Origin of the sequence: Nostoc sp. (assembly GCF_036919815.1) — a bacterium.
Classification (GTDB): Bacteria; Cyanobacteriota; Cyanobacteriia; order Cyanobacteriales; family Nostocaceae; genus Nostoc.
The window spans coordinates 1-57,671 of record NZ_JBALCE010000059.1; the positions used below are offsets into that span (position 1 = coordinate 1).

Below are 57,671 nucleotides of genomic sequence, written 5' to 3' on the forward strand. Positions count from 1 at the left end.
GCATTGGGCATTGGGCATTGGGCATTGGGCATTGGGCATTGGGCATTGGGCATTGGGCATTGGGCATTGGGCATTGGGCATTGGGCATTGGGCATTGGGCATGGGTTATTCCCCTTGTCTCCCTTGTCTCCCTTATCTCCCTCATCCCCCACTCCCTACTCCCCACTCCCCACTCCCTCCTCTCCAGCATGATAAGAACTCCGAACCAGAGGCCCCGAACGGACATGGTTGAATCCCATTTCCCATGCTAAACTGCCGAGTTGCTCAAATTCCTCTGGAGTCCAATATTTTTGGACTGGCAGATGTTCTAAAGATGGGCGCATATACTGCCCAATAGTCAAGCGATCGCACTCCACAGCCCTTAGATCAGCCATTGCTTCAACGATTTCATCAAGTGTTTCTCCGTGTCCCAGCATCAAACCTGATTTGGTGGGAATTGTCGGATCAATTTCTTTGACCATAGCCAGCACCAAGAGCGAGCGATCGTACTTCGCTCCCCGGCGCACTGGCCCAGTTAATCGTTGCACTGTCTCGATATTGTGATTGAAACAAGCTGGTTTGGCTTTGACAATCATGGCTATCCGTTGGCGTTGACCTGACTCTCCAACACCAGCACCACCCCAAAAATCTGGGGTCAGCACTTCAATTTGAGTCTCTCGGTTCAACTGGCGGATAGATGCGATCGTCTTCACAAAGTGCCCTGCACCCTGATCCGGCAAGTCATCACGGGCTACAGAAGTTAGCACTACATAACGCAATCCCAAAAGCTGTACCGCCTGTGCTACCTTTTCGGGTTCCTCTAAATCAAGAGCCATTGGTGCATGACCTTTATCTACTTGACAGAAAGCACAAGAGCGTGTGCAAGTAGGCCCCATTAATAAGAAAGTTGCAGTTTTTTGGGCGTAGCACTCTCCCCGGTTGGGACAGCGCCCTTCTTCGCAAATTGTGTGAATTTGGCGCTGCTTAATAATCCGTTGTACGGTAGAGATTTCACTGGCTTTGCCAATCGGGCGACGTAACCAGCTAGGCATTGCCATAATTTCAGACTTTAGTTCGGCTTGTTGTGACGAAATCATAGACATCCAAGCAAGATACGGATATAGAGTAGTGGTCTGTCAATTAACAAATGATAGATAAGAATAGATGCAGGGAGCGGCAACGCTTTTAATCAAGTCACCATCTCCCTTATGCCCTAGTTCAAGGCTAAAGCCTTAAATATCACCATGACACAAATTGAAAAGAGCGCCAGCAAAAGTTTTGTAAAATACCTCTAGCAATGTCATTTATACCGAAATATACTATCCCCCAATTTAGATAAATTTTGTATATAGTGGGAGAATTCTCAAAGACAATCCGCAAAGTCGCTATTTACACTTAAAGTTTCTGTTAGAGAAAAGAGTCGTGGCAAGCAACAAAATTTTAGTTATCGATGACACTACAGTTGTCAGGGTAAAAGTACGAGAAATGTTGCCTCCGGGCAATTTTGAGGTACTGGAAGCAAAAGACGGTCTGGAAGGACTAAATTTCATCCTTCAGGAAAAACTCAGCCTAATTATGCTGGATTTCCTGTTGCCCAAAATGAGTGGCTGGGAGGTTTTCCAGCAACTTCAAGCCAACCCAGAGTTAAGGAAAATTCCTTTGGTGCTGATGTCTGGTCGCAAGGAAGAAGTGACCGAGAAAATCACAGAACCATTTGAATATTTTGAATTTCTGGGTAAGCCTTTTGATCAGAAGCAACTAATTAGCGCAATTAAGTTAGCTATGACCAAGGCGAAACTGCCACGCCCAGAACTAGTCTCAGTAGGATCAGTGGCTGCTGTCAAAAATAGCACAATTACAATCTCTGGTACTACAAATGCGGCGATGCCTACGGCGGCAAGCAACCCAACTCCTAGTGCGGCAAATGCGGCGATGCCTACGGCGGCAAGCAACGCAACTCCTAGTGCCGGAGGAGCCTCCAACGCCGAAATTAATGCGTTGAACGAGAAAATGGTCAAAATGCAAGCAGAAATTGATGGCTTGAAGAAACAACTAACTCAGGTTGTGACTTTTATTAAACAAAAAATTAAGTAGTATTTGTACTCATTATTATTATCGCAGCCGAAAATACCCCGTCTTTAATAACGGGTGTCCGATTAAAAGCGGGTAAAAATAGTTAGTTCAAAAACACTTATGTTGACAAATCATCGTTAACATCAAAAACAGGAAAAAATAACTAGCACAGCACTGCGTAAATCCAGCTACCATCTCAATTAACCAAATAAGTTGCTCTAAGCCTCTTGTTAAAGGTAGGCAAACTTCTGCCACACTTTACTAGCGATAATCTGCACCTCTATAATTTTTGAATTTTGAATTTCAAATTCCCCATACTTCTACGGTGAAGCAAGCTACGCATAGCGTATTTATAAAAGAAGGGGTTGAACTCAGTTGTTAGTCTAGCAAAGCAGCCCTAGAACCACTAAACGTGCCGTTTTTCTTTGCTCTTAAGCAAAGGAAAACGGCAGGCTTTTTTGTTATTTAGTCTGCTACATACAAAATCTACATCAAAGCTTGATAACTAGTCCACAAATCGAAAGCAGCTCTGTGGTAGCCTGCGGCAAGCCGCTTCTCTACGTTCGCGCAGCGTGTCGCAGACAGACGCACTCGCGTTTGCGTCTACGTTATTCCCTAGACTTGTGTGTAAGTCCTAAGCAAAAATATTTACTAAAAAATTATATTTTAAAATCCAAATTAAACAAAAAAAATCCTATTTTATGATATTAATAGTCTTCACACGGGAATACTAAGCCATAGAAACAAGAATTATGAGCATAGTCCGCAATGTTAGTAGTATTAGATACATTATATACCTTTCCTGGCTATCGCATTACCGAGCAAATCTACTTAGGCAGTAAAACCCTAGTTTATCGGGGCATTCGAGAACAAGACCAAAAATCAGTCGTTCTCAAATTCATGCGGAATGAGTATCCTACGTTCGCGGAAATCGCCCAGTTCCGAAATCAATATATTATCATCAAGAATCTTGATCTTCCTGGCATAGTCAAAACCTATAGCTTAGAAAACTACCGTAACAGCTACATCTTAGTGATGGAAGATTTTGGCGGCATTTCCCTCCAAGACTGGCGACTAGAGGACAACGGGAAGGAGGAAAACTGGCTTTCCCTGAATGAGTTTTTCCCCATTGCTATTAAAATTGCTTCTACCCTTGAAGGACTGCATCGTGAGCGCATCATTCACAAAGACATCAAGCCTGCCAACATCCTAATAAACCCTACCACAGATGAAATAAAACTCATCGACTTTAGTATTGCCACCCTCCTACCAAGAGAAATTCCATTTCTCACAAATCCCAACATCTTAGAAGGCACCCTGGCTTACATTTCCCCAGAACAAACCGGAAGGATGAACCGAGGCATCGACTACCGCACTGATTTTTATTCCCTCGGTGCTACCTTCTTTCAACTCCTCACCGGACAGTTACCCTTCACCACTAAAGATCCGATGGAGTTAGTTTACTCTCACATTGCCAAACAACCGCTAAAAGCCAGCCGGATAAATTCCAATATTCCGCCAATTTTGTCTGACATTATCAGCAAGCTGATGGCAAAAAATGCCGAAGACCGCTATCAGAGTGCTTTGGGGTTAAAGCATGACTTGGAGGTGTGCCAAAGCCAGTGGCAAGAAACAGGAAATATTGCACCCTTTGAACTAGCCGTAAGGGACATCTCAGACCGTTTCGTAATCCCTGAAAAACTCTATGGTCGCCAAAGTGAAGTTGAAACCCTACTCGCTGCTTTTAACCGTGTGACAGAGGGGGCAACAGAAATGATATTAGTCGCGGGTTTCTCTGGCATTGGGAAAACTGCTGTCGTGAATGAAGTCCATAAACCTATTGTGCGGCAGCGTAGTTACTTCATCAAAGGAAAATTTGACCAGTTTCAACGCGACATTCCTTTGTCAGGATTGGTGCAAGCTTTTCGAGATTTAATTGGGCAACTACTCTCAGAAACTGATACCCAAATTCAACAATGGAAAGCCAAAATTCTCTGGGAATTGGGTACACAAACTCAGGTGATTATTGATGTAATTCCTGAACTCGAACAAATTATTGGCAAACAACCTCCGGTTACAGAACTCTCTGGCGCTGCTGCCCAAAATCGGTTTAATTTATTGTTTCAAAAATTCATCCAAATCTTCACGACCAAAGAACATCCCCTAGTTATCTTTGTCGATGACTTGCAATGGGCAGATACGGCATCTTTGAAATTGATTCAATTATTAATGTGTGAAAGCACCTTGTCTTCTCTTTCAGGAGAGACAGAACAGATGCGTGAAAGTAAGGGTGGTTTATTGTTAGTTGGTTCGTATCGAGATAATGAGGTTTCCAAGGCACATCCGCTTTATTTGACACTACAAGAGATTAAAAAAGCAAAAGCAGTCATTAATACGATCACCCTTGCACCCTTAAATCAGGGTGATTTAAATCATCTAATTGCTGATACCCTTCATTGCCCTGAAGTACTTGCTGTTCCTCTCACTCAGATGGTGTTTGCCAAAACTAAAGGCAACCCCTTCTTTTCCGTCCAATTTCTTAAGTCTTTACACGCTGATGGGCTAATTTTATTAAACTTTGATATTGGTCATTGGCAGTATGATATTTCAAAAGTTAAAGAATTAGCTCTCACAAATGATGTGGTAGAATTTATCGGACTGCAAATAGATAAATTGCCAATATCTACCCAAAAAGTTCTGAAACTGGCTGCCTGTATTGGGAATCAATTTGACTTAACAACTCTGGCGATCGTCAATGAAAAATCTATAGTAGATACAGCATCAGACTTATGGCAAGCATTACTTGATGGGCTAGTTTTACCACAGACTGAAAATTACAACATCTTTTCAAAAGATAATACTAATCAAGAGTTAATCATTCATGGAATAGAATCTACACAATTTTCAAGTTCTAATTTTCAGCAACCTAAATATAAATTCGTACATGATCGAGTACAACAAGCTGCTTATTCTTTAATTCCTGAAGAACAGAAAAAGCTAATTCACTTAAAAATTGGGCTACTGTTATTAAACAATATTCCAGTTGCAGAACAGGAAGAAAAGATTTTTGAGCTTGTCAATCAGTTTAATGTTGCAGTGGAATTCATCTCCTCTCAAGCTAAACGAGATGAACTAGCCCAGATGAATCTAATTGCTGGACGTAAAGCTTTAGCATCAACAGGTTATCCATCTGCGGTTAAGTATTCAAGTATTGGCATCCAACTGCTGGCAGATGATAGCTGGGAGACGAAACATCATCTCACTCTGGCTTTATATGAGACTGCGATAGAGGCAGCATATCTAACTGGCAACTTTGAACAGATGGAACAATTAGTAGAGGTGGCGTTGGGACATGAAACACTACTGGAAAAAGTAAAAGTTTATGAAGTCAAAATTCAGGCTTATGGGGCGCAGAATCAAGCACTGGCGGCTGTAAATACCGCCCTAACCTTTTTGAAACTTTTGGGAGTGGAGTTTCCTGAACATCCAAGCCAGTCTGATATTCAGTTAGCAATGACAGAATTAACATCAAATCTCAACGGGAAGCCCATTGAGGACTTAATTAATCTGCCGGAGATGATAGAAGGCCAACCTCTGGCAATAATGCGTATACTATCAACTGCAATCTCTATTACCTATGCAGTTGCTCCTAAACTTTTTCCGCTAATTGTTCTGAAACAAATCGAATTATCGCTCAAATACGGCAATGCTCCCTTATCTGCCTTTGGCTATAGTAATTACGGGTTAATACTTAGCAGTTTAGTAGAAGATATTGAGTCTGGTTATCAATTTGGCAAACTTGCTGCTAATCTAGTGGATAAGCTGAATGCTAAAGATGTTCAAGCTAAAATTACGCTGGGATTCAACACAACTATTCGGCATTGGAAGGAACATAGTAGGGAAGTATTAAAACCTTTACTGGAAGGTTACTATGCTGGACTAGAAATAGGAGATTTAGAATATGCAGCTTATTATCTCCACTCTTATTCCTACTCTTCATATTTTATTGGTAAAGAACTTACAGGGCTAGAACGTGAGATAGCAACTTACAGCAATGTCATCAGACAAATTAACCAAGAAACAGTATTGAACTGGATTACTATCCATCAACAGAGTGTCTTGAACTTGCTAGGAAATGTAGCAAATCCCTGTTATTTAATTGGTGAAGCTTACGACGAAGAAAAAATGCTGCCGCTTTACCTTGATGCCAATGATGTCATGGGAATTTTCTATTTATATGTAAGTAAATTACATCTTTGTTACCTATTTGAGGAATATCCTTCAGCCTTGGAAAATGCTAATTTAGCAGAAAAGTATTTACAAGGTGGAATAGGACAGCAAGTGACTCCTCGTTTCTATTTGTATGATTCACTAGCACGACTGGCTGTATACTCTGATGCATCTGATTCTGAGCAAAAGTGCATTCTGAATAAGGTTCAAGCGAATCAGCAAAAAATGGAGCATTGGGCACATCATGCTCCGATGAATTATTTACACAAATATTATCTTATAGAGGCTGAACAGTATCGGATTTGTGGTCAATATCTTGAAGCAATCGAATCGTATGATCGCGCTATCTCCCTCGCCAAAGAACATGAGTATATTAATGAAGAAGCCCTCGCTCAAGAACTTACCGCCAAATTCTATCTAAAATGGGGTAAACATAAGATTGCTCAAATCTACCTAACAGATGCTTACTATAGCTATATTCGCTGGGGAGCGTTAGCCAAAGTTGATGATTTGGCAAAACGCTATCCTCAATTGCTCGCTCCTATATTCCAGCAAGAAAAACTGAGTATCCATTCCAGCCAGGAAAGCACTACTTTCAATAACACATCTATATCATCTTTATCTACCTTGAGTAATCAACAAACTGTTATTGGCTCGAAGACAAGTATTTCTGATTCTCTGGATTTAGCCGCATTCATTAAAGCATCTCAAGCACTATCTGGCGAAATCGAGCTTGAACGACTACTTTCTACTTTAATGAAAGTTGTGATGGAGAATGCAGGAGCTTCTAAATGCGCTTTGATTTTAAGCGAAGGTGATAACTTAGCATTAACTGTCACTGCTATTTGTTCAAATTCAAATTTTGAGCATACCCACACTGAGTTTCCATCAACTTCCCTAGAGTCAAGCTCCGATGTTCCCATTACTTTGATTAACTACGTTAAACGCTCCAGAGAAATTTTGGTTATTGATGATGCAATGGCTGTTTCTTTTCTAGCAGGTGATAGCTATATTATCAGTGAAGAACCCAAAAGTTTGTTGTCTACACCTATTATTAATCAAGGTAAATTGATTGGGATTCTCTACCTAGAAAATTATCTGACGACGGGAGCATTTACACGCGATCGCGTAGAAGTCCTCAAACTCCTCACCACTCAAGCAGCAATATCCCTAGAGAATGCTATCCTCTACAAAAATTTAGCACAAGCTAAAGAAAGCTTGGAGGAATACAACCATACCCTAGAGGAAAAAGTCCAGAAAAGAACGCAGGAACTTAACGACAAAAATCACTGTTTACAACAAGCTCTAGAGGAATTGCAACGTACCCAAATGCAATTGATCCAAAGTGAAAAAATGTCTTCCTTGGGAGAAATGGTGGCGGGAATTGCACATGAAATAAATAACCCGATTAACTTTATTCATGGCAATATTAATCATGCTACTGAGTATGTCCAAGACTTGCTAGATTTGGTAGTCGTTTATCAGCAGGAATATCCGCGTCCTTCGCATTTAATTGACAAGAAAGCTGAGGAGATTGACCTAGATTTTCTAATAGAAGACTTGCCAAAGATTCTAGATTCAATGAAAGTGGGGAGTTTGCGTATCCGAAATATTGTTTTGGGGTTACGCAACTTTTCTCGCCTAGATGAATCCGAGATGAAGCCTGTAGATGTTCATGAGGGAATAGACAATACTTTAATGATTTTACAACACCGAATTAAAGAAAAGAGCAGTTTTCTGCAAATTGAAGTCATCAAAGAATACGGGAAATTACCGGAAGTTATTTGTTACCCTGGTCAACTAAATCAGGTGTTTATGAATATCCTGAGTAATGCGATCGATGCTTTAGAAGAGTCCTTTGTCATTGGTGATCCATCATTGGTAAATGACAAAGAACAAATAATAAAGGACATAGACGTGTCAGAGGCTTCTCATCGGGTAGGACAAATTCACATCTTTACTGAACTAACAGATTCTAATACGGCGATAATTCGGATTGCCGATAACGGTTCTGGTATGACAAAAGCGGTGCAGCAGAAAATCTTTGACCCATTTTTTACCACCAAGTCGGTAGGAACTGGCACGGGGTTGGGGTTGTCGATTAGCTATCAGATTATTGTGGACAAACACAAGGGTAGTTTAACCTGTGATTCCACATTAGGAAAGGGGACTGAGTTGGTGATTGAGATCCCGATGCAACAGTCAGATATTTAGACTAATAATAATATCATTTCACACAAACTCTGATACATATAGATTTCTCGTAGGGGCACAGTAATGCTCATTGGTGTCAACTTAAGCGGTTAGAAACCGCGTCTACACGAGGCTTTACCCACACTTCGACCCTTCTCTACGAGACGCTCGCTGCGCGTAGCTTGCTTCCACGTTCGCGGAGCGTCTCGTAGAGAAGTGGTACGACAAAGCTCAGGGCAACGCAAGCTCAGTGACCACCTCCGTGGGTTAAGAATCCTTGATTTTGTATTAGTCCACGGAGGTGGACTTTGTTTGTGTAGCCGCGAATTCCATTCGCCAAGGGTTGAGTTGACACGCATAAGTAATGCTGTGCCCCTAACAACGTATTTGTATCATTATTATGAAACGGTATAATACTTCTTTGTAAAATACGAAGTTGGGTTAAGTAGAGCGAAACCTGACATTTGGAAGTTTGTCGAGTTTTGCTCCGTTCTACCCAACCTACAATTCTAAAAACCCAGTTTGTCACAAAAACTGGGTGATTTCTAAGACTGATCAAAATAACTCTGACAAGCTACTAGGATACGGATGTAGTTGTCATATTAACTAAAGACTTTTGACGCGCACGCCGTCCTGTAATTACCATCTTGATTCCAGTGGAAGGCGAAAGGTTAAAACCTCGACGCTGAGGTTTCTCTGGCTGCTGATCAACTAGTGCCAAGTCATAGCGTGATAAAACGGTTGCGAATACTAGCTTTATTTCAAATTGAGCCAAAGCTTGGCCAATACAACGACGGACACCACCGCCAAAGGGCAGGAATTCATAGGGAGAAAATTGACGTTCAATAAAGCGTTCTGGTTTAAATTCCTTAGGCTGGGGATATAAATCCTCTCGGTGATGAGTGAGATAAATACTGGGAAGCAGTACCGTTCCTGGCTCTAAAGGATGTCCCAATAATTCAACGGATTCTTGCACTACCCTGGGAAATGAAAACATTGTAACGGGGTAAATTCGCAAGGTCTCATTACAGACAGCTGTGAGATATGGCAGTTGGTAAATGCTCATCGGATCTGGGGAATCACCCAGAGTGTCTAGTTCTTGGAGCAGTTTTTCCCGCACTAGAGGCTTTTGGTGAATCCAGTAAAATCCCCAAGACATTGCTGATGCCGTAGTATCATAACCGGCAAGTATTAGGGTTATTAACTGATCGTGCAACTCCTGATCCGTCATCGGTTGGCCCGCTTCATCCCGAGATGATATCAGCAAAGAAAGAATATCGATGCGTTCTGGATCAGGTTTTTGCTGACACTCGGCAATTTCAGTGTAGAGGAATTGATCAATTTGCTCTCGATCGCGCAGGAACTTCCCCCAAGGACTCCAAGCTCCTAAATCCTGTTGCAAGAATGGGAAAAAGAATAAACTAGAAGTCAAAGGTGACTCAAAAAGGTTTAACAGTAACGGTAATAGTTGTCTAAGTTTTTGAATTTTTTCTTCCTCATACAAGCCAAAGATAGCCTGTGAAATGACTTGCAGAGATACCTCCTCTGTTAGATTACGAGCGAAAAAGGGCTTGTTTAATGGTAACTGACTAAAGAGTTTTTCAGACGCATTACAGATTAGCTGACCATAGGCTTGCATCCGCTCTCCATGAAAAGAGGGTATCACCAGTTGTCGTTGGCGTTTGTGGGCATTGCCCTCCAGGAGCAGGACTGAATAATTACCCAAAAGCGGCTGCAAAATTTCGTTGAGTTTGCCGACGGCTGTAAACTTTTTTCTATCATTAGTTAAAATTTCCTCGATTGCTTGGGGATGGTTTACAAACACTACTGTGTCACCAAAACCGATGATATTACCAGTAAAAATATCAGGATATTGCTGGGCTGCATTTTCCATATAGCCTATAGGGTCACTAACCCACTGAAGCTTTTGTAGTAAAGAGGGGGTTTTGAGAAGATTAGGTAGTTGCATCTAATTTTTTACTTTTAAATTGTGGTGGGCTAATCTGATAATCATTAATTCTTGCTATCTAAATTACTTAATGTCATAGATTCAAAATTCATTGCGTACAACTTGAATACATCTTAGGTTAGTATTCCACGTTCACTGCTGAAGTAACTTTGGCTTATAGATAAACCGCATCTACCTTGAAAAACCTAGTTTTTTGGAATTAGCGTAAAGCTCAGAACTCAAGCCCCGACCAAATAACATACTTTCCTGAAAATTCGGCATTGCATAATGGACGGGGTTTAAATCTAGAGTATGATTTGATTATTTGAATTATTTTAGCTCCAGCCTTTCTGAATTCTGATAGCGAGAAGAGTGGGAATACCAATCGAGATTACCACGAATCCAACTATGCATACTTGATATATATTTTGCGACATCAACATCTAATTCTTCTCCAAAAGATGGGAGAAATGATTCTAAGGTCAATAAGGAACGTACTTCTTGATCGTGGAGATCTGTGACTTGTTTTGTTGCTTCTTCTAGAGAAATTTGCTTGTGATAATGTAAGACAAATATTAAATTGTGAACATCACCACTAGCTATTTCTCTGGATGCGGAGAAGATATCATTAGACCACGCAATAATGTCAGTTGTAATTAATTCCAGTTTTTTCACAAGATAGTGATTTCTTAAAACATCGGGAATCATGAACTGATTACAAAATTCAGCTAATGCGAGAACAGCATAGACACCTACACTTGACCTACGTATCATAATATAAGTGTCTACATCAGGTACAATTCCCTTGGCGCGGTTGGTTGCTTCCTGAACGCACCCACAGAAGTAGTCTTCCAAGTAGCTGATGAAGTACTTAAACCATTTTATGCTAGCTCTTTGAAGAGTTCGTTGTCGTAAGTCAGCTAATGCATGACTGAACAGTGTATCCTGGCTTGTAAGTACTGCACCGTTCAATATTTCTAAAAATCTTTGGTGACAAACCTTTATTATTTCAGGTTGCTTTTTTAACTCTGATAGATCACATTGATCATCCCAAATAAACACCCAACTTAGCCAGTCATGTGCAATCTTCAGTTCCTCAAGATTGCTGTAAGGATAGGCAGATGCAGCTAATAAAAAAAATTTTGACTTGCAAAAATCCTTATAAGTTGATTCATTTGCCAGTAAGTTAAAACGAGTTACCCATTCCAAAGCATATTCTTCTAGAACATTAATATGCTTATTTATCTGGGATGGAAATGGACAGTATAAATTAGGGGAAAGTAATTGTTGCATAAAAAATGTATTAGTTTCAAGTACCACAAAAAATTAATTACAGTAGAACAAAGACAATAGATTTTTTAAGAGTCTTTGACAAAAGTTTTTGAAAAATTCACAATAATACCATATTTTCTGAATTGTGTGTAAATAGGATTTACACCACTATCAGTAGTATGTAAACGTATATGAGTATTTTCAAATCTATCTAACTATTGTTCAATATTTTTTAATAAAAGAATAACCGTAATTATGTTGAATTATGTGTTTTTAATAAAAATAGCTACCTCTGTGTATGTTCATCATAAATGCTGTTGACGAACTGAAAAATTTAAATTACGGTATCAACAAGATTGTTCTAGTTAGCGCTAATTTTATAAAAAGACAAGGGTAATAATGACTAATTTCAGAGCGATCGCCTTCAGAAAGAGGATGTTAAACTTTAGTGAAAGTGAAGATTGGTGGTTAATTTCCATCCTGTAGCCATCGCACTCGTGGTTATAGAGGGCAATTTATTGTGAGAATGTTGCTGTTGTCAGAGTTTTTGGGAACTATAGGATTGTCAGACTAGAAATAAAGTCAGTCAGTCTACCAATAAAATAGAGGTGACTTAACTGCGATCGCAAGGCAATAGTCAACAACTAACAAGGAGTAAAATTAATTTAAATACATGAATTACAAGCCAGATATAAAAATGCTTTATATACCCGAAGATAGTTTAATTTTAGTAGTGGATGATACTAATACAAATTTAGAGTTTGTCTTTGAGGTATTAACTAATGTCGGCTTTGAAGTTATTACCGAAAATGATGGACAAAGGGCAGTTAAGCAGGCTGAATCTAGACTACCTGATTTGATTTTGCTAGATGTAATGATGCCGGGAATAGATGGATTTGAAACCTGTAAAAGGCTAAAAGAAAATTCAGCTACTTGTGATATTCCCGTAATTTTTATGACAGCAAATTCTGATCCGGTTAGTAAAGTAAAAGGCCTAAGTATAGGTGCGGTTGATTATATCACTAAACCCGTTCATGAAGAAGAATTATTAGCTAGAATTAAAACCCATCTTCAATTACGAAATCTCACAAAAACTCTAGAAAAACGAGTTGCAGAAAGGACAGCAGCCTTGTCGAGGGCATTAAAAGACCTACAAGAGTCTCAACTTCAGCTTGTACAGACAGAAAAAATGTCTGCCCTTGGTCAATTAGTAGCAGGAGTTGCTCATGAAATTAATAATCCTGTTGGTTTCATTCATGGCAATCTCGGACACGCTTCAGTATATTTCCAAGACATGATTAAGCTGATTGATCTCTATCAGCAGCACTATCCTAATCCGGTTCCAGAAATTCAAGAGCAAATTGCAGCGATAGATTTGAAGTATATGCTTTCCGATCTACCTAACTTAATTTCCTCAATGCAAGAGGGCGTTCAGCGCATTCGCAACATTAGTACCAGTCTGAGAACCTTTTCTCGATCAGATAGCGATCGCAAAGTTTATTGCAACATTCATGATGGCATTGATAGCACAATCATGATCCTCAAACACCGCTTAAAAGCATCCGAGCATCGACCCGATATTCAAGTAATTAGAGATTACGATAATTTGCCAGAATTAGAATGCTTTATTGGACAACTAAATCAGGTATTTATGAATTTGTTAGCTAATGCGATTGATGCTTTAGAGGAGTCTAATGCCGGACGCACCTATACTGAAATTGAAGCAAATCCCAATCAAGTTTTGATTCAAACTACTCTTACTAAAGATAAAAATCATATCTTGATTCGGATTAAAGATAATGGCGTGGGAATGTCTCTTGATATCCAGCAAAAAATCTTTGACTATTTATTCACCACCAAGGCTGTGGGTCAAGGCACAGGATTAGGATTATCAATTACCCATCAAATTGTTGTCGAAAAACATGGAGGAACTCTGGAGGTAAATTCAGCACTAGGACAAGGTTCAGAGTTTATTATCAAGCTTCCCATTTAAGAATCATAGCAAGTCGTGTTCATCAACATAACAAAAAGTTCTCTTTAACCTTCATGAAGGTATTAACAATACTCTGCTCATTCTCAAGCACCGCTTGAAAGCTAATAAGATTCGTCCTGTTATTGAAGTAGTTAAAGATTACGGCTAATTTCGTCTAGTAGAATGCTTTCCAGGACAACTTAATCAGGTATTTATGAATCTATTGGCAAATGCCATTGATGCTTTAGACGAGTCTAACTCTGGACTAAGTTTTGATGAAATTAAGGCAAATGCTAATCAAATTACAATTCATACTGCCCTAATTGAAGATACAAATCACGCATTGATTCAGATTCAAGATAATGGTGTGGGAATATCGGCTGATGTTCAGCAAAAAATGTTTGGGCATTTATTCACAACCAAACCTGTGGGAAAAGGAACAGGATTAGGATTATCAATTGCCTATCAAATAATTGTCCAAAAACATCGAGGAACCCTAAAAGTAAATTCTGTGTTAAGAGAAGGTTCTAACTTTATAATTACCATTCCAATTTCTTGAGGTGGCAAATATCCAAATTATTCAAATTAATATTATGAAAAATAAGTAAGTGGGCGTGAATAATTAAAGGTTTGTAGTTAGGGCTAATTTAATTAATTTTACGGGAACGTAAGCTAAAAGAGACTTTGCCAAATTGGGGACTGTCGCAACGACAAAATTCAGAATTTGTGATGACTGATACCATTCATGAGAAACAAAAGCAAGCATCAAATTCTGTGAAGAAAGAGAGTAAGCAGTTACTTTAGAGTGATTTTGGGTTTAAATTTGATTTTAAGTTAAAAGATATTACAAACGCCTGTCTGCTTATTAGCAAACAGGCGTGTCTTCGAGTATAAAGTTTGGTTGAGACTCGGATTATTAAATCTTCGCAGTAGAATCAACTGAGGGTTGAGACTGACTAACCGAATCTAACTTTGGCAAAAGCAGTAGATTTTGTGCTTTTACATCACTGTTGAGTGTGGCTTGCAAAATGGGGGTATTGGAGATGGAATTGTTCGCCAATGTAAACAGTGGATTTGACAAAACCCCTGCTATGGTAGTGGCAATTAATGTTACCACCAACCCGACCTGTAAAGGTCTCAGCCCAGGCAAATCCCAACGCACTTGAGGATAATTCTTTACCGCGTCGGACATTTCATGGGGTTCTTTGACTACCATCATCTTAACTACGCGAATGTAGTAGTAGATGGAGACGACGCTGGTAACTAAGCCCAGCAAGACTAACCAATAAAGTCCTGCTTGCCAACCAGCCCAGAATAAGTAAATCTTGCCGAAAAACCCAGCAAATGGTGGAATTCCACCCAAGGAAAGCAGGGAAATACTCAATCCTAGTGTTAGGAGTGGGTCTTTTTGATATAAGCCAGAGTATTCCGAAATCTGGTCGGTTCCCGTCCGCAGTGAGAACAGAATGATGCAGGTAAAACCGCACAGATTCATGAACAGGTAAACCATTAGATAAAATATCATACTGGCATACCCTGCCTGTGTACTAGCAATCAAGCCAATCATCACAAAGCCAGCTTGGGCAATGGATGAATAAGCTAGCATCCGTTTCATGCTGGTTTGGGCTAGGGCGACTACGTTACCCAAGATCATGCTGAGAACGGCCAGAGCAGTGAAGACAAATCTCCACTCGTCAGCAACAAGGGGGAAGGCTGTTGTCAGTAAGCGGATGGCTAGGGCAAACCCAGCTGCTTTGGAACCGACAGATAAAAAGGCGATTACTGGGGTGGGAGCGCCTTCGTAAACGTCTGGTGTCCACTGATGGAAGGGTGCAGCAGAGATTTTGAACCCAATACCGGCGATCGCAAAAACCAGGGCAATCACTAAACCTAAAGATTGTCCGACTTTAGCTGTGGCAATGCCATTAGCGATCGCACTTAATTCAGTTTGTCCTCCAGATAATCCATACAGCAGTGATACACCGTACAAAAATATTGCCGTGCTGGAAGCTCCAATTAACAAGTATTTCAGCGATGCTTCGTTGGAGCGTGGGTCACGCTTGGTATAACCTGTCAACAGGTAAGAGGATATACTCAGGGTTTCTAGGGAGATGAAAATCATCACCAACTCACTAGCCCCGGATAAAAACATTCCTCCTAAAGTAGCACTCAGCAAAATAGCGATGAATTCGGCTAAAGGGGTGCCACTCTGCTCAACGTAGCGAATTGACATCAGTATAGTGGCGATCGCAGATAAGGCAATAATCCCGCGAAAGACGATACTCAGGTCGTCACCGTTAAAGCTACCGGTAAAAGCGATGGGATTAGGAGAGTCCCATTGAAAATATAGGGCGACAATCGAAGCAAATAAACCTGCGATCGCTAGATATCCAATCCAGCGTGCGGATGTACGCCCCAAAATCAAATCAACAATCAAAACCCCCAAGAGGGTGAGAATAACAATCCCCTCTGGCAAAATCGTTCCAGCGTTTAACTGGGATGCAATATTAGCAAAATCCATGAGATGTATAGGTTTTGGCGATTAGACATTAAGGCTAACTCTGTTCACTCTAGCAAGTTTTCTAATTCCGGGACTAGCTTTTTGAACAAGAGCTTAACAGCTTGGGTATAGATGGCGATCGCCAAAAAGCCAGGGCAAAGGTCATTCGCGGCTACGCAAACTTTCGTCCGCCTCCGCGGACTAAGAAAAAATTAAGCTTTTTTTACCCAGGTCGGTGGGTAAAGCCTCGTGTAGACGAGGTTTCTAACCGCCCTTTTAGGAACATGGATTAAATAAAATGCAAAACTTCATCCTATCTCTAGCTTCCCTCTCCTTATAAAGGAGAGGGATTGAGGGTGAGGTAAGCCAGAGACATAAATTGTAAGTAATCGGACAGAAATATTTACACATTAGTTCTTACCCTGGATAAGGGTTTCAGGTCAAAATTTGTGTAATTAATTTTGTCTTACTACTTATGTTATTTAATTCTTATCCCTTAACTTTTATGTAACAGTCTTTAATTACGAATTACGGATTACGAATTATTTTAACTTTGCCCAAATCCTTGACCCCGTAAAACCTTTGACCATACAACTAATTCGCCCTGATCGCCGCCTGCGGCCAGTAACTTGCCTTGGGGATGCCAAGCTAGGCTAGAAAATCCTCCTGAGACACCTGTGATAATTTGGGATACTTCCTTGGCTTTGTTCCACAAACATAACCAGCCATCAGCAGCAGCAGAAGCCAGAAGGAAGCTTTTGGGTGCAAAGGCGATCGCATTGATCACACCCACATGATTAGTTAAAACTCGCGCTTCCCAACCTAAAGAATCATCCTCTAGCTTTTCCCACACCACAATACCTTCAACGCTAGAAGATGCCAGTATTGGCGCACCTACTTTGGTAATAGCTTCTGACCATGCCAATTGGCGAATTTTACCAGGGAAACCACGCATCACCCAAGGATCGGGGTTGTTCCATTCTAAAACGGTGACACTGCGATCCATGTTGCCAGACGCCAGGAATTTGCCATCGGGCGACCAAGCCATGGCTAAACTGACAGTAGTCATATCTAAGATGTATGGGTCTTCATCCCAATTTTGACTATACCAAATCTTGACTCCCTTATAACCACTAATAGCTAAATACTGTCCATCAATGCGCCAATCTATGCCCAATACTGAAGAGTTGTCGAAATTCAGTGTCACGACAATTTCATGAGAATCTGCATCCCAGACTTGGACGTAACGCCCCAAGCTAAAAGCCAGTTGGTTACTAGTGTAATTCCAAGCTAGCTTATCAACCCATGCGGGAGCATTTGACAAAATGGCGATTAATTGAGTGTCGCGCCAAATTTTAACTTGTCCATCTTGTCCGCCAACGGCTAAAAATTTCCCATCTGGCGAAAAGGCAACACAGTCTACTGATTTACCGTTACCAGTTTGCAAAGTTGTGAGTTCGCCATTATTCCACAGAACTACTTCACCGGCGGCGGAAGTTGCTGCTAAAGTTTTACCTTGTGGCGACCAAGCGATCGCAGTTACATAATCTGAAAGTGTCCCCGAATAGTGTTGTTCAAATTCCTTAGATTTGCTGGTTGTGGAGTTCATATTTGTAAAGAGGGCATTGGGCATTGAGCATTGGGGATTGGGAAGAAAGTTATTTTCCCTCTGCCCCTCTGCTCAGGAACAGCTTGTTTTATGCTAAACAGGCGAGAAAATCTTGCTTGAGTTGGGCTGCATCAAGGTTGCGACCGATGAATACCAGTTCGTTTTTGGGGGTTTCGCTTGGTTTCCAGGGGCGATCGGGTTTGCCATCAAATATCATGTGTACTCCTTGGAATACAAATCGATTTTCTTCTCCAGCAATATTTAAAATGCCTTTCATCCGAAAGATATCTGGCCCTTGGGTACGTAGTAACTCGGAAATCCAAGTGTTTAATTTTTCTCCATCGATTGCACCTGCTTCTACTAAAGCCACAGAAAAGACAGTTTCATCATGTACGTGGGCATCTTCGCCTAAGAAATTTGGATCAATTTCTAATGCGCGGTCTAAATCAAAGGCTTTTACACCTAATAAAGCATCTATTCCTAGTTCAGAATTCTGGGTACGGTAGATTTTTGCGATCGCATTCATCGCCCGAATCCGTTTTTCTAATTCATCCAACTCTTCTGGCGCTACTAAATCTGTTTTATTAAGTAAAATTACATCGGCAAAGGCAATCTGTTCTTGGGCTTCATCTGCATCCCAATGCTGCCAAATATGCTTGGCATCTACAACTGTTACCACAGCATCTAGAGACAGTTGACTTTGCAAATCTTCATCAACAAAAAATGTCTGAATCACTGGTGCAGGATCGGCTAATCCAGTTGTTTCAATTACTATATGGTCAAATTTATCGCGCCGCTTCATCAAATTCCCAATGATCCGAATTAAATCGCCGCGCACTGTACAACAGATACAGCCATTGTTCATCTCAAATATTTCTTCATCTGCATCGATAATTAATTGATTATCAATACCCACTTCCCCAAATTCATTGACAATCACAGCAACTTTTTTGCCGTGTTCATAGGTGAGGATGTGATTGAGTAGAGTCGTTTTACCTGCTCCCAAATAGCCTGTAAGAACAGTAACGGGAACTAAATTGTTAATTACATCAGCCACCATACTCTAAATGCCTCTTGTCTCACCTTTTGGATAATCATTATCGCCTATGATAAATCTTTTTATATTTTTGTGCGCACTTGCTACTATTTTGGGTTTCAGCAAAATAATTACATAATTTAATAACTAAACATTTTATTTTTATGCATCTGTAATAAGTAATAGATATTTGCAGGTTGGCATAGCTGGTAGGAATATTGCATATAAGATAAGCTGACTTACCCTGCGACTTCCCACAGGTTAGTACCTTGACAATACCACTGAGGCAATAATAATCATTATTGTATAGAAAAATACAGTTAATTCAACAAAAGTCTTATTTTGAGTCTGTTTTCCAGAGCGATCGCAAAAATTTTTGTTCTACTGAAAGTCACAACAACAAAGGGAACAAGCCGCGCGATCGCGTATGTAATGAAATATATCGAGGAAAAGTAAACAATGTTTAAACGTAGTCTCTGTAGCATTGGTTTAGCAGCAACCATAGTCATGGGAGGTAGTTATACTTCATATGGTCAAACCCGCCAGTTTCGTGAGATGGAGAAAAGAACACAACAAGGCGTAGAAAATAACCCGGCTATACAGCAAGGAATAAGGAACGGATCGGAACAGTTTAAAAATTGGAGTCAAGGTGTTGGTTCGTTGTTGGGGGGGGCTGGAATTTTAGGGCTGGAATTTTATGTTTGGGAACTAACTGTACAGGTTCGCCAGCTAATGCGAATAACACTCGTCAAGATAATGGGTCACTAGAAACGCAACCTACACAAAATCTAGGTTCCTCTATAACACTCAATGTAATCCTAACTTATTAAATTAGATATTGAAAATTCGCATTTATCACAGAAGGTATCACTAGCAGACAACGCTCTTGAGTTAATTAAACTACAGAAACAAAAAGTGGGTGGTCTTCCTGATTTATATAAACTTTTAATGGGTTATACCAATCTAGAAAATCTACTAACAAGCAAAGAATGGAAAAAAGCTGATTATCAAAACATACACATAATGCGTGAGGTTTTAAGTCTAAGCTCAAATGAATACATGAGTTCACAAGACTTGGAGCGGTTTCCCTGTAATGACCTCTGCATGATTAACGACCTGTGGATGAAACATAGCGACAATAAATATGGCTTCAGTGTTCAGAAAGAAATTTATGAACGGGTTTGCGGTGAAAAAAAAATTTTTGACTCCGAAGCATGGTGTAAATTTGGCAAGCAAGTGGGTTGGTATAAGAAAGGAGAATGGATGGATGATAATAATTACAAGAATGGCTGGAAAGATGCGCCTAAAGGTTATTTCCCTCTGGATGGAAGCGTCAGTGGAGAGGATTGGAAAACAGATTCCAAAGAATACTTTTGTGATTTCATATCATACTACGGTAAATGCAAATGTGAAGAGAACAAAAAATCTTGAACTGCTTCTAAAACAACTGCTGGGTATTCTTCATGCAGTCCCAGAGAACCAGGAATGACAACACTTTTCACTCCTGGTAAGGCTACCAAAGCGTTCATTTCTTCTCGTGATTTGGGGGGGCTGGATTCCCCAATCACTACCATGAGCGGTATAGTTAAAGACTGCACAAGTTCCAGAAAATCAGATTGTTCGTGTACAGCATCGAGATTACCAGTTACAAAGGCAGCAGATGCAAATCGCGCTCCTGGTTGTTGAGTCGTGCGCCACTTCTTCTCAATGAAACTGGGTGTAATTTTAGCTGCGTCAGTAAAGACATGACGGCGGTACATAAAACTTAAAAAAGATTGGGTAGTGTTGAGTTTGTAGAGAGCTTGACCAAGTATAGGCGATCGCACTAATTCTCTCACAATGCCAGCTATTTGCTGACTTGCCCCCATTGTCGGCAAAGGTCCACGCCAAGTAGGAGCTAACAATATAATCCGTGAGAAAGCAGCCTGATGTTTCACAGCTAGTTGTAAAACGTAACTAGCAGCATGGCCAGCCGCGATCACAGTAATGGGAGTATTAAAAATAGCTTTGACAAAATTTTCCAGAAATTGCTGATATATTTCCGGTCGATAATTCAAACTAGGGCGAGAAGATTCTCCAAATCCAGGCCAGTCTATGGCTACAACTTGAAAATGCGGAGCTAGTAATCTCGCAAGTTCGCTCATTTCCAAGCGCGTCGAAACAGTGCTGAAAGATGGTAGTAGCAATAGCGGTGAACCTTTACCAAGGGTTTCATAAACAACGCGCAATTGCTGATTTTCCCAATTCCAGAGATATTCTTGAACTACTCCACCAAAGCCAATAGCAGCAGAGGTAGATAATAAATTTGTTGACATAAGACTAAATTTTGGTAGTTGTATGTTATTTGTCATTAGTCAGTTGTCCTTTGCAAATGACCAATGACTAATGACCAATAACCAAGTTTAGTTAGGCAAATCTAACTTAGGAATGTGGATTAAATAAAATGCAAAACCTCACCCTGCCTCCGGCTTCCCTCTCCTTAGTAAGGAGAGGGATTGAGGGTGAGGTATTATCTTATATTTAATTGTGCCTTCCTACTTAGTTAGGCAAATCTAACTTACTTCCAATGCTTTTTTTTGCATGGTTTTAAAAATGTTGTAAAACCCATTAGCACGGGAAGGTGTCAAACTAACGTTTAAACCTGTTGCTTGAATAAAATCTGGAGTAAGTTGTAGAATCTCAGTTGGCGTTAGTCCATCCAATCCTTCAACCAGAAGCCCTACTAATCCTTTGGTTAACTGCGAATCGGAATCGCCCTGATATACAACCTTCTCGTCATCTAAGGCTGCTGTGATATAAACTTGAGACACGCAACCAGGAACTTTATTTTCGGGTAATTTATCAGCTTCTGGGAACTCATTGAGCTTCTGAGCATACCAGATTAGCTGTTCGTAGCGCCGCTTCGGTTCGGAAGCGCGTTGAAAGCGCTGGACAATTTTAGCAAGCGCAGGTGGCAAAGAATCTAGAGTTGAGGACATAACAGAAGCTGCAAATGATCGGTCTTACCTTGAGTGTAAATTATCTTTCGAGCGATGCCTAGGTTGGGCTGCGCCTACGCGCCGACCGTTTACCAAGGCATATCAGCTAGCTATAACAACCATATCTTGACTATAACTTGTCAAATCCAGATAATTACTGGCTAGGTTTTTTAATGCCTATAATCACAAAAACTTAATTTTCTTATAAGTACAACATCTGATTAATTAGTATCCAATTCTCTGCGTATCTCTGCGCTTAAATTTAAACCCTCAATTTGTCACGATTTGGCGATGCGATGCCTACGCCGGGCTACGCCTACGTACTTACAAAATTAGCTGCAAGTAGATTTTAACTAAGCAGCTAGATAATAATTAATAATTAAAAATTAAAAATCAAAAAAAATTCTGATTTTTAATTTTTAATTTCTCTCCCTTAGGGATTAATTCGTAGTTTGTGCAGCTAGCATCTGCTTCAGCTTTTCTAATTCTGAAGCCCAACGAGGATCTGGACGAATAGCGTCTGAATCGGTAGTCGTGGTGCTGGTTTCACGAGAACCTCCGCCACCTGAACTGCCACGGCGAGGCTTTTTAGAGCTTTTCTCACGACGGCTACCTTCTCCTCTGGTGGGGCTAGGAATGGGGGTACTACTACTAGCAAGAGTAACTGGTTTCGGAGCTTGCTCTTCGCCTTCCTCACCCTTTATACGAGGTAATGCCTTCTCTAGCTTAATCGGAGTGTCTTTGAACATCTGACCATTATACTTTTCAATAATTTCGTCAGCTTGTTCGTCGTTGTTGACTGTAAGAAAACCAAAACCACGGCATTTGCCAGTTTTGCGGTCTTTAATTAATTTAGTAGTTACAGCTTCACCTTCGGCTGCAAAAACGGCTTGCAGATCTTGACGATCTATTTCATCTTTAGGCAAATTACCTATATATAGGCGAACGGACATGAACTATACCTCCAGAGTTGAATGAACATGGCAAGGCAAGAAAACAATCATTTAGCTTTGACTTTTAAATAGATGCTATTGATCAAGACTGCCATTAACCAATTTTTTTGCTCGAAACTGTCAACCTATACAACAATACAGTTTTTCGTCGGGATCAAGCTTGTTTAATCCAAAGGCTCACAATATCGTGAGCTAATAACACCTTAATTCTAAGAATTGTAAATTTAATACCCTGCTGCCTGCTAAAGTAAACGCTTGCTTCGATGCCGTTTTTCGCAGAATCAAATACCATTCTTTAGATTACCACGGTATTTTCTACGTAGCTAGTTTAGCGCATACATTTCTGACATTAGTATGATCGCATCGTAACATAAAACACATTTTTTTATTCCAAAGGGCATATATTTCAAACAAAAACCAACCAGTGGCTAGTTAATTTGCTGCTCTATTGGGACGATAAAAGGTATGGAGCGGGAGAAAAAGCATCCGAATTCATAACTAAGCGGTGCTGCTGAGTTACATCGGCTGCTTTGATTTGTGTAAATAAATGTAACATTTGGGAACCCAACCTGCAATTTTTGTTTACATTCCGATTTCTCCAAAGTCCAATAATAACCAATGCCCAACGACTAACCAGTGAGAAAAACGTATGCGCCCCAAGCCTGTGCTGCAACTGCCAAAAAAATAGACCAAATGGGATGAGGGCTATGAATGGTTTTACCACTTTGAGTTTCCAGGGTTTGGATATCGATCCAAGGTGTTGCTCCTCGGCGGAACCAACCTGTGACAATAATTTGCCGACCGATCATATCCTGGTGATTAACTGACTGTCCTAGCCAAGAAATGTGGTGTAATTTCACTAAACCCGCACTCGATTGGAGGATTAAATCTTGGGCTAGGGAGTTGCTAGTACCTTGACGACCTAATAATTTGCCCACAAGACGCACGCTGTTGCTGTCAATGGGTAAGGCAGAAGGGTCAGATAACAGGTTGGGTAAGCTGTTGTCAGTTTGCACGGTAGCAGGTTTAATATCCGGGAAAAAAGGATTAATCCGCATCACTGTACCAATGCTAAAGCCAATCAAAAGGCAGCCTGTAATGAAAGACCAATCTTCATATATCCATTTTAGATTTAAAAACTTGAGTGCGAATGCTAATTGCCACGTTAGCCAGACCAAAGCTGCAAACAGAAGCCCTAGAGGAATTCCCAACCAGGGAGCAATTTGTAATAAGAAAGACTGACGCTTAACCTTTGATGGTTCGCTACTAAAATGTACTTCGGTGTCTAGATGCCAGTGACGGGCTATTTGGCAGAGGCGTTCAATGCGATCGCCGATTAACGGATGGCTATTATTAATCGTAAACCATCGACGATAGGGATTGGCAGTATCCCACTTCAAAAATGATTCAAAAGATAAATTACTAGCAATAGTACCTAAAGAAAGGCTTTGTTGGTGGCTAACTGGTGTCAGAAGATTTAAGCTTTCTAGTTGCCAACTGGTGTGTTCTTGTTTTTCGATATCAGCTGCAATGCCAATGGCAATTTTGAGTAAAGCTCGAATTAGCGCATTCGGATTACCAGTAATTTCAGCAGCGACGCGATCGCTATAATAAAGCCGCAACCGCGACAACCACAATGCAGTTCCAGTCAGCAAACACCAAACTCCATAAATTAGACTAGCCAGAATTGTCAGCGGCGATCGCCAAATTTTCCCTGATATTTTGTCTCCCCACTTCGACATTTGCTGATATAGCTTATAAGTTGGTAGTGTCACCAGCAGCAACAAAGACATCACAGCAAAATCCCAGTGAGCAATATGCCCTAACTGCGTGGCGTAAATAGTGGCGATTTCATCATCTGCTAGTTGTTCTAATAGCCCTTGACTCACAACAATCCTGGCATTACGTGGTAAACTACCATAGGTCAGGATAATTGGTGCAGCCATTGGTAAAATCCGCAGTTTGGGTAATGGCCAGTGTCGTTGTTGGCAACAACGTTGTAGCACCCGAACGGCTTCGCGGCTATGAGCATTCAATACATCTTTAGAAAATTCTCGCTGACCATACAATTTCGCCAATAGCAGATCCAGCAACCAAGGTGATAGTCCGAGGAAAATCACCAATACTATTAACAATAATTTAGTAGGATCGCGGTATAAAAGCTGCAACGGCTCCAGATAAGGTATTTTGACTAAAGTCTGGTTGATCAATCCCATTGCTAACTTCAGGATTGCCCGGATCAGCCAAAACAAGGCGATGAATGTTCCTGCTGAGAGTAGCCGCAAAGGAATTAATTTCGGTTTACGTAGGGGTTGCCATGCTCTGGCGCGTTGTGCTTGTCGCCAATAAATAACGCCGAATAATTTGGCTTGGGTGCGGGTAACGGAACCCATGAAACCGTTTAGGGGCGCAGCCGGTGGTGGTAGTGGTGTTGCTACTGTAGCTTTGAGTCTAGCTAGTGGCATCATCGCCGGGGTGTCGTCGCTCTTGGTTTCTATTACTTGATCATTTGGCTTTTCCTCTAATGTCGGAGTTATTGAGGGGGTAACTGGGGTTGAATCTGGAGTTGAATTACCAAAGGTAACAAATCCAGTTTCGACATTTTTTGATTCTTGATCAGGTTTTTTACGTTTTGTCAGGTGTTCAAGAGCGCGTGTTGCCCACTCTTGAACTTGGGGATTGTTACCCTCAATGAGATTTTGGGAAATAGCGATCGCTTTGGAAACTTCGCCAGTGCGAGCATAAGCCATCACTAAACCAACTTGGGCTTGTAAGCTAGCAGTCGCATTGCTTTGGCTCTTAGCAATCGGTTCTAGTTGAGCGATCGCTGTTTGGTAATTTCCCTGCTTGAGGGCAATTAAACCAGCCTCCAAAGACGATTTGGCGTGTGAAGGCATAGAAATTTTGGCACTCCAATCTCTTCTAGGTGATCCACGTTTGTGCAAAAGCGCGAACCTCGGATGCCGTGGAACTCAACCGCGCTCAAGTTTTGCTTGTCAAGTGAATTATTCCTCCACTGGTTGTTGACTAGAAAAAACTGGAGCGATCGCGCTTAATTTGAACTCTGGATGATCGCCCAATAATTGTTGGCAATTCCATTCATTGCGGAATAGCAACACTGGGCGTCCCATACTGTCTTTAACTGTAGTGGTATTGAATATTCGTCCCACTTTTTCTAATGCTTCCCAACCACCCTCAACCCAACGGGCGACACTGTAGGGCAATAAATCTAATATGGTTTCTACACCATACTCATTTTGTAAGCGAAACTGCACCACCTCGAATTGCAACTGACCCACCGCCGCCAAAATTGGATCGCGCTTGGCTTCATCAGTTGAATACATAATTTGTACAGCACCTTCTTCGCGCAATTCCGCAACGCCTTTTTGGAATTGTTTAGACTTCGAGGGGTTGGGATTCCTCAGAGACGCAAACAGTTCCGGCGAGAAATACGGAATGCCCTCATATTCGAGCTTTTGTCCCGTGTAAATTGTATCCCCGATCGCAAAAACACCGGGATTGTTCAAACCGATCACATCGCCAGGATAAGCCACATCAATCGATTCCCGCTCTTGGGCAAAGAGTTTTTGCGGGCGAGACAGACGGATGAGTTTACCAATGCGGGCGTGATTCACCATCATATCTTTTTCAAACTTACCAGTGCAGACCCGGATAAAAGCGACGCGATCGCGGTGCTTCGGGTCCATGTTCGCTTGCAGTTTGAAGACAAACCCCGAAAACTCCGGGTATGTAGGGGCGACTTCGCCAACACTGCTGTAGTGAGAACCGGGTTTCAGGGCATAGTCGAGGAAGTAATTGAGAAATAACTCTACACCAAAGTTAGTCATGGCGCTACCAAAGAACACAGGCGTCATTTTGCCTTCGTGTACTAACTGCAAATCTAACTCTGGCCCAACACCTTCTAACAGTTCTAAATCATTTTTCAGTTGGTAGTAGAGTTCTTGTTCTAGCTGCTCCTCTATTCTCGGATCACCTAATTCCACAATCGTATCACGGGCTTCTCGGCTGCCGTGGGCGCTGCGTTCAAACAGGTGAATTTGTTGCTTGTATCGGTCAAAAACACCTTTAAAGCGATCGCCCATACCAATCGGCCAGTTTACGGCATAGGTTTGCAATCCCAATTCTTGCTCAATTTCATCCAACAGTTCCAGAGGTTCCCTGCCTGGGCGATCGAGCTTGTTGATAAATGTAAAGATCGGGATACCCCGCAACTTACACACTTCAAACAATTTGCGCGTTTGGGGTTCCAAACCTTTTGCTGCATCAATCAACATCACGGCATTATCGGCGGCGGCAAGGGTGCGATAAGTATCTTCACTGAAGTCTTGGTGTCCGGGAGTGTCTAATAAATTTATTTGACAGTTCCGGTATTCAAATTGCAACACTGTGGAAGTAATGGAAATACCCCGTTGTTGTTCCATCGCCATCCAGTCAGAGGTAGCCTTACGCTGTGCCCGTCGCGCCTTAACCGCCCCAGCTTCGTGAATTGCACCTCCGTACAAGAGTAGTTTTTCTGTTAGTGTAGTTTTACCCGCATCAGGGTGAGATATAATCGCAAAGTTGCGGCGAAGTTCAACCGCTTGAATAAGTTCAGACTCAAGTTCAGTAGACATAAGTGTATTTGTTTGTTAGCTAACTTAATTTTTTTTGACTCTAGCAAGTCTTTTAATCTTAAGACAACGATGCTCGTGATAGGGTCGTAATATAACTAACAATCTGACTAAATAGGAGAAAGCAATGTACGACACAGACAAGCGAAAGCTTCTATCTGCCTTGTCTCATGGAGCGATTTTTTTCAGCACGACATTGGTATCTGTAGGTATACCTATTGCCATACTGCTCGTGTCTGACGATCCTGTTGTTAAAGAAAACGCCAGAGAATCGATAAATTTCCACTTTAATGTCTGGCTTTATGCACTGATTTTAGGAACACTATTTTTTCTATTCGGTTGGTTGGTGCTACCACTATTAATATTGGGGCCACTAGCCGGTCTGGGATATCTATTGCACTGGGGATTAACAATTTGGGCGCTCATCGGAGTTTTCAACAATCCTGATATACCCTTCCGTTATCCCTATATTTTCCGAGTTTTTTAACCCAGATTTATCAGGATTGGGGACTTGTACTGAGCGTTCGCGTAGCGTCTCGTAGAGAAGCCGTTGGCGCAGCCTCTCGTAGAGAAGTATTGGGCACTTGTACTGAGCGTTCGCGTAGCGTCTTGTAGAGAAGCCGTTGGCGCAGCTTCTCGTAGAGAAGTATTGGGCACTTGTACTGAGCGAAGCCGAAGTATTGGGCATTGGTAATTGTCGGTTATTTTTTATTAAGCTGTTATGCCTTTAATTTGCACACACCCAATCGCCACAATTTTTGCCAACAGACAGTCTTACCATTTTGAATTTTGAATTGCTTACTATGTTGTTTTTTTTCCAGTCCGTCGGATAGGTGCAACCAAGCTGTAGAATACAAAATTGCCCCACAACTTGATTAAGAGTAGGGCAAGGGACAGTTAAGTACTGTTTGTAGTCTGTCCGACGGCAGGAAAATTTTAGCCTGCTTTTGTGACGCTTTATTTTGTGTCCATTTGCGTTGTTTTTCTTCATAAAATTTTATGTTTCCTATACATCGCCCCCGTCGTCTGCGTACCCATCCTCAACTGCGCCGGATGGTTCGTGAAACTGTTTTGACAACAAGCGATTTAATCTACCCATTATTTGCCGTACCAGGTGAGGGAATCGCTAATGAGGTGAAATCAATGCCCGGAGTCTACCAACTTTCGGTAGATAAAATTGTCGAAGAAGCAAAAGAAGTTTATGACTTAGGAATTCCCGCGATTATTCTATTTGGTATTCCGGCTGATAAAGATGTAGATGCCACTGGTGCTTGGCATGATTGCGGTATCGTCCAAAAAGCTGCGACGGCGGTAAAAGCAGCAGTACCAGATTTGATTGTAATTGCTGATACTTGTTTGTGTGAGTACACCAGCCACGGTCATTGTGGTTATCTGCAAGTTGGTGATTTGACGGGACGGGTTTTAAATGACCCAACATTAGAATTGCTGAAGAAAACAGCAGTTTCTCAAGCAAAAGCTGGTGCTGATATCATCGCGCCTTCGGGAATGATGGATGGCTTTGTCCAGGCAATTCGTGTGGGTTTGGATGAAGCCGGATTTCAAGATACGCCGATTATGTCTTATGCTGCTAAGTATGCTTCGGGTTATTATGGCCCATTTCGGGATGCAGCAGACTCGACACCGCAATTTGGGGACAGAAGAACTTATCAAATGGACCCAGGTAATGCCCGCGAAGCCCTTAAAGAGATTGAATTGGATATTGCTGAAGGTGCTGATATGCTCATGGTTAAGCCAGCCTTGGCATACATGGACATTATCTGGCGGGTGAAAGAAGCGAGTAACTTACCAGTTGCGGCTTACAATGTTTCTGGTGAGTATGCGATGGTGAAAGCTGCGGCTCTCAATGGTTGGATTGATGAGGAGCGAGTAGTTATGGAAACTTTAACTGGGTTTAAACGGGCTGGCGCTGACTTGATTTTGACTTACCATGCCAAAGATGCGGCGCGATGGTTGAAGTAAGGTGAGTGATCGAGTAAGAATTTAAGAAATCTCACGCAGAGGCGCAAAGATGCAAAGTTGTGTTTTGGTGTCTGGGTGTGAGATTTTTAGTATTTTAGGTTTGGCTGGTGCGAAATTCAAAAAAAATTAACTAATCCGCGTTATACCTGTCATATTTGTATTACAAGTATGATAAGCTAATCGGCATTTAAGTTGCATAATCAGGGCGGGCAAGATGCCCACCCCACAAGATATTGATAAAATTTTGATATGCAATTTAGATGTGTTTTAGCTTAAAAGTTATGCTCAATGTCAGGCTGGACGAAGAAACAGAACGGTAGCTAGCCGATATCTTGGCTTACGAGCAAACGGAAAAGAGTGAGTTTATCCGACGCTTGATTGCTGAACGCTGGCTAACCTTACAAGCGGATAAAACTTTGGTTGAGAGACGGGGTGGACACCCTGAACATCTGCTGCAAGATGCACCAACGGATTTATCGGAACGCTCAAATCGAAAGAAAGCGATCGCTCACTCAATATCTCAATAAGCGCCAGCCATGACGTATTATCCGCTTATACTCGCGGATAGCGGCTTTTTGTTTGCGTACTACAGCGCCAGAGATCAGTATCATCAACAGGTACGTCGCTTCTTCGAGAACTGTACTTCCAGGCTAGTAACTAGGCCCATTTGTATTGCAGAAGTAGTGTGGTTGCTCAACTTTGATTGGCGTACACAAAATGAGTTTCTTCTAGATGTTGCTAAACAACTCTACGAGTGTGAGCAACTATTGGCGCAAGATTTTTCGCGTATTGCTGAGTTGAATACTCAGTACAAAGATTTACCAGGGGATTTTGCAGATTTATCCTTAATCGTCATTTCAGAGCGTTTGGATATTGCGGCGATGCCTGCGGCGGGCTACGCTACGCCTACGCCACCTTGGACAGTGATTTTAATATTTATCGGCGTTATCGGAAAAAACCTTTTGTGCGGGTGTTATGGGGATAGCGATCGCAAGCGTTACACAGTTAACAATTGAGGAGGCTTCTCGGGGAAATTAGATAGGGTTATATCATGTCTGCTGAATTGCCGATAATAAAAGAACCTCACCCTGGTTTTGCTCCCCCAAAACCTGTCCCTCTCCTTAGTAAGGAGAGGGATTAAAGATAGGACAGGGTGAGGTTTTTCTTTTGTTTTGGGTAATTCGATGAGGTTATCAACGCCAAGTTATAAAATATTGTTGGAGGGTTGCGATCGCTTAAGCTTGATTTCGTAGTCTTTCTAGGTTCTGTTGATGCAACTCTGGGAAGTTTTCTAAATCATCTATTGACTGTGGTGCAAATCAGCCGCATTTGCCAGAGGGGGAGGCGATCGCTCCTAAAACCTCTAAAATCTATTTGATATAGTTATGGCAATTACTCGCTCTGTGCTAGGGGCGCTTCATGCAAACAAACAATCTCTAACTAGTGCGATCGCTCACCGTATTTGCGACAGCAGCACGATAAAATTCTAAAACCATAATCTTACTAAAAGGTCTAAATGGCAGAAACACTATTCTTCAACGCCTTACGCGAAGCCATTGATGAAGAGATGGCGCGTGATTCCAGCGTATTTGTTCTCGGTGAAGATGTCGGACACTACGGCGGTTCCTATAAAGTTACCAAAGACCTGTACCAAAAATATGGCGAACTCCGCGTTCTAGACACCCCGATTGCCGAAAATAGCTTTACTGGCATGGCAGTGGGAGCTGCAATGACAGGGTTGCGTCCGATCATCGAAGGCATGAATATGGGCTTTTTATTGCTCGCTTTCAACCAAATAGCCAACAACGCTGGGATGCTGCGCTACACTTCTGGCGGTAACTTTAAAATTCCGATGGTAATTCGCGGCCCTGGAGGTGTGGGACGACAACTAGGGGCAGAACATTCTCAGCGACTAGAAACCTACTTCCAAGCTGTGCCTGGGTTGAAGATTGTTGCCTGCTCCACACCAAGAAACGCCAAAGGACTACTAAAATCCGCTATCCGCGATGATAACCCGGTATTGTTCTTTGAACACGTTCTGCTTTACAACTTGAAAGAAGATTTACCAGAAGAAGAATATTTACTACCCCTAGATAAAGCAGAAGTTGTGCGTCAAGGAAAAGATGTCACAATTATCACTTATTCGCGGATGCGGCATCATGTGCTGCAAGCGGTAAAAACTTTGGAAAAAGAAGGTTATGATCCAGAAGTTATTGATTTAATCTCGCTCAAGCCATTAGATTTTGATACCATTGGCGCATCAATACGTAAAACCCATAAAGTGATTGTGGTGGAAGAATCGATGCGAACTGCGGGTATCGGCGCAGAAGTCATCGCTTCAATTAACGATCGCTTATTTGATGAATTGGATGCGCCAGTACTGCGGCTTTCTTCCCAAGATATCCCCACGCCTTACAACGGCAATCTGGAACGATTAACAATTGTCCAACCAGAGCAAATAGTAGAAGCTGTGGAAAAAATGGTAGCGTTGCGGGTTTAAAAGTTAAACCATGTCTATCTTGAAACCTGTAGTTCTTCGATGATCAAAAGGATTTGCCCTCATCCCCCAACCCCTTCTCCCAGATATGGGAGAAGGGGAGTCAGAATTTCAAAGTCCCTCTCCCATATTTGGGAGAGGAATTTAGGGTGAGGGCGAAAACTACGGTTCTCAACTTAGATGAGGTTTAGGAGTGAGGAGTTAATAATTTAATGAATTTACAACTCCTAACTCCTAACTCCTAACTTCCAACTCCCCACTCCCCATTCATAACTGTACAAAAGAGAGCTATTATAGCCTTTGTCAGTTGCGAGTTATAGTATGCAAAGACAGCGATCGCTATTAATTTTGATTGGAGTCCTGATAATCGCCGCCATTGTGGTGATTAATACAATTTCGATTCCGTTAGGGCTGGACTTACGCGGAGGCTCACAGCTCACAATTCAAGTGAAAACAACACCGGAGATTAAGCAAATCACCGATCGCGAATTGGAAGCTGTGAAAAAAGTCGTTGAAGGTCGCATTAACGGTCTTGGCGTTTCTGAACCAGTCGTGCAAACTGTAGGGAAAGATCAAATCCTTGTGCAGTTACCCGGAGTCAGTGATCCACAGCAAGCGGAACGGGTTCTAGGGGGTACAGCGCAGTTAGAATTTCGCACGCAAAAGCCTGGTACGGAAACCCAACTGTTTGCTTTCCAAACATCACGAGCTGAATTGAAAGCCAAGCAACAAGATTTGAGAAAGAGTAACGAGCAAGCAGCAATTGTCAAAAATCAGCAAGATTTGCAGAAAAATAATCAAGCGATCGCTGAATTGTATGAAAGCACAAACCCCCCACTCGCAGGGAAATTCCTCAAAGATGCAGGCGTTGAATCCACTCAAAACAAGAATTGGAATGTTACCATTCGCTTCGACCAAAAGGGTGGTGAACTGTTTGCCGAACTGACGAAAAAACTTGCCGGTACAGGACGCAGCATTGGCATTTTTCTAGACAATGAACTGATCAGCGCTCCCAGTGTCGGGCCAGAATTTGCTGCTAGTGGTATTAGTGGTGGTGCTGCTGTGATTACAGGTAGGTTTACCGCCCAAGAAGCTAACAACTTAGGTGTGCAGCTCCGAGGGGGTGCTTTACCCGTACCAGTGCAAATCGTCGAAAACCGCACTGTTGGGGCAACCTTAGGTAAAGATAGTATTCAACGCAGTCTTTACGCTGGTAGTGGCGGATTGCTGTTAGTATTAATTTTCATGTTAGTTTACTACCGACTACCAGGATTAATTGCCGACGTTGCTTTGATTATCTATGCGCTATTGACCTATGCCACCTTCGCTTTGCTAGGCGTTACATTAACTCTCCCCGGTATTGCTGGGTTTATCCTCAGTATCGGCATGGCAGTTGATGCTAACGTCTTGATTTTTGAGCGCACCCGTGAAGAACTACGCGGTGGTAAAACTTTATATCGTTCTATAGAGGCAGGATTCTACCGAGCTTGGTCTAGCATTTTAGATAGTCATGTTACATCATTAATTTCTTGTGCAGCACTGTTTTTCTTAGGAGCAGGTTTAGTTAAAGGCTTTGCTTTGACATTGGCGCTAGGGTTGGGGGTAAATTTATTTACTGCCATTACTTGTAGTCGCACACTCCTGTTCCTATCATTGCAATTTCCCAACTTGCGTAAGCCAGAGTTGTTTTGTCCGAATCTTTCAACGTCAATTAAGTCTGGTGCAGAGGTGCAGTCATGAAATTTAGTGTTATCAAACAGCGAAAATTATGGTGGACAACTTCTGTCATCGCCACGATTATTAGCATCGTGGCGATGGTGATTTCTTGGCAACAACTAGGCGCACCGCTACGTCCCAGTTTAGATTTTGTTGGTGGTACGCGACTACAATTTGAACGCGATTGTACACAACCAAACAATTGCACTCAACCGATTGAAATCTCTGATGTCAGGGAAGTAATTGACGCTCAGAAACTAAATAATAGTAGCATCCAAGTTATTGGTCAAAAGCAACAGGGAATATCGGTTCGCACAAAGACATTAGATGTCGAGCAACGCACCCAGTTACAAACAGCTTTGACTGAAAAAATTGGAGCCTTTGACCCGAAAGCCACCCAAATTGATACCGTTGGCCCGACACTTGGTCGTCAACTACTTTCCCAAGGGTTATTAGCTCTGGTTGTCTCCTTCGCAGCGATCGTTATTTATTTGAGTGTGCGGTTCCAGCTAGACTATGCTGTAATCGCAATTCTTGCATTGTTCCATGATGTTTTGATTACGCTGGGTATTTTCTCCATCTTGGGATTAGTCGCAGGTATTGAAGTTGATAGCCTTTTTGTCGTTGCTATTTTGACTATTACTGGTTTCTCGGTTACAGATACCGTGATTATCTACGATCGCATTCGAGAAATACTGCATCTACATCCTAACGATCACATTGACAAAGTTGTTGATGATGCAATCAATCAAACTTTAACGCGATCAATTAATACCACGTTCACGGTTTTGCTAACATTATTTTCCCTATTCCTATTTGGCGGCGAAACCCTGAGAAACTTTTCACTAGCTTTGATTATTGGCTTCACGATGGGCGCTTATTCAAGTATTTTCCTCGCTAGTCCGCTTTTAGCTTGGTGGCGAGAGCGCAAGGGTCAAACAAATGTGGTAAACAGCGCTGAACCGATTGATACATCTACCAGTTCCCAGGATAGTTAAACTTCTGTGCATTTGACAATTGGGTTCAATTGCTCACCCACACCTTGCAATTTTATTCTCCTATGGATCAACCGGAAGAACCATTAACTCCTGTCCCAGATTTTGATAAATCTGACCCATCGTTTGCTCAACAAGTACAAAGGCTACACAGACTAACAGTATATGGCAGGTGGCTGTTTGTGGGCTGTTTATGGCTGACCATTGCGCCTCTTAGCTTGTGGGGTCTACGTGCAGAAATTTCTTTGTTGCAACAATATTTTACCTGGGTAGCGGTGCGATATGGACTTTTCTACCATCCACTGTCTACCTTCGGTTTAGCCTTTTGTATTGGGATGACGGCTGCTGTTTTAGTTTGGCAAAGTCGGAATATCCTACTCGGGCTACCACAGCAGGAAAAAGAACGTTTAGAAAAACAACTTTATCGCATACGTCAACAGGGAGCAACTCATCCTCTCTGGAAGTGGGTTTGTAATTAATTTTTCTTTCTCGTTACATATATATATACGTGGAGCAATTTCTAGCAAAAGATGAACGAGTCTCAGATTCTAATTTAGCGAACAGCTCCGCTGCGCCAAAGGCGAACGCAAATCTGAAATTGACCTTTACCAACTCCAAGAACTATTAGGCTACAGAAGATCAGCTTCAGGAATCACTAGGGGGATAGAGATTTGTAGTCTGCTAACCTGCTGAAGTGGTTCCTTCGCAATGGTCGAGGGTAAAATTTCCAACTTTCCTCCCATAACTTCTACTAAAGTCTGATTGATTAATAGCCTCATTCCTGGGGAAAGAGCAGCGTTTTTTTGGTCAATCTGAGTCAGCTCATTTTCAGATTTAATCAAATCAATCGACTCGCTCCACAGTATGACATGGGTTGGTACATCCAGCCAAATGTTGACAAAATTATTTGTAGGTAAGATGCTGCTAGAAATACAAATGCTGCCTTCCTCCATTTGACTAATAGCAGTGTCTATTAAACTGATCAATATTTGGCGGAGCCAGAGGTAATCTGCCAAAACATAAATTTCTGGGTCTGCGGGTAATAATTGCAAGGGAAAATTGCGATTAGCCGCCAGCATATAAGTTAATTTATGAACCTCCTCCAAAATTTGGGCTAAGGGTATAGGCTGAATATCTAATTTATTCATACCGTGTTCAATTCTAGCAACGTTGAGAATTTCATCCATCAGCTTCAGCAACTTCAGGGTTCGCTCCTGAGCTTGGGCAATAAATTCTCGTTCTTCAGCTGGATCTTCACATAAATCTGACAAAATTAACTGATGCAAGCCAATTAGACCATTGAGAGGCGATCGCAGTTCATGGGTAGTCCGTGCCAAAAAGCCGGCTTTAAACTGGCTCATTTCCCTTGCCATTTGGTATGCTAGCTGCGTTCGCTCTAGCTGTTGCGATATTGGTGGCATATCTGCTTGATCTACTGGGGATGAGCTAGATGAAACATTTGGCGCTCGCGCAAATAACCTATGTAAAATCATACCTAGTGCTATTCCGGCTCCTAGATATATCCAGTTGCTCCAATTCATAATCTGGCAATTATTAACTTGTTACTTAACCACAACAGCGCCAACTAAAGTTTCGGATTTCTCTGTTGTTCAAATCAGGAAAACAACATTATAGCTACCTATATTTGGTTATCAGTCGAAATATCTAACTTGATCGCACCTTGCCGCAAAATTTGCCAATTTATCCCTGTCCATTTAGCAACAGTGGAAGGTATACCCATTCCCGGCATTTCACCCCGATATTCTGTAGTTGCTATCAGAACCTGGGGAAACTGAAGCTGAATTTCTGCGATCGTTTGCAAAGGTGGCTGACCAGAAAAATTGGCGCTAGTGGTGGCAAGGGGGCCTGTTTGCGCCAAAATAGTTTGAGCGATCGCACTGTTTGGTACTCGGATGCCAATTGTTGTCGAGTCGATGGGGTTCATAACTTTTGGTACGCGTTCACTTGCTGGCAAAACTAACGTCAGCCCTCCCGGCCAATATTTATCTGCTACTTCTTGCCAAACTTTATACTCGTTCTCACTACCTTTCACATATAGCCATAAATCTTCAGCACTAGCCGCCATCAAAATCAAAGGTTTGTCTTGACTGCGTTGCTTCGCCGCAAAAATTAATCCTGCTTTTTCTGGTATGGCTGCAAGTGCAGGAACAGTATCCGTAGGAAAGCTCACCAAAAAGCCAGCGCGTGCGCCAGCTATTAGGTTTGTCAGGGAAACTTGCGTCATTTTTATAGAGTTAGGAGTGAAAAGTAAGTAATTTTTTGTATCTTCTTTCTAATAACTCATAACTCATAATTCCTAACTCTTAACTTTTATAAGCTAGGGCGAAGCGTTCAATTCCAGCTAAATCAGCGTGAATTTGAATTTTACAATAGCTACCTTGATTTTGCAAAAGTTCTCGCACTGTATCCGCCTGTCCAGCCATCATCTCAATTAACCACACGCCACTAGGTTGCAAATAACTAGGGGATATTTCTATCAAATGGCGAATACAATCTAAGCCATCAGCGCCACCATCCAAAGCTAGATGTGGTTCATGGTTAACTACTTCTGGTTGTAAGCTAGATAAGGTACTGGTGGGGATGTAAGGAGGGTTAGACACCATACCACTGAACTGACCTTTGAGAAATGCCAGTGGCTCCCACCAGAAACCTTGATAAAATTTAATCCGGTCAGCAAAACCCAAATTATCGGCGTTGGCTTGGGCGATCGCCAGAGCTTCTAAACTATAATCAACTGCATGAATTGTTGCTTTTGGCAAGACATCTGCTAATCCCAGTGCGATCGCTCCACTTCCAGTACCCAAATCCGCCCAGTGTCCTGAAATATTGCTAGCAAATGCTTTAGCTAAATCAATTAAGCTCTCTGTCTCTGGTCTGGGAATCAAAACCGCACTCGACACCGCGATTTTAAACTGACGCCAAGGTGTAACTCCGGCAATATACTGCACTGGCAAGCGTTCATTTAATCGCCTCTGCCAGAGTTTATCTAACTCTTGCAGAGGCAATTGCAGCTGAATTTGCGGCCAGTTTTTAAAAGACTCCAAACCTAGTGTCAAGCGGTCTAATCCAGCTACCTCTAGAAGCAGCCAATCTACCTCCCTTGGTGGGACATCAGTGGCGATCGCCGCTTTAAAAGCTGCATTCCGCCACTGCCAAAGTTGTAAACCAGAAACTATCAGATGTTTCTCCCTCATGCCTCAACCTTGGAGTGCATATCCGTTATTTTTTCGGAGCGACTACAGGAGCTGGTGATTGATTCGGCGCAAGCGATCGAATAAAATTGATCGACTCCCGCGATGGATACAGAACAATTTTATTTATACCAGGATCGTTGCTGCTATTGAGAGCCTCCAGAACACCGTACAAATCCACCACCTGAATTTCAGTATTGGCTCCTTCCTTGGGCACGGCTTTTTTGAATTCGTCTAATAGAGCCACTGCTTGCTCTTTTTCAAAAAAGAAAGGGATATAGCGCTCCTTACCTTTGGGCACGGGAATGGTCAAATAGCTATTATCTTTCTTAAATTTGGGTACAAATAAGGGAATACCATTGAATTGCTGTCCTTTTTGACCATTCTGATTCAGCATACTTGTTGCCGAAGCTACCTGTTGTTGCGTCGGCACTAGAGTATAAATTACAGACTCTGATTTCTTTTTGCTTTCTTGGACTATTTTATAGTAGTCTGCCAAGGACAAAGGTCTTACCTGTAGCGTGCTTGCCAACTGGGGATTTTCTTTTTTGAGTCGATTGTCAAGGAATTTTTGAGCATCTTGCTTGCTAATAAAAAATCCTACTTGTGAGATCGTCTTGGATTCGTTTTTCCTCGAAAGAACCACGAATTCGCCTTTAGGATTGGTCAGCGTGAATACGGGTACTTCTTGGAGCTTTTTCACTACCTGATCTTGTGGCAAGGCGATCGCCTCTAGATTGCCTATTCCTGGTAGATTGCCTATTCCTGAAAGTCCCGCTAAAAATATACTGCCAGCTATACCCAATGTTGCGCCCAAGCGGATAAATGATTTCATGACTGCTCCTCGCATCAATAGTCCAATTAAATTAAACAAATGGTTGGATTTGCACAGCACCAACTAGCTACAGTTATATAGCAATCTATTTCAATTGTGAAAAATTCGTTGTGCGCGTTGAGGTTGAGTTTTAACCATCAACGGTCAAAATCTAGGATTCCGCAACTATTTCGGGTTGCTATAGTATTTTTCACAAATGGACTATGCTAACGTTGTGTTTTTGTCGGTTTCGCTTCGCTATTCACTGCAAAATGCCGTAGACGCCTATTATATGTCTTCTCAAACAGTGAAAAGTCTCTCCATCTCTGGGACTTTGGAGACTTTACTTAATCTGCCCTAACCGTTAACTATATTAATTAAATCGGGATGACAGGATTTGAACCTGCGGCATCCTGCTCCCAAAGCAGGCGCGCTACCAAGCTGCGCTACATCCCGTTACACTTACCTACTTTTTGCGGTTTGGTATTATAACCTACGATCGAGGCGATCGCCATTTCGCAAAATGTATTAATTTAATCATATCAGATAACACGGCTTATGCCTAATCTTTTTTATCTTTTGCAAACACAATCAATATAGATTACATCGTTACACTGAATAAAGGTTTTTTGCCGACTTAGTTTTACAAGATAGATATTATATACTTGCGTGTTCGTCGGCTGAACCTTGGAAAAACACATCAAAATAATAGAGTTTTGCTATCATACCTGATTTTCTTGTGCAAATCGGGTTTTATTTTGATTGAGCGCTAGTGAGGATACCAGAACATACCTTTGATGCCTTCTGGATCAGCCATAAACCCCATAGTTCGGTAAAAATCTACAACCTGGGGGTCGGCGAAGAGAGTGACATTACTAATTTCTTCACTCCTAAGTTTTTTGAGAACGTATTTCATCAGTGCTTTGCCCAGTCCTTGACTTTGAAAGTCTGGGTGAACCACCACATCCCAAATAGTGGCATTAAACGCGTGATCTGAGGTAGCGCGGGCAAAACCAATGAGCCGCTTTTGGTTTCCTCTCACCTGCCACATTGAGGCGACAAGAAAACTATGCTCAATAGCTTTTTTCACTTTTCTTAGAGGACGACGCGACCAACCAACTGCATCACAGAGTTCTTCTAGCTCATACAGGTCAATGTCTCGCTCCGTACTGAAGACGATACGAGCCTCCTTTGAAGAAGCTTCGCTAATGCTGTTGGGGTTTGAGTTGCCCACAGTTTGCGCTGTATGCTCTTCAAAGGAGTTTGTCCTAGTTGCCGCTACAGATTCAGGAGTATTAAACCAAGTTTTCCAAAAACCCATGCCAACGTGGTTCGGGTAGTATAACTGAATTGGTTTCCACTCTCAGGAGTGTTGATTCACGTTTAACATAGCTACTTCCATTTACTACCCCTGACACTCAAATTTTTTCGGTTGCTTTCGGGATTTGTAATGGCAACAGCCAGTTAGAGCGTGTTTCACACCAATCATCTTCAACTTTAGCATTTTGTTTTGACGTTCGCCCCGCCCTGAACGGACGGGAATTCTAAATATTACTATTTAGGTTTCCTCTTTCATCGACAAACCTTACAATTAGCTATCCATTTCTGGCAATGCTTAAACTGTTCCACCGTTCAATAAAACCAATGAACAAGCCTAACTTAGCTAATCCCAGAGGGCTATATCTCCAGAGACGTACTAGGATAGTAAACATAGCGTTACCTTGCGCCCCAAGGTACGTTTTTAGTCGTCTTAATTGAAAAGCTGAACAATTCTTTAGTTTTGCTGCTGTGTTAGTTTCGCTAGCTCTGATTAGACTCGTTTTCGCCACCAAGTTGCCTTTATTATTTCCCGGACTATCGTGTTTCACTTATTTAAGTCGTCCTGTACCGGCGGTTATTCTACCTGAGACACCTGATTCTACCATAAAAGCCGTCTTAGAAGTTCGGGGCTTTAGACCCAATTTTTCGGTAAAGGCTAGGAGAAATTCACCAAAAGCTAAGGATATAAACAATTCACTCATTCACTCATTCAAAATTCAAAATGAAAAAACCTAATCCTGGCAATTATTCGTATAGAGGTTAAATGCACGTTAGCTTAGGAGTGAATTGTATACAAGGGATTGGGCATGGGACAAAATAGTTCCTCTTTTCCCAGTCCTGAGTGAAGAAGTGAGATTCCCCACTCAGCACGGGCTAAACCCTAGCTATCCGCTAACAGCACTACTTACTCCCCCAACACCCAGCCCCCAGGTGACGAAAGCAAGCGAGTCTTACCCTTAACAATGGCTTCTGGTTTAAAATCTTCAACACTGGAACTCCTAAAGCGCTTTAACCGAGCGTTTCCCCAGTTTTATGAGCAATTCGTCAGCAGTGAGATTCAACTGCAAAATTTACGGCTAGCCTACCGTCTCTATAAAACTAGACGCGCTGTTATTGAGCTGAAACCGGAAGGTAGCAAAAGTGCCTTGCATTTTGCTTACCGCAACCAGTCTTTTCTCCTCAGCGATATTTTTGGTGTACTAGCAGCTTATGGGTTGACTATCCACGGTCTGAGTCTATATGGTCAGATCCGTCCGCCGATGTTAGTTTTTATTAAGCTGTTGGTGTCTCGTGGTAGTAAAGCCTTAACCGACAAAACCGCAGAAAATGTCTGTCGCGCGATTCGGGAGGCTTTAGGAGGTCGGTTTGAGGTAGAAGAGATGCTGGCAGTAGAATTCAATCTTGACACTGGCTTAGAGCAGGTACAAACTGAGTTCTATGTCGATCCGGTCTTTCACCTCCCTGCCCTAGTGATTGAAGCCGATAATCAACCAGGATTATTTTACAAAGTGATGTACGCCATCTGGCAGGAAGATTTGCTGGTAGTCAATGCCAATTTACTGGTTTGGCGCGGACGTACACGGCTAATTCTTTACTTGTTGGGGCCAAATGAAAGCCTCATTCCTGAATATCTCGGTCACAAAATTGCTGAAGGGGTGCGACAGAGGTTGTTGGGTAAATGATAAAAGTGAGGGGTTATGAGTTATGAGTTAAAAATTAACAATTCCTCACTCCTAACTCATAACTCCTAACTCTCTTCTTATTCGGTATTTAGTCGCACCCGCCCTTCGGGGTACGATATAAGTATGGCAACTATCGAAATCTTGGGCGTTCCACACGCATACGAGCTAACGGCTCCCACTTCCTGCCCCCATGCTTTAGTATTTATCCACGGTTGGCTCAATAGCCGTGGATATTGGCAACCTGTGATTTCCCGCCTCTCAGATGATTTGCAGTGCCTTTCCTATGATTTGCGGGGTTTTGGTGAATCCCAGTCCCAGGTAAAAACCGATTTTAGTCAGGCACAAACGTCTCTGAGTCTTATACCCATCTCCAGTAGTGCGGTTGGCTCACCAATCGATTCTGTTTATACTCCTGCTGCCTATGCTCAGGATTTAGCAATTCTCCTGAAACAGCTGAATATTACCAGTGCTTGGCTCATTGGTCACTCTTTGGGAGGTACGATCGCTCTTTGGGGAGCAGATAAAATACCTGAATGTGTTAAGGGAGTTATCTGTATCAACGCTGGTGGTGGTATTTACCTCAAAGAAGCTTTTGAGCAGTTTCGCTCGGCGGGTCAGAAATTTTTGCAAGTCCGCCCGCGTTGGCTGTCCCAATTGCCTTTGATTGATTTGCTGTTTACCAGAGCCAGTGTGGCACATCCTTTGGAACGCTATTGGGCACGTCAGAGGTTGATTGATTTCGTTGTGGCTGACCCGGAAGCATCTCTGGGAGCTCTGTTAGAATCGACAACTGAGGAAGAAATCAATCGTTTACCTGAGCTAGTATCCCAATTGAAGCAGCCAGTTTATTTTTTGGCTGGTGCCGAAGATAAGGTTATGGAACCCAAGTATGTGCGCCATTTAGCTAGCTTTCACAGACTGTTCCAATATTGTGGTGACAATGTTTTGGAAATTCCTGATTGCGGACACTTAGCTATGTTGGAACAGCCGGATGCAGTGGCGAATCATATCCGCTCAATAGTCAAGAGTCATTAGTCATTGGTCATTGGTCATTGGGCACTTGTACTGAGCGTTCGCGTAGCGTCTCGTAGAGAAGCCGAAGTATTGGGCATTGGGCATTGGGCATTGGGCAAAGAGTCAAGCCTTAACCCAAGGGTATCGGGTTACAACTAACAAATGACTACTCAACAGGTTCATACAACTTCATCACCTGGGTAAGCGCTAACCTCGATTCAACGCCTAGTGTGATGGGCGATGTATGACCACAAGATAGATGTTCAGAGGCGGCACAACCGATCATGGCGGCGTTATCAGTACAGAATTTCAGAGGGGGGAATAGGACGCGTAGATTATGTTCAACGGCGGCGGCTTGGAGGTTTTTTCTCAACCCGCTATTAGCTGCTACACCGCCACCAATAGCAATTGTGTCTAGACCATAGTCTAAGGCACAGGCGATCGCTCTTTTGGTCAGCGATCGCGCTACGGTTTCCTGAAAGCTAGCTGCTACATCTGCTACTGGTACTTGTCCACCATCTTTCTCTAACTGCTGCACTAAACGTAATACAGCCGTTTTTAACCCACTAAAACTCGTATCATAACGATGAAACCCCCCGCCCGGTAGAGAAACTTTTCCTTCTGGTAGAGCAAAGGCTTGAGGATTGCCCAGTTGTGCCAACTTGTCAATCATTGGGCCACCCGGATAACCCAGCTTTAATAATCGCGCCACCTTATCAAAGGCTTCACCCGCAGCATCATCACGGGTTTGTCCCAGAGTTTCGTAACTACCACAATCTTTCACATAAATCAAGCTTGTATGTCCGCCAGAAACTAATAAACTCAAGAAAGGGGGATTTAAAGTTGATTCGCTCAAGTAAGTTGCGTAAATGTGACCTTCGAGGTGATGAACTCCCAAAAATGGCTTGTTGTGTACCATCGCCAGGGTTTTGGCAGCAGTTAACCCGACCAACAGCGCTCCTACAAGTCCAGGGGCGCAAGTGGCAGCAATTGCGTCAATTTTCTCCCAGTCTAGTTGGGCTTGCTCTAAGGCTTGAGCGATCGCATCATTGATTGTTTCCAAGTGCTGGCGAGACGCTACTTCTGGTACTACCCCGCCATACTGCTGATGGACTGGAATTTGCGAGGCGACGATACTGCTGTAAACTTTACGATTGTTAACAATTGCGACGGCAGTTTCATCACAGCTTGTTTCTATTGCTAAAACGGTTGCCATTGGGAATAATTAGTGCTGAGTCTGGAGTCCTGAATAGTAAAGAGAAAATCTTGCTTCTTTACTACCCTACAACAACAATTCTGATACTCGGCACGGGCTAAACGCGCCGCTAACAGGACTCAGCGCTTTATTTTGGTTGAGAAACTTTAACTTTTATTTACTTAAACTTTACTCTGTTCCCAGCCAAGAGTATGATGACTTCCTAGTTATGCAAATAAACGAACTGTACAAGCCGCTTCGTTTTGTACAAAGAACTTTTTGTTTTGTAATAAAAGGAAACAACTCTATGCGACGATTGTTTGCTTTGATTTTAGCGATTTGCCTTTGGTTCAATTTTGCCTCCCCAGCAAAAGCTTTAGGGGCTAATTTGACACCGTGTAAGGACAATCCCGCTTTTCAAGAGCTAGCAGCTAATGCCCGTAATACCACTGGTGACCCCGAATCAGGGAGAAAGCGATTTGAGCGTTATTCTCAAGAGCTGTGTGGTCCTGAGGGTTATCCCCACTTGATTGTTGATGGTCGTCTAGATCATGCTGGTGACTTTTTGATCCCTAGCATTCTGTTTCTATATATTGCTGGTTGGATTGGTTGGGTCGGTCGTGCCTATCTGCAAGCGATCAAAAAGGAATCTGACACTGAACTAAAAGAAATCCAAATCGATCTTGGTTTGGCACTACCGATCATGCTGTCAGGCTTTACTTGGCCAGTAGCAGCAGTCCAAGAACTTCTCTCTGGAAAATTAACAGCCAAGGATTCAGAAATTCCCATTTCCCCCCGCTAAATCAGCTTAACTAATTCATTTGTATTGGAGACTAAATTCATGGCAGACAAAGGCGATCAATCAGCCTATTTGATTAAATTCCTTTCCACAGCGCCCGTGGCAGCTACCATCTGGCTGTCGATCACAGCATTTATATTGATTGAATTCAACCTCTTTTTCCCCGACCTACTTTTCCACCCACTGCCATAAGTATGAAATGGGATTTAGGACAGTTGAATGTCTTGCTTTTTGCCTAATATTGTGTAATTGATCTATTCAGCTTAATTAGGCAGAATTATCACCAAAATAGGCGGCAAAAATAGTTTTTTGAAACTCGTGATTCTGTTTACAGATCGCGAGTTTCAGAGTTTGAAAACTAGCTAAATTAATTTTTCTAAACTTCCTAGACAAAAGATATCTTTATCCTCAATTATTATTAATATAAAAATGCCACCATTTTAAATTTAGAGGCAAACATAAAATATGGCACAAGCAGTAGATGCATCAAAGAATCTTCCTAGCGATCCCAGAAATCGGGAAGTTGTTTTTCCCGCATTCCGTGATCCACAAATAGGGAACCTAGAAACCCCGATTAATGCTTCTCCCTTGAGCAAGTGGTTTATTAATAACTTACCTGCCTATCGCCCAGGTCTGTCTCCTGGTAGACGTGCGCTAGAAATAGGCATGGCTCACGGTTACTGGATATTTGGCCCCTTTGCCAAATTAGGACCACTGCGGGACACAGCTAATGCTAACTTAGCTGGATTACTGGCAGCTATGGGCTTGGTTGTGCTTCTCACTGCTGGTTTATCTCTGTATGCGAATAGCAATCCTCCCAAAGCACTTCCTAGTGTTACCGTACCCAATCCTCCGGCAGATGCTTTTAACTCTAAAGAAAGCTGGAACAATTTCGCCAGCTCTTTTTTGATTGGTGGTATTGGTGGTGCAGTAGTCGCTTACTTTTTGACTAGCAATTTGGCATCAATTCAAGGTCTATTTGGTTAATTACTAGGAGTTAGGAGTTAAGAGTTGAAATTCATAACTTCTAACTCTTAACTGGAGGCGGAGCAATTCCAAGCTCCGCTCCTAACTTATTTAAATAAAACCGCTTCAATATCATTTAAGGCAGTTTCAAAATCGTCATTAACGATTTGAATATCAAATTCAGCTGCGGCTTGAATTTCTTCTTGGGCGCGGAGTAGACGACGGGCGATCGCTTCTTCAGAGTCTTGGCCGCGATCGCGTATCCGTTTCTCTAATTCATCAAAAGAAGGCGGTAAAATAAAAATGCTGAGGGCACTGGGGAAGGAAGCACGAATTTGTCTTGCCCCTTCTAGTTCAATTTCCAGCACTACCAACTTACCGGAATTAATTTGGTTAAGCACAGCTTCACGGGGAGTGCCGTAATAGTTACCAGCAAATTCTGCCCATTCTAAAAATTCAGCTTCAGCAAGTAATTGTTCAAACTTGCTGCGGCTGATAAAGTAATAATTTTTGCCATCGATTTCCCCTGGACGAGGAGAACGAGTTGTCACGGATACAGAATAATATAGTTCTGGATGACCTTGTAGGAGCGATCGCATTAGAGTGCCTTTACCGACCCCACTGGGGCCAGTTAAAACAATTAACCTGCCTAAATGTAAGCATTCTTCGCTACTAGCACTACTTTGGATGGGTAAAACTGGCATTATCCCTTCAACCTGTGAATCAATCAATAGATATTATTCATTAGTCTTGTGTTCCTGGCCTAGTGCACTAATGACTAAAGAATTTGTAGCAAGGGTGACAGAAAACTCGTTTAATTCACATAGTACTGCCCATAGGGTGCAAATAGAAGTGGAATTGTTAATCGACTGCTAGTCAATTTTCTACAGTTTGATGATCGCGGGAAATCACAAAGCGATTTGCTACTGTTTCTGGCTGAATCGCCGACAGAATTACGTGGCTGGAATCAGTGATAATTACAGCTCTAGTCCGACGACCGTAAGTTGCATCAATCAGTTGACCTCTGTCCCGTGCATCGGTAATAATCCGCTTAATCGGGGCAGACTCTGGACTGACAATGGCAACTACTCGGTTGGCAGACACGATGTTACCAAAGCCGATGTTGATTAACTGAATGTCCATAAAAAAACTGACGCCAAACGCAGTTTGAGAAGCTTAAAATAAACTTATCCTCATGTTATCGCCAAAAAACGGGAGTTACAACGCTTAAATTCAAGCCAGCCTTGGTTTTTAAATAATCTCTACTTTTTTTAGCTGTTTATCAGCTATATTTCCTGAAAATCTTCCCAAAGACATAGGCTAAATCATACTTATACAGCAATACGCTTGGGTTAAGAAAAATAGTAGCTTGGGTTGAGCAATAGCGAAACCCAACAAATGGTTGATAATCTTGGGTTCCCCTGGGCGATCTTGCTACGTTCCTGAACCCAACCTACACCAGTTTTAGTTTTTAGCCTTAACTGATTTTAATTATGAATTATGAATTAATAATTATGAATTAGGTTGAGCTTGTTCATGAAAACTTTTCTTAGTTATGGACTTTATCAATAAATAAATGGTGGTAAATAATCCACATCTAAAATTTTCTCAATCTTATAAGGACAAGTTTGCGGAAAACAATTTAATCCACTTTTCTTTTTTGCTTGTCGTAGCGCATCAATGTAGACTTCTTCAAGCACTGTAAGCAGATAGTTGTAGAGGTTTTTAGATTTGGTTAATTTCCTGAGTTCCACCCGAAAATTATCAATTTCCACTTCCCAATGATTTTTACATTCAGGAAGACTCCAATGTTGATACAAAAGCAGATGTTTGAGAAGTTGCAGTAAATAACTTTCGAGCTTGTGTTTCTGTTCATTACCCAATCTTTCAATCTCCTCAATCAAATGCTCCCAATCAAGATGCTCTAAATCTCGTTCTTGCAATTGTTTCAACGTAGTTTCTAACCACAAGTGATAATCCTGTTCATAGATAATTTGAGTAAGTATTTTAGACATTATTTAATATTTTCCTAATTTACGAAGATTTGGAATTAGGTTTTTTTGACGTACACTTCCCGCTTGACAATCCCGTAACCAAGTTTTAACCCCTTGGGCAACAGTACCGTTACTACTATCGCGTGGCGGGGATAGTGGCTGCTGTGTTGAATGGGAACCAATTTGAGAAAACATCATTACTAGTTGCCAACCACTTTTAGTTTTAGTCAACAACAGCCAGTGGAACTCCTGCAATTCTACGGCTTTTTTTCCGATGTACTGCCGCTCCAAGGTAGTAAAGAAAACTTGCTCAACTGCTGATGTAGCACTTTTAGACGCATCTGCACTATATTCTTCAAGGTTAAGGGGCAGAGGAGTAAACTCAGGTCTTCCTGCCACTAGCATATAACTGTAAAAATCACTGCTTCTACTGAGGCGGCGGGCGCGTTGACTGACACGGTTCGTATAACTAGGTAAATCTTGCAGTAGCTGTATAGTTAATATTTCTAAATTTTGCTCCGAACACAAAGACCTCGCCCCACCGTTGACATTTTCCTTTTCTGCGATCGCAGAAGGTTTGGGGGTGAAGTTTATCGAGAACGCCGGGTAAGCAAGGCTATTTGCTCCTAAAACCCAGAAGCCACAAGCTAAAAGCCAACTATAGTTTTTATTCCTGAGCGAAAAGGCAAGATTTTTCTCCCCTACACCCTGCGCCCTGTCCCCGTGCTTGTGACTGACTCCTGCTTTCATGCGATCGCAGTTAACTCCTCAGAAATCCGCTTCCAGGCTAACTCCGGCTCAGTAGCAGTAGTAATGGGACGCCCAATCACTAGATAATCTGCACCAGCAATAATTGCTTGGGCTGGGGTCAGCGATCGCTTTTGATCACCTTTCTCTGACCAAGTTGGTCTAACCCCCGGACAAACAAGCAAAAAGTCATTTCCACAAGTTTGCCGCAACTGTGCCACTTCTTGGGGCGAACAAACTGCCCCATCTAATCCGGCCTTTTTAGCCAGCAGTGCCATTTCTAGGGCGTATTCTGGTAACTCTAGGGGAATCTTTAAATCAAACGCCAATTCCCTAGCAGAAATGCTGGTTAACAAAGTAATCGCAATTAACTTAGGCGGTTTTACCCCTGCTTGGGCAGCCCCTTGCTGTGCCGCCTCTGTTGCATATCTCAAAGCTTCTTTACCAGATGCAGCGTGAATTGTCAACAAATCTACCTCGTAACTAGCTGCACTACGACAAGCACCAGCGACTGTATTCGGGATGTCGTGAAACTTTAAATCTAGGAAAATGCGCTTTTGCCGAGACTTTAACACTTCTAGAATTTTTGGGCCTGTGCTGGTAAACAACTCTAAGCCGACTTTCCACCAAATCACTTGCGGAAGTTGATCTAAAAGAGCGATCGCACTTTGTTCATCCGGCACATCCAAAGGCACAATAACTCGTTGTTCTGCGTTCATTTGCGATTCCCCATTTAAACTAAACGCACAAACTTATTTTTCCCAACTTGTAAAACCTTACCTTGTAACTCACCCAGAGAAGCAAAAGTCGTATCAACATCGGTAATGCGATCGCCATCTAAGCGTACCCCACCCTCTTGAATTTTCCGCTTTCCTTCCCCGGTACTTTTACACAAGCCAGTGGCATTGAGAATATAGGCTAACTTAGTCGGAAACTGCTGCACGCCAGAAGAAAGAGAAAATTCTGGAACTGCACCTTCCTTTCCGCCGCTTTGGGCTGCTTCTTTCGCTTCTTGGGCTGCGGTTTCGCCGTGGTACTGTTTGACAATTTCCCATGCTAGGAGTGTTTGGCGATCGCGGGGATTTTCTGGCAGTTTATCCAAAGGTAAATCCGTCAACAGTTCAAAATACTGTGACAGCAGATGATCGGGAACTCCTTGTAACTTTTGGTACTTTTGTCCTGGGTGTTCCGACAACCCAATATAATTATCTAAAGACTTGGACATTTTTTGCACCCCATCCGTGCCAATCAAAATCGGCAGCAGCATCCCAAATTGGGGCTTTTGACCAAAATGGCGCTGCAAATCTCTGCCCACAGCAATGTTAAATTTCTGATCAGTCCCTCCCAATTCCACATCTGCCTCAACGGCAACCGAATCAAAACCTTGCATTAACGGGTAGAGGAACTCATGGATAAAAATCGGATTCTCTTTTTTATAGCGATCGGCAAATCCTTCCTTCGCCAACATCTGCCCCACCGTCATCGTCGAGAGGAACTCCAAAATTTTCTCTAAGTTTAGCCCAGCCAGCCATTCGGAGTTATAGCGCACCTCTAACCTTCCTGGTGTGTCAAAATCCAAGATAGGACGTACTTGATCAAGATAAGTCTGAGCATTTTGGGCGACATCTGCTTCTGTAAGTTGACGACGCACCTCAGATTTACCAGTCGGATCGCCAATGCGTGCGGTAAAATCTCCAATAATTAGAACTGCTATATGACCTGCATCTTGAAACGATCGCAGTTTCCGTACTGGTATGCTATGACCGAGATGAATATCAGTACCCGTTGGGTCAATCCCTAATTTGATCCTCAAAGGTTGGTTTGTAGTTAGCAAACGCTTTTCTAGACTTTCACTGTTAGCATCAAGTGGTTGTGGGAAAACTTCTACTACACCACGACGCAGCCAAGCAAAATCTGGTGTCATACTAGAAAATCCACTGTTAGCGATGTTTTGCACACTAGAAGTTAAGTTGGTTATAAACACTTGCAATTTATCCACTTTCTCATCTGCCAAACTACTATAATTGCAAAAAATTAACCGCCTTGCTTCGCCGAATCAATTACAGTTAAATTTACAAGTGAGGAAGTGTAATAGCCGTGTCGTCGTCTAGGACTTTTGAAGATAAGCAGCCACAACGTCGGGCTTCATCAGGTTTTGAGTTTATAAAAGGAGTCGGTCAGGTAACTGGCGGTACTCTCCTCTCAATCACCATGCTGGCAAGTTCCATTGTAGCCGGAGGACTGGTTGGTTTAGCAATTAGTTTCCGTAATTTGCCAGATGTGAGACAGTTACGTAACTTCTTTCCCTCGGAAACAACTTACATCTATGACGTTAAGGGTAAACTTTTAACGAGTATCCACGGAGAAGCCAACCGAGAAGTCGTACCCCTAGATAGAATTTCCCCGAATCTGAAACGGGCGGTATTGGCAAGTGAAGATAACCACTTTTACGATCACCACGGTATTAACCCCGTCGGCGTTGGGCGGGCTATAGTAGTTAACGCGACAGCACATGGAGTGCGAGAGGGTGGCTCTACTGTCACCATGCAATTGGTAAAAAACCTGTTTTTATCTCGCAAGCGTGTCTTTACCCGCAAGCTAGCAGAGGCGGTGCTGGCAATCCGGTTAGAGCAAATTCTCAATAAAGACCAAATTTTAGAAATGTACCTCAATCAAGTTTATTGGGGTCATAACAATTATGGTGTACAAACGGCAGCACGCAGTTACTTTAATAAGTCAGCAGAATATTTAACCTTGGGTGAGTCAGCAATGATGGCGGGTTTGATTCAAGCACCAGAAGAATTCAGCCCCTTTGTGAGCATGAAGCTGGCAAAACAGAAAGAAAAAGAAGTGCTGAAACGGATGATGGATTTAAACTGGATCAGCCAGTCAGAGTATGACAATGCCCTCAAGCAAGAAATCAAACTTGGTAAAATCAAATCCTTTCAAGGTAGTGCCCTACCTTATGTAACTAATACTGTAGCGCAGGAGTTAGCTAAGAAATTTGGGCGTGAAACACTACTCAAAGGTGGGATGCGAGTTCAAACTACAGTTGATGCCGACTTCCAAATGATGGCAGAAGAAACTGTCAGTAAGTGGCATAAATCACTCCTAGAGCAGGGATTATCTAGGAATCAAATGGCGCTGGTGGCAATTGATCCGCGCACACATTTTATCAAAGCACTGGTGGGTGGTATAGATCCTAAGACCAGTGAATTCAATCGTGCAACTCAATCTCAACGCCAGCCCGGATCTTCTTTTAAACCATTTGTATATTATACTGCTTTTGCTACTGGTAAATATACGGCAGACTCAACGGTAGTAGATGCCCCAGTTAGTTATCGAGATGGTAACGGTTGGTACTCTCCCAGAAATTATGATGCGACTTTTAGAGGAGAGATGTCAATCCGCACAGCTATATCCCAATCGCGCAACATTCCCGTGATCAAGATTGGTAAGGCTGTGGGGATGAATAGAGTTATAGAAACTTGCCGTACCTTGGGAATTATGAGTCCGATGGAACCAGTGTCTTCTTTGCCACTTGGTGCAATTGGTGTTACCCCTCTGGAAATGGCTAGTGCCTATGCTACCTTTGCTAATTATGGCTGGCAATCTCCACCAACTGTAATTGCCCGTGTCACCGATAGTAGTGGCAACGTGTTGCTAGATAACACCCCTAAACCCCAGCTAGTTCTCGATCCTTGGGCATCAGCAGCCATTATCGATGTGATGCGATCGGTAATCTCTGAAGGTACAGGTAAAGGTGCTGCGATCGGTCGTCCAGCCGCAGGGAAGACGGGAACAACATCATCAGAAAAAGATATTTGGTTTGTTGGCACTGTGCCACAGTTAACAACTGCTGTCTGGGTAGGGAGAGACGACAACAGACAATTAGCTGATCATGCCACAGGTGGTGTTTTGGTTGCTCCCATTTGGAAAGATTTTATGCAGAAGGCACTTAAGAACATACCGGTAGAAAACTTCAAGCCACCTTCGCAGTTTTCTCGCCCCAAGTCACAATAATTTTAGATTTTAGATTTTAGATTAATTGCCAATCCAAAATCCAAAATTCAAAATCTAAAATTCACTAGGGCTGTTTTTCTAGCTCGGCTTTCATCCGTTCTAAAGTGAGGTGCATTTGATCAAACATTTGTTGAGGGGTAACACCGAACTGACCTAATTGTGTTTTAAGTTGTTCTACTGTCATTTGTGCCATGAAATCTTCTGATAGCTCGAAGCGCTTCATAAAGATACGATACCGATCCATCATGGCTTCCATTTGCTCAATAAACAGCTTTTTGCCATCGCGGTCAAATTTGCCGTAGCCGTTGCCAAGCTTAATCAGCGCTTGATAATCCTCAAACAGCTGTTTTGCTTCTTGCTGAATTATTTCAGAATCGAAGAATCCCATATTGCTTATATTAGACTGAGCGCCCAGACTCAGTAGCTTAATAGTTTTACTTCTATTTTTATTTTAGTCTAGGGGAGTAATCTAGTCACGAAGCTTCGGTTTTAGTACGGTTTGTTACCGAAATTTCAACACTTGACTTGAGAACGTTTCCTCTCGCTAAACCGACTTAATAAAGGTCTGTGAAACTTACTCAAATTTCTTCAAATACTAAATCGTGGGACTTCCTAAGCTGTTACGTATACAATTTGCATTGTCAGGGCGGGCTTTCCAGTCCACCCCACAATCATTAGGACTTACGCAAAATACCTCTCAAATACTGATTTCCACCGTTGGCGCAGCGTCTCCCCAACTCTACGAGACGCTACGCGAACATTTGAAATTTTGAATGAGTGAGTTTTGAATTGTTTCTGTGCCTTTTGGGTGTCTTATTGTAGAAACTGTGGTATTGGTAGATTTGTTAGAAATATGTTGACTAAGCGTAAAAGTCGAAGTGTTGCTGCTGTTTTAGCTTTTTCTGGCACACTGACAATTTCTGGATTACATAAATTCTATCTGGGACAGCCGTTGTGGGGTGTTTTGTATCTGTTGCTTTTCTGGACGCCTATCCCAAAGATAGCTAGTGCCATTGAGGGAGTTTGGTATTTAACCCAAGACGAAGAAGCTTTCGATCGCAATTTTAATCTAGGCAAGTCAGGGCCAAGAAACTCACTCAGGGTAAGTAATCAGGTAGGAGCGATCGCTGATGCAATGCGAGAATTAGATGCTCTGCGCCAGGATGGACTGATTTCAGAGTATGAATTTGAGCAAAAGCGCCGCCAATTGCTAGACCAGATTTCTTGAGGTAAGCGACAATCATGAATAACTGGCTACCTTTGAACCCCAGGCTGCAAAAACTCCGCGCCAAGCTGCTTAATGATCCCTACTATCGCCTCCAATCTGGGGAAGAAATTCAGATAGCGGCCAAATTAGGTATTCGGATTGATGCTAATCAAGCGACTGTAGATGATTGGTTACGCCTACCAGGATTGTCAATTCATCAAGCGCGATCGCTTGTGGAACTTTCGCGATCGGGTGTTAAATTTTACTGTATTGAAGATATCGCTGCGGCTTTGGGTATGCCAGCGCCGCGCCTGGAGCCATTAAAGCCTCTGCTGAATTTTATTTACTATGACCACGAATCTCTAGAAAATCCGATTCATTTAGTCAACCCGAACACAGCAACAGTTGAAAAATTAGCACAAATTCCATTTATGGATTTGTCTTTAGCGCAAGCAGTGGTTCAAAATCGGCAATCAGCTGGCCTTTATCGTAACCTGGCTGATTTCCAACGGCGGTTAGAGTTAACTGGTGATGCGATCGCTCAGATGATGTATTATTTAAGGTTTTAAACAGTTAGTTGCTAGTTAGATTGCTCCAGTTAATGGGAAAGCTATATACAGGCAAATATTTCGGAATCACCAATTTTTCGGGTATTATAGTTAGCGTCTTGACCATCAATGCCATAAGCGAAAACCAAGCTCATAGGTATATGTTGCATCGCCTTTGGCGTCTCCCCTTGGGAGAAGAAAAAGATTTGGGTCTTGGGAACCAGGACTTCTGCCCTTGGAGGGAATGTCAGACCAATAGAACTACCGAGTCCTGGAGGCTATTCCCGATGAATTGGGAAGCCCCGTCCGTCTATAGGGTGGGGTAGTTCACATGAACCCAATGCGGTCGAGAGGCCAAAAGCGAAACGTTGCCCGACCGATAATATTTTTTCTAGGTAAAAAGCCCCAATAGCGAGAGTCATTACTATCGTTGCGGTTATCGCCCATGACAAAAAATTCGTCTTCTGGGACTTTTACTGGTTGATATGGCTGATTTGGGGGTTCAGCAATGTAGTCTTCTGCCAAGGGCTGACCGTTAAGATAGACTTTGCCATGAGCAACACTAATTACCTCACCAGACTTGCCAATAACCCGCTTGATAAAGGCTTGGTCTTTGGGATATCCTCGACGTTGTAGTTCTGCGGATGGCTGAAAAACAATAATATCTCCAGTTATGGGAGGGTGAAAATGGTAAGAGATTTTTTCAATTACCAAGCGATCGCCTGTATGTAAGGTGGGTAACATCGAGTCAGAAGGTATATAGCGGGGTTCGGCGATAAAAGTCCGAATCAGAAATGCCAAACATAAGGCGATCGCAATTAAAATCAGATTTTCTTGCCAACTACGCCATACTTTTAACGACGCACGGTCTTCTTTTGCATCACTTTCGTGAGGAATCATAAAAGTTTCTAGCCAGTTTCAGAAGTGGGACAAATACCTTGATTATTTTGACTCAAAAGGTATGCTGATAGGCAAGCTGGTTTCTGTACGAATTCATACAGATATTAAATAATACAGTTATTCCATTTACTAAAGATAAGCAAAAGTACTATAAATAAACAATCACTTGTCTAAAGCAATATCACCTAATGATGAGGATTCCTAGATAGATAATTAAAAATCTTAATTCTAATTGCTGCAATTATAAGGCCAGTTATGAGATAATCTTCAATTTTGCTTTTTTAGCAGAAAATTGGTCGTTGAGTGGCAAAACAGTTTACCCAATGTCTCACAATATCTGCTTCACTTTATCGAAAAAAGGCAGAGGCCAGTCTTGCTGGAAGCTGAGTTGGAATAAAATATATTATTAAGTGATATTACAGAAAACTCATCTCCATTTCAAGGTACTTTTAAATACATAACTCTCGCTTCATTTGGTGTCATTAGTAAAAAATATTACATTTAAATGTAATATTTAGTGCTTTAATAGATACCATACTATTGGTGCGATTTTCACCACTTGCCTATATATGCGATTATTTTCCGTAATTACACGGTGACAGTGCATCTTAAATTGTACTATTAATATGATATAAATCTCCTTAATTATTGAGAAAAACATTAACAGACAGAAAGCTACTAGCAATTTAGGCTAAAGTATCAGCATCAAAAGTAGAACTAAACTGCCGAGAAAATTATTTTTATTAAATGGCTCAAAAGTATCTGGATTAAGGAATAAGTATCCCTTGGCAATGAGAAACTATATTGAATGAATTTTCGTCTTTCTATTTCAGAGAAAGTACAAGGCAACATTCTCTTAGTTGGCAATTTAACTTTTTCTTAAAAAGTAAGTAATGGCAGCACGTAGTAAAATCTATCTTATCAAGAATAAAACTAATAGTTTATTAGACTCTTTCTTGAAATATCCTCCGCAGCTTTTAAGTAGTTTTGTATATTAATCAAATAATTCACTAAGCTGTAAATTATACAACTTTCCTGTCAGAAAGTCTTGCTATAAAAACTTCAGTCCACGAAAAATGCAAATTGTAGGCTCGACAGTTTAGCTCATCTTATTTGCAAAGCTCTAAAACTTGAAAGGATAATGCTGCCTTAGCGATGAAGTGAAAGACAGTAACTAATTTAAAGCTGCTATTAAGAGGATTTTGGGGTGTGGTTAATTATCTGATTGTGTTCCTTCTTAAGACTTCTTGCATAAAGTCTTGTCGATTGTGAGTTTCTATTCCAATTTTCGGGATTACCAGAAAGCAACTGGATCTAAATATCTAAAAAAATGTGCTATAACGTACCGTCATAACCGTAGTTGATGGTTCGATCTTTGAAGGAGCTATCAGGTGGAAAACAATAAGTCGTTTCTGTGGCCAGAAGGAATATTAATTGCGCTACTTGCCTTAGGTGGTGTTTTTAGCCTTGCTTTCATGATGCTTCTAAGGCCAAATGCTTCCGAGGCTCAGAGTAGACAAAGTATAAATGTTAAGGATGTAGCTGCAAACATAGGAACTCAGCAACGCATTCAGAAATTAAAAGCGGCGATGCTTACAAGTTGGCAGCAAGAAGCACAAACAAAGGGACTATCCTACCCTCTACCATCACGTTTTCAAGGGGCAATAATTGAGAGTGCAAAACTTACTCAGGGTGAGAAAGTGATTGCTCTCACTTTTGATGATGGTCCTTGGCCTGAAACTACAGAGCAAGTACTAGATATTCTCAAAGCAAATAATATCAAAGGGACGTTTTTTGTCGTCGGGCAGAATCTAAAAAATTATCCAGAAATAGGAAAGCAGATTGTCGCTCAAGGTCACGTTATTGGCAACCATACTTGGCATCACTGGTATCACTTCTTTAATCCACAAGCAGCTGCTTTTGAAATTGATCGCACAGAAGACCTAATTTATCAAGTTACAGGTGCTAAAACAAATCTGTTCCGACCGCCTGGGGGTGTCATGCACAATGGATTAGTTGCTTATGCTAAAGGCCAAAAATATGCTGTGGTGATGTGGTCAGCTGACTCTACAGACTACAAGCAGCCAGCTGTTCCAAAGTTAATCAATAACGTGATTAAAGATTCAAAACCTGGTGGGATTGTGCTAATGCATGATGGTGGTGGGAACCGTTCTAAAACTATACAAGCTTTACCAGAACTTATTAGCAATTTTAGAAAGCAAGGCTATCATTTTGTTACTATTCCCGAACTTTTAGAAATAGAAGATGCAGACCAAAAGTTGCTTGCTAAGAAAAAGCAATAATTATGAGTTATGCTTAATTGGTTAATAGTAATTGGCTAAAAATTAAAATTTATTCATGAAGTATTTAAATTATGTGGGAGCCAGACATTCAAGCATTATCGATGCTTTTGGGAATGATATTTGGAGCATATCTTTTTGGAGGAGCATTTGCTGGAATAGCTACTCTAATTGTCACAAGACAAAGCAATTTTTTTATTGAAATACTTAGACTATTAATTGGTTTTATCGGAGGGTATGAAGGTTTACTAATTCTTGGAATTTTTCTTCAGGAAGATTCATTTAAAAATCCAAATAAAATACTTAAACTAATTATTGATTTTCATTATGCAATACTTAAAGTAATTATTAATTATCCTCAAATAGGTATTTTAGGGGCAATAGGTGC

General features: G+C 41.9%; 49 protein-coding genes, 1 tRNA gene and 1 pseudogene (1 of these 51 running past the window's edge). 24 read left to right on the forward strand and 27 right to left on the reverse strand.

The window, feature by feature from the left end; translation table 11 throughout:
- Window positions 1-155 precede the first annotated feature (155 nt).
- A complete protein-coding gene (lipA, locus tag V7K15_RS14350; RefSeq protein WP_334906157.1) occupies window positions 156-1,076 on the reverse strand; it encodes a lipoyl synthase in 921 nt (306 codons plus the stop codon).
- Window positions 1,077-1,401: 325 nt separating this feature from the next.
- Here lipA and V7K15_RS14355 point away from each other — a divergent pair, with 325 nt between their 5' ends.
- Together V7K15_RS14355 and V7K15_RS14360 are read left to right on the forward strand one after the other, a co-directional pair.
- Complete coding sequence (locus V7K15_RS14355) at window positions 1,402-2,073, forward strand: response regulator (protein ID WP_334906158.1); 672 nt, start codon at window positions 1,402-1,404, stop codon at window positions 2,071-2,073.
- Between the two features lie 747 nt (window positions 2,074-2,820).
- Window positions 2,821-8,496, forward strand: a complete 5,676-nt coding sequence (locus V7K15_RS14360) for an ATP-binding sensor histidine kinase (RefSeq protein WP_334906159.1) — start codon at window positions 2,821-2,823, stop codon at window positions 8,494-8,496.
- 556 nt (window positions 8,497-9,052) lie between these two features.
- Here the strand turns inward: V7K15_RS14360 and V7K15_RS14365 are convergent.
- Window positions 9,053-10,444, reverse strand: coding sequence for a cytochrome P450 (locus tag V7K15_RS14365; RefSeq protein WP_334906160.1), 1,392 nt, complete (start codon window positions 10,442-10,444; stop codon window positions 9,053-9,055).
- Between the two features lie 309 nt (window positions 10,445-10,753).
- The gene (locus V7K15_RS14370) at window positions 10,754-11,716 is read right to left on the reverse strand and encodes a terpene synthase family protein (protein WP_334906250.1); all 963 of its coding nucleotides are present in this window, start codon (window positions 11,714-11,716) and stop codon (window positions 10,754-10,756) included.
- Window positions 11,717-12,368: 652 nt separating this feature from the next.
- Between V7K15_RS14370 and V7K15_RS14375 the strand changes: the two genes are divergently transcribed.
- Together V7K15_RS14375 and V7K15_RS14380 are read left to right on the forward strand one after the other, a co-directional pair.
- Window positions 12,369-13,688 (forward strand): hybrid sensor histidine kinase/response regulator, encoded by a 1,320-nt coding sequence (locus tag V7K15_RS14375; protein WP_334906161.1) that lies wholly within the window; start codon window positions 12,369-12,371, stop codon window positions 13,686-13,688.
- Window positions 13,689-13,722: 34 nt separating this feature from the next.
- A pseudogene (locus V7K15_RS14380) lies at window positions 13,723-14,226 on the forward strand (sensor histidine kinase); the annotation flags it as partial.
- Window positions 14,227-14,583: 357 nt separating this feature from the next.
- On the opposite strand, the gene V7K15_RS14385 reads toward V7K15_RS14380, so the two are convergent.
- The 3 genes from V7K15_RS14385 to V7K15_RS14395 form a co-directional block, all read right to left on the reverse strand.
- On the reverse strand, window positions 14,584-16,188 hold the full coding sequence (locus V7K15_RS14385; protein ID WP_334906162.1) for an NAD(P)H-quinone oxidoreductase subunit N: 1,605 nt from the start codon (window positions 16,186-16,188) through the stop codon (window positions 14,584-14,586).
- 526 nt (window positions 16,189-16,714) lie between these two features.
- Window positions 16,715-17,776: a WD40 repeat domain-containing protein gene (locus V7K15_RS14390; protein WP_334906163.1), complete on the reverse strand. Its 1,062-nt coding sequence runs from the start codon at window positions 17,774-17,776 to the stop codon at window positions 16,715-16,717.
- An 88-nt stretch (window positions 17,777-17,864) separates the two neighbouring features.
- Window positions 17,865-18,836: a CobW family GTP-binding protein gene (locus V7K15_RS14395; protein ID WP_334906164.1), complete on the reverse strand. Its 972-nt coding sequence runs from the start codon at window positions 18,834-18,836 to the stop codon at window positions 17,865-17,867.
- Window positions 18,837-19,271: 435 nt separating this feature from the next.
- On the opposite strand from V7K15_RS14395, the gene V7K15_RS14400 reads away from it, so the two are divergent.
- Together V7K15_RS14400 and V7K15_RS14405 are read left to right on the forward strand one after the other, a co-directional pair.
- Window positions 19,272-19,580, forward strand: a complete 309-nt coding sequence (locus V7K15_RS14400; protein WP_334906165.1) for a hypothetical protein — start codon at window positions 19,272-19,274, stop codon at window positions 19,578-19,580.
- 147 nt (window positions 19,581-19,727) lie between these two features.
- Entirely contained in the window at window positions 19,728-20,243 is a 516-nt protein-coding gene (locus tag V7K15_RS14405; protein ID WP_334906166.1) for a GUN4 domain-containing protein, read from the forward strand.
- On the opposite strand, the gene V7K15_RS14410 is transcribed toward V7K15_RS14405, so the two are convergent.
- The 5 genes from V7K15_RS14410 to prfC all read right to left on the reverse strand — a co-directional run bounded on the left by V7K15_RS14410 (window position 20,204) and on the right by prfC (window position 27,377).
- Entirely contained in the window at window positions 20,204-21,127 is a 924-nt protein-coding gene (locus V7K15_RS14410) for an alpha/beta fold hydrolase (protein WP_334906167.1), read from the reverse strand. The two genes, V7K15_RS14405 and V7K15_RS14410, sit on opposite strands and share 40 nt — an antisense overlap.
- Before the next feature lie 237 nt (window positions 21,128-21,364).
- A complete protein-coding gene (locus tag V7K15_RS14415; protein ID WP_334906168.1) occupies window positions 21,365-21,790 on the reverse strand; it encodes a SufE family protein in 426 nt (141 codons plus the stop codon).
- A 440-nt stretch (window positions 21,791-22,230) separates the two neighbouring features.
- Entirely contained in the window at window positions 22,231-22,743 is a 513-nt protein-coding gene (locus V7K15_RS14420; protein WP_334906169.1) for an RNA recognition motif domain-containing protein, read from the reverse strand.
- Window positions 22,744-23,372: 629 nt separating this feature from the next.
- On the reverse strand, window positions 23,373-25,640 hold the full coding sequence (locus tag V7K15_RS14425; protein WP_334906170.1) for a M48 family metalloprotease: 2,268 nt from the start codon (window positions 25,638-25,640) through the stop codon (window positions 23,373-23,375).
- Window positions 25,641-25,748: 108 nt separating this feature from the next.
- Window positions 25,749-27,377 (reverse strand): peptide chain release factor 3, encoded by a 1,629-nt coding sequence (prfC, locus tag V7K15_RS14430; protein WP_334906171.1) that lies wholly within the window; start codon window positions 27,375-27,377, stop codon window positions 25,749-25,751.
- A 124-nt stretch (window positions 27,378-27,501) separates the two neighbouring features.
- On the opposite strand from prfC, the gene V7K15_RS14435 reads away from it, so the two are divergent.
- From V7K15_RS14435 to V7K15_RS14470, 8 genes are all read left to right on the forward strand, one after another.
- Entirely contained in the window at window positions 27,502-27,861 is a 360-nt protein-coding gene (locus tag V7K15_RS14435; protein WP_334906172.1) for a DUF4870 domain-containing protein, read from the forward strand.
- A gap of 512 nt (window positions 27,862-28,373) precedes the next feature.
- The gene (gene hemB, locus V7K15_RS14440; protein WP_334906173.1) at window positions 28,374-29,354 is read left to right on the forward strand and encodes a porphobilinogen synthase; all 981 of its coding nucleotides are present in this window, start codon (window positions 28,374-28,376) and stop codon (window positions 29,352-29,354) included.
- Between the two features lie 332 nt (window positions 29,355-29,686).
- Window positions 29,687-29,881, forward strand: coding sequence for a hypothetical protein (locus V7K15_RS14445; RefSeq protein WP_334906174.1), 195 nt, complete (start codon window positions 29,687-29,689; stop codon window positions 29,879-29,881).
- 9 nt (window positions 29,882-29,890) lie between these two features.
- On the forward strand, window positions 29,891-30,370 hold the full coding sequence (locus V7K15_RS14450; RefSeq protein WP_442949675.1) for a type II toxin-antitoxin system VapC family toxin: 480 nt from the start codon (window positions 29,891-29,893) through the stop codon (window positions 30,368-30,370).
- Between the two features lie 500 nt (window positions 30,371-30,870).
- Window positions 30,871-31,854, forward strand: a complete 984-nt coding sequence (locus tag V7K15_RS14455) for an alpha-ketoacid dehydrogenase subunit beta (RefSeq protein ID WP_334906175.1) — start codon at window positions 30,871-30,873, stop codon at window positions 31,852-31,854.
- 318 nt (window positions 31,855-32,172) lie between these two features.
- A complete protein-coding gene (secD, locus tag V7K15_RS14460; RefSeq protein ID WP_334906176.1) occupies window positions 32,173-33,591 on the forward strand; it encodes a protein translocase subunit SecD in 1,419 nt (472 codons plus the stop codon).
- Window positions 33,588-34,565: a protein translocase subunit SecF gene (gene secF, locus V7K15_RS14465; protein WP_334906177.1), complete on the forward strand. Its 978-nt coding sequence runs from the start codon at window positions 33,588-33,590 to the stop codon at window positions 34,563-34,565. Before secD ends, secF begins: the two co-directional genes overlap by 4 nt.
- 62 nt (window positions 34,566-34,627) lie before the next feature.
- Window positions 34,628-35,041 carry a hypothetical protein gene (locus V7K15_RS14470; RefSeq protein WP_334906178.1) on the forward strand — a complete coding sequence of 138 codons (414 nt, stop codon included), beginning with the start codon at window positions 34,628-34,630 and terminating at the stop codon, window positions 35,039-35,041.
- 150 nt (window positions 35,042-35,191) lie between these two features.
- Here the strand turns inward: V7K15_RS14470 and V7K15_RS14475 are convergent, their stop codons facing one another.
- The 7 genes from V7K15_RS14475 to V7K15_RS14505 form a co-directional block, all read right to left on the reverse strand.
- Window positions 35,192-36,103, reverse strand: coding sequence for a sensor histidine kinase (locus V7K15_RS14475; protein ID WP_334906179.1), 912 nt, complete (start codon window positions 36,101-36,103; stop codon window positions 35,192-35,194).
- A 98-nt stretch (window positions 36,104-36,201) separates the two neighbouring features.
- Window positions 36,202-36,807 carry an L-threonylcarbamoyladenylate synthase gene (locus V7K15_RS14480; protein WP_334906180.1) on the reverse strand — a complete coding sequence of 202 codons (606 nt, stop codon included), beginning with the start codon at window positions 36,805-36,807 and terminating at the stop codon, window positions 36,202-36,204.
- Window positions 36,808-36,886: 79 nt separating this feature from the next.
- Window positions 36,887-37,777, reverse strand: a complete 891-nt coding sequence (gene prmC / locus V7K15_RS14485; RefSeq protein WP_334906181.1) for a peptide chain release factor N(5)-glutamine methyltransferase — start codon at window positions 37,775-37,777, stop codon at window positions 36,887-36,889.
- A 25-nt stretch (window positions 37,778-37,802) separates the two neighbouring features.
- Complete coding sequence (locus V7K15_RS14490; RefSeq protein WP_334906182.1) at window positions 37,803-38,609, reverse strand: Tic22 family protein; 807 nt, start codon at window positions 38,607-38,609, stop codon at window positions 37,803-37,805.
- Between the two features lie 361 nt (window positions 38,610-38,970).
- Window positions 38,971-39,044: transfer RNA gene (locus V7K15_RS14495), tRNA-Pro, on the reverse strand.
- Between the two features lie 313 nt (window positions 39,045-39,357).
- Window positions 39,358-39,909 carry a GNAT family N-acetyltransferase gene (locus tag V7K15_RS14500; protein ID WP_334906183.1) on the reverse strand — a complete coding sequence of 184 codons (552 nt, stop codon included), beginning with the start codon at window positions 39,907-39,909 and terminating at the stop codon, window positions 39,358-39,360.
- A gap of 547 nt (window positions 39,910-40,456) precedes the next feature.
- Complete coding sequence (locus V7K15_RS14505; RefSeq protein WP_334906184.1) at window positions 40,457-40,609, reverse strand: hypothetical protein; 153 nt, start codon at window positions 40,607-40,609, stop codon at window positions 40,457-40,459.
- 261 nt (window positions 40,610-40,870) lie between these two features.
- Here V7K15_RS14505 and V7K15_RS14510 point away from each other — a divergent pair, with 261 nt between their 5' ends.
- Window positions 40,871-41,590, forward strand: coding sequence for a hypothetical protein (locus tag V7K15_RS14510; protein ID WP_086763971.1), 720 nt, complete (start codon window positions 40,871-40,873; stop codon window positions 41,588-41,590).
- Window positions 41,591-41,713: 123 nt separating this feature from the next.
- Window positions 41,714-42,625: an alpha/beta fold hydrolase gene (locus V7K15_RS14515; RefSeq protein WP_334906185.1), complete on the forward strand. Its 912-nt coding sequence runs from the start codon at window positions 41,714-41,716 to the stop codon at window positions 42,623-42,625.
- A 145-nt stretch (window positions 42,626-42,770) separates the two neighbouring features.
- Here the strand turns inward: V7K15_RS14515 and tsaD are convergent, their stop codons facing one another.
- Window positions 42,771-43,820, reverse strand: coding sequence for a tRNA (adenosine(37)-N6)-threonylcarbamoyltransferase complex transferase subunit TsaD (gene tsaD, locus V7K15_RS14520; protein WP_334906186.1), 1,050 nt, complete (start codon window positions 43,818-43,820; stop codon window positions 42,771-42,773).
- Window positions 43,821-44,106: 286 nt separating this feature from the next.
- Between tsaD and V7K15_RS14525 the strand changes: the two genes are divergently transcribed.
- The 3 genes from V7K15_RS14525 (at window position 44,107) to V7K15_RS14535 (ending at window position 45,585) form a co-directional block, all read left to right on the forward strand.
- Window positions 44,107-44,601, forward strand: a complete 495-nt coding sequence (locus V7K15_RS14525) for a Photosystem I reaction center subunit III (protein WP_334906187.1) — start codon at window positions 44,107-44,109, stop codon at window positions 44,599-44,601.
- A 39-nt stretch (window positions 44,602-44,640) separates the two neighbouring features.
- Window positions 44,641-44,790, forward strand: coding sequence for a photosystem I reaction center subunit IX (psaJ, locus tag V7K15_RS14530; RefSeq protein ID WP_292796913.1), 150 nt, complete (start codon window positions 44,641-44,643; stop codon window positions 44,788-44,790).
- A 273-nt stretch (window positions 44,791-45,063) separates the two neighbouring features.
- A complete protein-coding gene (locus V7K15_RS14535; protein ID WP_334906188.1) occupies window positions 45,064-45,585 on the forward strand; it encodes a photosystem I reaction center protein subunit XI in 522 nt (173 codons plus the stop codon).
- Window positions 45,586-45,671: 86 nt separating this feature from the next.
- Here V7K15_RS14535 and gmk read toward each other — a convergent pair whose 3' ends face one another.
- The 6 genes from gmk to tyrS form a co-directional block, all read right to left on the reverse strand.
- On the reverse strand, window positions 45,672-46,268 hold the full coding sequence (gmk, locus tag V7K15_RS14540) for a guanylate kinase (protein ID WP_334906189.1): 597 nt from the start codon (window positions 46,266-46,268) through the stop codon (window positions 45,672-45,674).
- Between the two features lie 172 nt (window positions 46,269-46,440).
- On the reverse strand, window positions 46,441-46,707 hold the full coding sequence (gene remA / locus V7K15_RS14545; RefSeq protein WP_334790185.1) for an extracellular matrix/biofilm regulator RemA: 267 nt from the start codon (window positions 46,705-46,707) through the stop codon (window positions 46,441-46,443).
- A 422-nt stretch (window positions 46,708-47,129) separates the two neighbouring features.
- A complete protein-coding gene (locus V7K15_RS14550; RefSeq protein ID WP_334906190.1) occupies window positions 47,130-47,579 on the reverse strand; it encodes a DUF29 domain-containing protein in 450 nt (149 codons plus the stop codon).
- A 3-nt stretch (window positions 47,580-47,582) separates the two neighbouring features.
- Window positions 47,583-48,308, reverse strand: coding sequence for a hypothetical protein (locus tag V7K15_RS14555; protein WP_334906191.1), 726 nt, complete (start codon window positions 48,306-48,308; stop codon window positions 47,583-47,585).
- Window positions 48,305-49,024: an orotidine-5'-phosphate decarboxylase gene (gene pyrF, locus V7K15_RS14560; RefSeq protein WP_334906192.1), complete on the reverse strand. Its 720-nt coding sequence runs from the start codon at window positions 49,022-49,024 to the stop codon at window positions 48,305-48,307. The genes V7K15_RS14555 and pyrF overlap by 4 nt, the downstream gene beginning before the upstream one ends.
- Window positions 49,025-49,038: 14 nt before the next feature.
- A complete protein-coding gene (gene tyrS, locus V7K15_RS14565; protein ID WP_334906251.1) occupies window positions 49,039-50,229 on the reverse strand; it encodes a tyrosine--tRNA ligase in 1,191 nt (396 codons plus the stop codon).
- Window positions 50,230-50,402: 173 nt separating this feature from the next.
- On the opposite strand from tyrS, the gene V7K15_RS14570 reads away from it, so the two are divergent.
- Complete coding sequence (locus V7K15_RS14570; protein ID WP_334906193.1) at window positions 50,403-52,328, forward strand: transglycosylase domain-containing protein; 1,926 nt, start codon at window positions 50,403-50,405, stop codon at window positions 52,326-52,328.
- Between the two features lie 64 nt (window positions 52,329-52,392).
- Here V7K15_RS14570 and V7K15_RS14575 read toward each other — a convergent pair whose 3' ends face one another.
- Window positions 52,393-52,716, reverse strand: coding sequence for a DUF1825 family protein (locus V7K15_RS14575; protein ID WP_292796925.1), 324 nt, complete (start codon window positions 52,714-52,716; stop codon window positions 52,393-52,395).
- A gap of 465 nt (window positions 52,717-53,181) precedes the next feature.
- On the opposite strand from V7K15_RS14575, the gene V7K15_RS14580 reads away from it, so the two are divergent.
- Together V7K15_RS14580 and V7K15_RS14585 are read left to right on the forward strand one after the other, a co-directional pair.
- Entirely contained in the window at window positions 53,182-53,556 is a 375-nt protein-coding gene (locus V7K15_RS14580; RefSeq protein ID WP_334906194.1) for an NINE protein, read from the forward strand.
- A gap of 14 nt (window positions 53,557-53,570) precedes the next feature.
- Window positions 53,571-54,104 (forward strand): ComEA family DNA-binding protein, encoded by a 534-nt coding sequence (locus tag V7K15_RS14585; protein WP_334906195.1) that lies wholly within the window; start codon window positions 53,571-53,573, stop codon window positions 54,102-54,104.
- Window positions 54,105-54,410: 306 nt separating this feature from the next.
- Here V7K15_RS14585 and lepB read toward each other — a convergent pair whose 3' ends face one another.
- Window positions 54,411-54,983, reverse strand: coding sequence for a signal peptidase I (gene lepB, locus V7K15_RS14590; protein ID WP_334906196.1), 573 nt, complete (start codon window positions 54,981-54,983; stop codon window positions 54,411-54,413).
- A gap of 1,391 nt (window positions 54,984-56,374) precedes the next feature.
- Between lepB and V7K15_RS14595 the strand changes: the two genes are divergently transcribed.
- On the forward strand, window positions 56,375-57,286 hold the full coding sequence (locus V7K15_RS14595) for a polysaccharide deacetylase family protein (protein WP_334906197.1): 912 nt from the start codon (window positions 56,375-56,377) through the stop codon (window positions 57,284-57,286).
- 71 nt (window positions 57,287-57,357) lie between these two features.
- Window positions 57,358-57,671, forward strand: the 5' portion of a protein-coding gene (locus V7K15_RS14600; protein WP_334906198.1) for a hypothetical protein. 49 nt of this gene lie beyond the right edge of the window; the window shows 314 of its 363 coding nt (coding positions 1-314); it begins with the start codon at window positions 57,358-57,360; its stop codon lies off the right edge, out of view.

Bases quoted from the DNA above. Each gene is read 5' to 3' on its own strand.
- lipA (WP_334906157.1), bottom strand. From the start codon at position 1,076: ATGATTTCGTCACAACAAGCCGAACTAAAGTCTGAAATTATGGCAATG.
- V7K15_RS14360 (WP_334906159.1), top strand. From the start codon at position 2,821: ATGTTAGTAGTATTAGATACATTATATACCTTTCCTGGCTATCGCATT.
- V7K15_RS14365 (WP_334906160.1), bottom strand. From the start codon at position 10,444: ATGCAACTACCTAATCTTCTCAAAACCCCCTCTTTACTACAAAAGCTT.
- V7K15_RS14370 (WP_334906250.1), bottom strand. From the start codon at position 11,716: ATGCAACAATTACTTTCCCCTAATTTATACTGTCCATTTCCATCCCAG.
- V7K15_RS14375 (WP_334906161.1), top strand. From the start codon at position 12,369: ATGAATTACAAGCCAGATATAAAAATGCTTTATATACCCGAAGATAGT.
- V7K15_RS14385 (WP_334906162.1), bottom strand. From the start codon at position 16,188: ATGGATTTTGCTAATATTGCATCCCAGTTAAACGCTGGAACGATTTTG.
- V7K15_RS14390 (WP_334906163.1), bottom strand. From the start codon at position 17,776: ATGAACTCCACAACCAGCAAATCTAAGGAATTTGAACAACACTATTCG.
- V7K15_RS14395 (WP_334906164.1), bottom strand. From the start codon at position 18,836: ATGGTGGCTGATGTAATTAACAATTTAGTTCCCGTTACTGTTCTTACA.
- V7K15_RS14400 (WP_334906165.1), top strand. From the start codon at position 19,272: ATGTTTAAACGTAGTCTCTGTAGCATTGGTTTAGCAGCAACCATAGTC.
- V7K15_RS14410 (WP_334906167.1), bottom strand. From the start codon at position 21,127: ATGTCAACAAATTTATTATCTACCTCTGCTGCTATTGGCTTTGGTGGA.
- V7K15_RS14415 (WP_334906168.1), bottom strand. From the start codon at position 21,790: ATGTCCTCAACTCTAGATTCTTTGCCACCTGCGCTTGCTAAAATTGTC.
- V7K15_RS14420 (WP_334906169.1), bottom strand. From the start codon at position 22,743: ATGTCCGTTCGCCTATATATAGGTAATTTGCCTAAAGATGAAATAGAT.
- V7K15_RS14425 (WP_334906170.1), bottom strand. From the start codon at position 25,640: ATGCCTTCACACGCCAAATCGTCTTTGGAGGCTGGTTTAATTGCCCTC.
- prfC (WP_334906171.1), bottom strand. From the start codon at position 27,377: ATGTCTACTGAACTTGAGTCTGAACTTATTCAAGCGGTTGAACTTCGC.
- V7K15_RS14435 (WP_334906172.1), top strand. From the start codon at position 27,502: ATGTACGACACAGACAAGCGAAAGCTTCTATCTGCCTTGTCTCATGGA.
- hemB (WP_334906173.1), top strand. From the start codon at position 28,374: ATGTTTCCTATACATCGCCCCCGTCGTCTGCGTACCCATCCTCAACTG.
- V7K15_RS14450 (WP_442949675.1), top strand. From the start codon at position 29,891: ATGACGTATTATCCGCTTATACTCGCGGATAGCGGCTTTTTGTTTGCG.
- V7K15_RS14455 (WP_334906175.1), top strand. From the start codon at position 30,871: ATGGCAGAAACACTATTCTTCAACGCCTTACGCGAAGCCATTGATGAA.
- secD (WP_334906176.1), top strand. From the start codon at position 32,173: ATGCAAAGACAGCGATCGCTATTAATTTTGATTGGAGTCCTGATAATC.
- secF (WP_334906177.1), top strand. From the start codon at position 33,588: ATGAAATTTAGTGTTATCAAACAGCGAAAATTATGGTGGACAACTTCT.
- V7K15_RS14470 (WP_334906178.1), top strand. From the start codon at position 34,628: ATGGATCAACCGGAAGAACCATTAACTCCTGTCCCAGATTTTGATAAA.
- V7K15_RS14475 (WP_334906179.1), bottom strand. From the start codon at position 36,103: ATGAATTGGAGCAACTGGATATATCTAGGAGCCGGAATAGCACTAGGT.
- V7K15_RS14480 (WP_334906180.1), bottom strand. From the start codon at position 36,807: ATGACGCAAGTTTCCCTGACAAACCTAATAGCTGGCGCACGCGCTGGC.
- prmC (WP_334906181.1), bottom strand. From the start codon at position 37,777: ATGAGGGAGAAACATCTGATAGTTTCTGGTTTACAACTTTGGCAGTGG.
- V7K15_RS14490 (WP_334906182.1), bottom strand. From the start codon at position 38,609: ATGAAATCATTTATCCGCTTGGGCGCAACATTGGGTATAGCTGGCAGT.
- V7K15_RS14500 (WP_334906183.1), bottom strand. From the start codon at position 39,909: ATGGGTTTTTGGAAAACTTGGTTTAATACTCCTGAATCTGTAGCGGCA.
- V7K15_RS14505 (WP_334906184.1), bottom strand. From the start codon at position 40,609: ATGAGTGAATTGTTTATATCCTTAGCTTTTGGTGAATTTCTCCTAGCC.
- V7K15_RS14510 (WP_086763971.1), top strand. From the start codon at position 40,871: ATGGCTTCTGGTTTAAAATCTTCAACACTGGAACTCCTAAAGCGCTTT.
- V7K15_RS14515 (WP_334906185.1), top strand. From the start codon at position 41,714: ATGGCAACTATCGAAATCTTGGGCGTTCCACACGCATACGAGCTAACG.
- tsaD (WP_334906186.1), bottom strand. From the start codon at position 43,820: ATGGCAACCGTTTTAGCAATAGAAACAAGCTGTGATGAAACTGCCGTC.
- V7K15_RS14525 (WP_334906187.1), top strand. From the start codon at position 44,107: ATGCGACGATTGTTTGCTTTGATTTTAGCGATTTGCCTTTGGTTCAAT.
- psaJ (WP_292796913.1), top strand. From the start codon at position 44,641: ATGGCAGACAAAGGCGATCAATCAGCCTATTTGATTAAATTCCTTTCC.
- V7K15_RS14535 (WP_334906188.1), top strand. From the start codon at position 45,064: ATGGCACAAGCAGTAGATGCATCAAAGAATCTTCCTAGCGATCCCAGA.
- gmk (WP_334906189.1), bottom strand. From the start codon at position 46,268: ATGCCAGTTTTACCCATCCAAAGTAGTGCTAGTAGCGAAGAATGCTTA.
- remA (WP_334790185.1), bottom strand. From the start codon at position 46,707: ATGGACATTCAGTTAATCAACATCGGCTTTGGTAACATCGTGTCTGCC.
- V7K15_RS14550 (WP_334906190.1), bottom strand. From the start codon at position 47,579: ATGTCTAAAATACTTACTCAAATTATCTATGAACAGGATTATCACTTG.
- V7K15_RS14555 (WP_334906191.1), bottom strand. From the start codon at position 48,308: ATGAAAGCAGGAGTCAGTCACAAGCACGGGGACAGGGCGCAGGGTGTA.
- pyrF (WP_334906192.1), bottom strand. From the start codon at position 49,024: ATGAACGCAGAACAACGAGTTATTGTGCCTTTGGATGTGCCGGATGAA.
- tyrS (WP_334906251.1), bottom strand. From the start codon at position 50,229: ATGACACCAGATTTTGCTTGGCTGCGTCGTGGTGTAGTAGAAGTTTTC.
- V7K15_RS14575 (WP_292796925.1), bottom strand. From the start codon at position 52,716: ATGGGATTCTTCGATTCTGAAATAATTCAGCAAGAAGCAAAACAGCTG.
- V7K15_RS14580 (WP_334906194.1), top strand. From the start codon at position 53,182: ATGTTGACTAAGCGTAAAAGTCGAAGTGTTGCTGCTGTTTTAGCTTTT.
- V7K15_RS14585 (WP_334906195.1), top strand. From the start codon at position 53,571: ATGAATAACTGGCTACCTTTGAACCCCAGGCTGCAAAAACTCCGCGCC.
- lepB (WP_334906196.1), bottom strand. From the start codon at position 54,983: ATGATTCCTCACGAAAGTGATGCAAAAGAAGACCGTGCGTCGTTAAAA.